The sequence below is a fragment of the Aliivibrio sp. 1S175 genome, from assembly GCF_001690985.1.
Classification (GTDB): domain Bacteria; phylum Pseudomonadota; class Gammaproteobacteria; order Enterobacterales; family Vibrionaceae; genus Aliivibrio.
Map to the genome: position 1 here is coordinate 230,686 of NZ_MAJS01000013.1, position 57,671 is coordinate 288,356.

56 protein-coding genes and 1 pseudogene (2 of these 57 only partly in view) are annotated in these 57,671 nt (G+C 38.1%); 33 read left to right on the forward strand and 24 right to left on the reverse strand.

Features of this window, described 5'->3' with window-relative positions; all coding sequences use genetic code 11:
• The 3 genes from A6E06_RS07375 to A6E06_RS07385 form a co-directional block, all read left to right on the forward strand.
• Positions 1-534, forward strand: the 3' portion of a protein-coding gene (locus tag A6E06_RS07375) for an SDR family oxidoreductase (RefSeq protein WP_065591992.1). Its footprint begins 135 nt before the window's first position; the window shows 534 of its 669 coding nt (coding positions 136-669); the start codon falls outside the window, past its left edge; it ends in the stop codon at positions 532-534.
• A gap of 78 nt (positions 535-612) precedes the next feature.
• On the forward strand, positions 613-1,728 hold the full coding sequence (locus A6E06_RS07380) for an alkene reductase (protein ID WP_065591993.1): 1,116 nt from the start codon (positions 613-615) through the stop codon (positions 1,726-1,728).
• The gene (locus tag A6E06_RS07385) at positions 1,725-2,501 is read left to right on the forward strand and encodes a glycine betaine ABC transporter substrate-binding protein (protein WP_065591994.1); all 777 of its coding nucleotides are present in this window, start codon (positions 1,725-1,727) and stop codon (positions 2,499-2,501) included. Before A6E06_RS07380 ends, A6E06_RS07385 begins: the two co-directional genes overlap by 4 nt.
• A 102-nt stretch (positions 2,502-2,603) precedes the next feature.
• Here A6E06_RS07385 and A6E06_RS07390 read toward each other — a convergent pair whose 3' ends face one another.
• The 4 genes from A6E06_RS07390 to A6E06_RS07405 all read right to left on the reverse strand — a co-directional run bounded on the left by A6E06_RS07390 (position 2,604) and on the right by A6E06_RS07405 (position 7,943).
• Complete coding sequence (locus tag A6E06_RS07390; RefSeq protein WP_065591995.1) at positions 2,604-3,449, reverse strand: universal stress protein; 846 nt, start codon at positions 3,447-3,449, stop codon at positions 2,604-2,606.
• A gap of 10 nt (positions 3,450-3,459) precedes the next feature.
• Positions 3,460-4,947 (reverse strand): SulP family inorganic anion transporter, encoded by a 1,488-nt coding sequence (locus A6E06_RS07395; RefSeq protein WP_065591996.1) that lies wholly within the window; start codon positions 4,945-4,947, stop codon positions 3,460-3,462.
• A gap of 409 nt (positions 4,948-5,356) precedes the next feature.
• Positions 5,357-6,439 carry a class I mannose-6-phosphate isomerase gene (locus tag A6E06_RS07400; protein ID WP_065591997.1) on the reverse strand — a complete coding sequence of 361 codons (1,083 nt, stop codon included), beginning with the start codon at positions 6,437-6,439 and terminating at the stop codon, positions 5,357-5,359.
• 28 nt (positions 6,440-6,467) lie between these two features.
• Positions 6,468-7,943 carry a mannitol dehydrogenase family protein gene (locus A6E06_RS07405; protein ID WP_065591998.1) on the reverse strand — a complete coding sequence of 492 codons (1,476 nt, stop codon included), beginning with the start codon at positions 7,941-7,943 and terminating at the stop codon, positions 6,468-6,470.
• 236 nt (positions 7,944-8,179) lie between these two features.
• Here A6E06_RS07405 and A6E06_RS07410 point away from each other — a divergent pair, with 236 nt between their 5' ends.
• The 5 genes from A6E06_RS07410 to A6E06_RS07430 all read left to right on the forward strand — a co-directional run bounded on the left by A6E06_RS07410 (position 8,180) and on the right by A6E06_RS07430 (position 14,884).
• Positions 8,180-8,947: a GntR family transcriptional regulator gene (locus A6E06_RS07410; RefSeq protein WP_141676912.1), complete on the forward strand. Its 768-nt coding sequence runs from the start codon at positions 8,180-8,182 to the stop codon at positions 8,945-8,947.
• A gap of 84 nt (positions 8,948-9,031) precedes the next feature.
• Complete coding sequence (uxuA, locus tag A6E06_RS07415) at positions 9,032-10,240, forward strand: mannonate dehydratase (RefSeq protein ID WP_065591999.1); 1,209 nt, start codon at positions 9,032-9,034, stop codon at positions 10,238-10,240.
• Entirely contained in the window at positions 10,230-12,020 is a 1,791-nt protein-coding gene (locus tag A6E06_RS07420; protein WP_065592000.1) for a transporter, read from the forward strand. Before uxuA ends, A6E06_RS07420 begins: the two co-directional genes overlap by 11 nt.
• 136 nt (positions 12,021-12,156) lie before the next feature.
• Entirely contained in the window at positions 12,157-12,708 is a 552-nt protein-coding gene (locus A6E06_RS07425) for an acyltransferase (protein WP_065592001.1), read from the forward strand.
• Position 12,709: 1 nt separating this feature from the next.
• Positions 12,710-14,884: a heparinase II/III family protein gene (locus A6E06_RS07430; protein WP_065592002.1), complete on the forward strand. Its 2,175-nt coding sequence runs from the start codon at positions 12,710-12,712 to the stop codon at positions 14,882-14,884.
• Positions 14,885-14,946: 62 nt separating this feature from the next.
• On the opposite strand, the gene A6E06_RS07435 is transcribed toward A6E06_RS07430, so the two are convergent.
• Together A6E06_RS07435 and A6E06_RS07440 are read right to left on the reverse strand one after the other, a co-directional pair.
• Positions 14,947-15,816: a DMT family transporter gene (locus tag A6E06_RS07435; protein ID WP_065592003.1), complete on the reverse strand. Its 870-nt coding sequence runs from the start codon at positions 15,814-15,816 to the stop codon at positions 14,947-14,949.
• Positions 15,817-15,897: 81 nt separating this feature from the next.
• Positions 15,898-16,272 (reverse strand): nuclear transport factor 2 family protein, encoded by a 375-nt coding sequence (locus A6E06_RS07440; protein WP_065592004.1) that lies wholly within the window; start codon positions 16,270-16,272, stop codon positions 15,898-15,900.
• Positions 16,273-16,387: 115 nt separating this feature from the next.
• On the opposite strand from A6E06_RS07440, the gene A6E06_RS07445 reads away from it, so the two are divergent.
• Together A6E06_RS07445 and A6E06_RS07450 are read left to right on the forward strand one after the other, a co-directional pair.
• The gene (locus A6E06_RS07445) at positions 16,388-17,254 is read left to right on the forward strand and encodes a LysR family transcriptional regulator (RefSeq protein WP_065592005.1); all 867 of its coding nucleotides are present in this window, start codon (positions 16,388-16,390) and stop codon (positions 17,252-17,254) included.
• 138 nt (positions 17,255-17,392) lie between these two features.
• Positions 17,393-17,785, forward strand: a complete 393-nt coding sequence (locus A6E06_RS07450; protein ID WP_065592006.1) for a 3D domain-containing protein — start codon at positions 17,393-17,395, stop codon at positions 17,783-17,785.
• Between the two features lie 84 nt (positions 17,786-17,869).
• Here the strand turns inward: A6E06_RS07450 and A6E06_RS07455 are convergent, their stop codons facing one another.
• Complete coding sequence (locus A6E06_RS07455; RefSeq protein ID WP_065592007.1) at positions 17,870-19,732, reverse strand: PhoX family phosphatase; 1,863 nt, start codon at positions 19,730-19,732, stop codon at positions 17,870-17,872.
• A gap of 266 nt (positions 19,733-19,998) precedes the next feature.
• Between A6E06_RS07455 and A6E06_RS07460 the strand changes: the two genes are divergently transcribed.
• The 8 genes from A6E06_RS07460 (at position 19,999) to A6E06_RS07495 (ending at position 28,217) form a co-directional block, all read left to right on the forward strand.
• Positions 19,999-20,190, forward strand: a complete 192-nt coding sequence (locus tag A6E06_RS07460) for a hypothetical protein (protein ID WP_065592008.1) — start codon at positions 19,999-20,001, stop codon at positions 20,188-20,190.
• Between the two features lie 337 nt (positions 20,191-20,527).
• On the forward strand, positions 20,528-21,136 hold the full coding sequence (betI, locus tag A6E06_RS07465; protein WP_065592009.1) for a transcriptional regulator BetI: 609 nt from the start codon (positions 20,528-20,530) through the stop codon (positions 21,134-21,136).
• Positions 21,137-21,159: 23 nt separating this feature from the next.
• Complete coding sequence (gene betB / locus A6E06_RS07470) at positions 21,160-22,620, forward strand: betaine-aldehyde dehydrogenase (RefSeq protein ID WP_065592010.1); 1,461 nt, start codon at positions 21,160-21,162, stop codon at positions 22,618-22,620.
• Between the two features lie 59 nt (positions 22,621-22,679).
• Positions 22,680-24,380 carry a choline dehydrogenase gene (gene betA, locus A6E06_RS07475; RefSeq protein ID WP_065592011.1) on the forward strand — a complete coding sequence of 567 codons (1,701 nt, stop codon included), beginning with the start codon at positions 22,680-22,682 and terminating at the stop codon, positions 24,378-24,380.
• Between the two features lie 77 nt (positions 24,381-24,457).
• Entirely contained in the window at positions 24,458-25,399 is a 942-nt protein-coding gene (locus A6E06_RS07480) for a choline ABC transporter substrate-binding protein (RefSeq protein ID WP_065592012.1), read from the forward strand.
• A gap of 45 nt (positions 25,400-25,444) precedes the next feature.
• Complete coding sequence (gene choW / locus A6E06_RS07485; protein WP_065592013.1) at positions 25,445-26,287, forward strand: choline ABC transporter permease subunit; 843 nt, start codon at positions 25,445-25,447, stop codon at positions 26,285-26,287.
• A 2-nt stretch (positions 26,288-26,289) separates the two neighbouring features.
• A complete protein-coding gene (choV, locus tag A6E06_RS07490) occupies positions 26,290-27,477 on the forward strand; it encodes a choline ABC transporter ATP-binding protein (RefSeq protein ID WP_065592014.1) in 1,188 nt (395 codons plus the stop codon).
• A gap of 266 nt (positions 27,478-27,743) precedes the next feature.
• Entirely contained in the window at positions 27,744-28,217 is a 474-nt protein-coding gene (locus A6E06_RS07495) for a MarR family winged helix-turn-helix transcriptional regulator (protein WP_023602810.1), read from the forward strand.
• Between the two features lie 86 nt (positions 28,218-28,303).
• Here A6E06_RS07495 and A6E06_RS07500 read toward each other — a convergent pair whose 3' ends face one another.
• Positions 28,304-29,578 carry an NRAMP family divalent metal transporter gene (locus A6E06_RS07500; RefSeq protein ID WP_065592015.1) on the reverse strand — a complete coding sequence of 425 codons (1,275 nt, stop codon included), beginning with the start codon at positions 29,576-29,578 and terminating at the stop codon, positions 28,304-28,306.
• A gap of 373 nt (positions 29,579-29,951) precedes the next feature.
• Between A6E06_RS07500 and A6E06_RS07505 the strand changes: the two genes are divergently transcribed.
• Positions 29,952-30,908: an AEC family transporter gene (locus tag A6E06_RS07505; protein WP_065592016.1), complete on the forward strand. Its 957-nt coding sequence runs from the start codon at positions 29,952-29,954 to the stop codon at positions 30,906-30,908.
• 116 nt (positions 30,909-31,024) lie between these two features.
• Here A6E06_RS07505 and A6E06_RS07510 read toward each other — a convergent pair whose 3' ends face one another.
• Both A6E06_RS07510 and A6E06_RS07515 read right to left on the reverse strand, forming a co-directional pair.
• Entirely contained in the window at positions 31,025-31,981 is a 957-nt protein-coding gene (locus A6E06_RS07510) for a DUF3187 family protein (RefSeq protein ID WP_255310582.1), read from the reverse strand.
• A 254-nt stretch (positions 31,982-32,235) separates the two neighbouring features.
• Positions 32,236-32,770, reverse strand: a pseudogene (locus tag A6E06_RS07515) (LysR substrate-binding domain-containing protein).
• A gap of 339 nt (positions 32,771-33,109) precedes the next feature.
• Here A6E06_RS07515 and A6E06_RS07520 point away from each other — a divergent pair.
• Positions 33,110-33,556, forward strand: coding sequence for an FAD-dependent oxidoreductase (locus tag A6E06_RS07520; RefSeq protein WP_065592017.1), 447 nt, complete (start codon positions 33,110-33,112; stop codon positions 33,554-33,556).
• Between the two features lie 64 nt (positions 33,557-33,620).
• Here A6E06_RS07520 and pepE read toward each other — a convergent pair whose 3' ends face one another.
• Positions 33,621-34,358 (reverse strand): dipeptidase PepE, encoded by a 738-nt coding sequence (gene pepE, locus A6E06_RS07525; RefSeq protein ID WP_065592018.1) that lies wholly within the window; start codon positions 34,356-34,358, stop codon positions 33,621-33,623.
• 316 nt (positions 34,359-34,674) lie between these two features.
• Here pepE and A6E06_RS07530 point away from each other — a divergent pair, with 316 nt between their 5' ends.
• Complete coding sequence (locus tag A6E06_RS07530) at positions 34,675-35,532, forward strand: PA4780 family RIO1-like protein kinase (protein ID WP_065592019.1); 858 nt, start codon at positions 34,675-34,677, stop codon at positions 35,530-35,532.
• A 3-nt stretch (positions 35,533-35,535) separates the two neighbouring features.
• Here the strand turns inward: A6E06_RS07530 and A6E06_RS07535 are convergent, their stop codons facing one another.
• From A6E06_RS07535 to yddG, 3 genes are all read right to left on the reverse strand, one after another.
• On the reverse strand, positions 35,536-36,219 hold the full coding sequence (locus A6E06_RS07535; RefSeq protein ID WP_083190295.1) for an alpha/beta fold hydrolase: 684 nt from the start codon (positions 36,217-36,219) through the stop codon (positions 35,536-35,538).
• Positions 36,220-36,363: 144 nt separating this feature from the next.
• The gene (locus tag A6E06_RS07540) at positions 36,364-37,449 is read right to left on the reverse strand and encodes an AI-2E family transporter (protein ID WP_065592020.1); all 1,086 of its coding nucleotides are present in this window, start codon (positions 37,447-37,449) and stop codon (positions 36,364-36,366) included.
• Positions 37,450-37,508: 59 nt separating this feature from the next.
• Positions 37,509-38,396 (reverse strand): aromatic amino acid DMT transporter YddG, encoded by an 888-nt coding sequence (gene yddG, locus A6E06_RS07545; protein WP_065592021.1) that lies wholly within the window; start codon positions 38,394-38,396, stop codon positions 37,509-37,511.
• Positions 38,397-38,564: 168 nt separating this feature from the next.
• On the opposite strand from yddG, the gene A6E06_RS07550 reads away from it, so the two are divergent.
• On the forward strand, positions 38,565-40,451 hold the full coding sequence (locus A6E06_RS07550) for a methyl-accepting chemotaxis protein (RefSeq protein WP_065592022.1): 1,887 nt from the start codon (positions 38,565-38,567) through the stop codon (positions 40,449-40,451).
• 29 nt (positions 40,452-40,480) lie between these two features.
• Here the strand turns inward: A6E06_RS07550 and A6E06_RS19750 are convergent, their stop codons facing one another.
• On the reverse strand, positions 40,481-40,651 hold the full coding sequence (locus A6E06_RS19750) for a hypothetical protein (protein WP_141676913.1): 171 nt from the start codon (positions 40,649-40,651) through the stop codon (positions 40,481-40,483).
• Positions 40,652-40,783: 132 nt separating this feature from the next.
• Between A6E06_RS19750 and A6E06_RS07555 the strand changes: the two genes are divergently transcribed.
• The 7 genes from A6E06_RS07555 (at position 40,784) to A6E06_RS07585 (ending at position 47,573) form a co-directional block, all read left to right on the forward strand.
• The gene (locus tag A6E06_RS07555) at positions 40,784-41,671 is read left to right on the forward strand and encodes a LysR family transcriptional regulator (RefSeq protein WP_065592023.1); all 888 of its coding nucleotides are present in this window, start codon (positions 40,784-40,786) and stop codon (positions 41,669-41,671) included.
• Positions 41,672-42,333: 662 nt separating this feature from the next.
• Complete coding sequence (locus A6E06_RS07560) at positions 42,334-43,401, forward strand: ABC transporter substrate-binding protein (RefSeq protein ID WP_065592024.1); 1,068 nt, start codon at positions 42,334-42,336, stop codon at positions 43,399-43,401.
• Between the two features lie 8 nt (positions 43,402-43,409).
• Entirely contained in the window at positions 43,410-44,231 is an 822-nt protein-coding gene (locus A6E06_RS07565; protein ID WP_065592053.1) for an alkaline phosphatase family protein, read from the forward strand.
• Positions 44,228-45,115: an ABC transporter permease subunit gene (locus A6E06_RS07570; protein ID WP_065592025.1), complete on the forward strand. Its 888-nt coding sequence runs from the start codon at positions 44,228-44,230 to the stop codon at positions 45,113-45,115. Before A6E06_RS07565 ends, A6E06_RS07570 begins: the two co-directional genes overlap by 4 nt.
• Positions 45,102-45,890 (forward strand): ABC transporter permease, encoded by a 789-nt coding sequence (locus tag A6E06_RS07575; RefSeq protein WP_017021573.1) that lies wholly within the window; start codon positions 45,102-45,104, stop codon positions 45,888-45,890. The genes A6E06_RS07570 and A6E06_RS07575 overlap by 14 nt, the downstream gene beginning before the upstream one ends.
• The gene (locus tag A6E06_RS07580) at positions 45,887-46,906 is read left to right on the forward strand and encodes an ABC transporter ATP-binding protein (RefSeq protein WP_065592026.1); all 1,020 of its coding nucleotides are present in this window, start codon (positions 45,887-45,889) and stop codon (positions 46,904-46,906) included. Before A6E06_RS07575 ends, A6E06_RS07580 begins: the two co-directional genes overlap by 4 nt.
• 1 nt (position 46,907) lies before the next feature.
• Positions 46,908-47,573, forward strand: coding sequence for an HAD family hydrolase (locus A6E06_RS07585; protein ID WP_065592027.1), 666 nt, complete (start codon positions 46,908-46,910; stop codon positions 47,571-47,573).
• 30 nt (positions 47,574-47,603) lie between these two features.
• Here A6E06_RS07585 and A6E06_RS07590 read toward each other — a convergent pair whose 3' ends face one another.
• A complete protein-coding gene (locus tag A6E06_RS07590) occupies positions 47,604-47,813 on the reverse strand; it encodes a hypothetical protein (RefSeq protein ID WP_065592028.1) in 210 nt (69 codons plus the stop codon).
• Between the two features lie 289 nt (positions 47,814-48,102).
• Complete coding sequence (locus A6E06_RS07595; RefSeq protein WP_012552262.1) at positions 48,103-48,312, reverse strand: cold-shock protein; 210 nt, start codon at positions 48,310-48,312, stop codon at positions 48,103-48,105.
• Between the two features lie 423 nt (positions 48,313-48,735).
• Between A6E06_RS07595 and A6E06_RS07600 the strand changes: the two genes are divergently transcribed.
• Positions 48,736-48,951 (forward strand): hypothetical protein, encoded by a 216-nt coding sequence (locus A6E06_RS07600; protein WP_065592029.1) that lies wholly within the window; start codon positions 48,736-48,738, stop codon positions 48,949-48,951.
• A gap of 47 nt (positions 48,952-48,998) precedes the next feature.
• On the opposite strand, the gene A6E06_RS07605 is transcribed toward A6E06_RS07600, so the two are convergent.
• The gene (locus A6E06_RS07605) at positions 48,999-50,615 is read right to left on the reverse strand and encodes a mechanosensitive ion channel family protein (protein WP_065592030.1); all 1,617 of its coding nucleotides are present in this window, start codon (positions 50,613-50,615) and stop codon (positions 48,999-49,001) included.
• Positions 50,616-50,954: 339 nt separating this feature from the next.
• A complete protein-coding gene (locus A6E06_RS07610) occupies positions 50,955-51,476 on the reverse strand; it encodes an NADPH-dependent FMN reductase (RefSeq protein ID WP_065592031.1) in 522 nt (173 codons plus the stop codon).
• A gap of 178 nt (positions 51,477-51,654) precedes the next feature.
• Between A6E06_RS07610 and A6E06_RS07615 the strand changes: the two genes are divergently transcribed.
• Complete coding sequence (locus tag A6E06_RS07615; RefSeq protein ID WP_065592032.1) at positions 51,655-52,551, forward strand: LysR family transcriptional regulator; 897 nt, start codon at positions 51,655-51,657, stop codon at positions 52,549-52,551.
• A 25-nt stretch (positions 52,552-52,576) separates the two neighbouring features.
• On the opposite strand, the gene A6E06_RS07620 is transcribed toward A6E06_RS07615, so the two are convergent.
• On the reverse strand, positions 52,577-53,416 hold the full coding sequence (locus A6E06_RS07620; RefSeq protein WP_065592054.1) for a hypothetical protein: 840 nt from the start codon (positions 53,414-53,416) through the stop codon (positions 52,577-52,579).
• Between the two features lie 101 nt (positions 53,417-53,517).
• Entirely contained in the window at positions 53,518-54,105 is a 588-nt protein-coding gene (locus tag A6E06_RS07625) for a LysE family translocator (protein WP_065592033.1), read from the reverse strand.
• Positions 54,106-54,213: 108 nt separating this feature from the next.
• Here A6E06_RS07625 and A6E06_RS07630 point away from each other — a divergent pair, with 108 nt between their 5' ends.
• Positions 54,214-54,657 (forward strand): Lrp/AsnC family transcriptional regulator, encoded by a 444-nt coding sequence (locus A6E06_RS07630; protein ID WP_065592034.1) that lies wholly within the window; start codon positions 54,214-54,216, stop codon positions 54,655-54,657.
• Here A6E06_RS07630 and A6E06_RS07635 read toward each other — a convergent pair.
• The gene (locus tag A6E06_RS07635; protein ID WP_065592035.1) at positions 54,654-55,337 is read right to left on the reverse strand and encodes a cation transporter; all 684 of its coding nucleotides are present in this window, start codon (positions 55,335-55,337) and stop codon (positions 54,654-54,656) included. The genes A6E06_RS07630 and A6E06_RS07635 overlap by 4 nt on opposite strands.
• Positions 55,338-55,487: 150 nt before the next feature.
• On the opposite strand from A6E06_RS07635, the gene A6E06_RS07640 reads away from it, so the two are divergent.
• Positions 55,488-56,372 (forward strand): LysR family transcriptional regulator, encoded by an 885-nt coding sequence (locus A6E06_RS07640; RefSeq protein ID WP_065592036.1) that lies wholly within the window; start codon positions 55,488-55,490, stop codon positions 56,370-56,372.
• Between the two features lie 75 nt (positions 56,373-56,447).
• On the opposite strand, the gene A6E06_RS07645 is transcribed toward A6E06_RS07640, so the two are convergent.
• The gene (locus A6E06_RS07645) at positions 56,448-57,422 is read right to left on the reverse strand and encodes a GGGtGRT protein (protein ID WP_065592037.1); all 975 of its coding nucleotides are present in this window, start codon (positions 57,420-57,422) and stop codon (positions 56,448-56,450) included.
• Positions 57,423-57,436: 14 nt separating this feature from the next.
• Positions 57,437-57,671 carry the final stretch of an iron-sulfur cluster assembly scaffold protein gene (locus tag A6E06_RS07650; protein WP_017021560.1) on the reverse strand. Its footprint extends 458 nt past the window's final position, so only the last 235 of its 693 coding nucleotides appear in the window; its start codon lies off the right edge, out of view — the gene reads right to left on this strand; the stop codon is at positions 57,437-57,439.

Consider the following 57,671-nt stretch of genomic DNA (forward strand, 5'->3'; position numbering starts at 1 on the left):
GAAAACTCGGTTCATCATTATTTTGAATCCATCGGTCCTATTGATCATCTTGTGATTACTGCTGGCTCATTCGCACCATCAGGAAAAGTAGTTGATGTGGTTACCGAAGAAGCAAAAAACGCCTTTGATACTAAGTTTTGGGGTTCAATTCATGCGGCAAAAAATGCAGCTCGATACCTAAAACCCAATGGTTCTATCACCCTTACAACGGGGATGCTGTCACGTAAAGTTGTGGCAAATACCTATGTAAAATCAGCAATGAATGCTGCATTAGAAATCGTAACCAAAGTACTTGCGAAAGAGCTTGCACCAATACGAGTCAACGCGGTAAGTCCCGGATTAACAGCCACTACGGCTTATCAAAATATGGATGAGGAAAATCGCAAATCTATGTATGACAACGCTAAACAAAATTTACCTGTTGGGCACATTGGTCAAGCTTCAGATATTGCGATGGCCTATGTGATGGCAATTGCAAATCCATACATGACAGGTTCAATCATCGATGTTGATGGTGGTGCCCTAATTAATTAACAGAATACAAATTTCACATTAAAAAACGACTAAGACTTCTTCAATACTTACGATGAAAAAACAAAGAGGCATACAATCATGAATTCATTATTTAAAAAAACAAAACTAAACAATCTGAACTTACAAAATCGAGTTGTCATGGCTCCAATGACTCGCGCACGTACTAGCCAGCCGGGTAACATTCCAAATGACATGATGGCGACCTACTACAAGCAACGTGCAACTGCCGGATTAATTATCTCTGAAGCGACTCAAATTTCAGATGACTCCCAAGGGTACTCATTTACCCCAGGAGTTTATACCGATGAACAAGTAAAAGGATGGCAACCAATAACCAAAGCTGCTCACTCTCAAGGTGCGGCTATGTTCTGTCAGCTTTGGCATGTAGGCCGTGTATCTCATCCTACTTTCCAAAAAGGTGAATTACCTATTGCGCCATCTGCTCTCGCTCCTGTCGAAACCAAAGTGTGGATTTCGGATGAACAAGGTAATGGTAATATGGTTGATTGTATCCAGCCGCGAGCAATGACTCATGAAGACATCAACCGTGTCATTCAAGATTTCGCCTACTCTGCAAAACGCGCAGTCGAAGCCGGTTTTGATGGTGTTGAAATACACGGCGGTAACGGATATTTAATTGATCAATTTCTTCGTACTAACTCTAACCATAGAACGGATAAGTATGGGGATTCTCGTGAGAACCGTCTTCGTTTTCTACTTGAAGTTGTTGACGCAGTAAGTAAAGAGATCGGTGCCGATAAAGTTGGTGTTCGCCTTGCACCCTTCATTACATTTAAAGACATGGATTGCCCTGATATTGTGCCAACCATTCTTGACGCTTCAAAAGAATTACAATCTCGTGATATTGCTTATTTGCATTTATCTGAAGCAGATTGGGACGATGCGCCTGTTATTCCTGAAAACTTCCGCATTAAACTAAGAAAACGGTTCACCAATTCTATTATTGTTGCAGGTAGCTACACACAAGAACGTGCAAATGAGATCCTAAATAAAGGCTATGCCGATCTTATCGCTTTTGGTCGCCCATTCGTATCAAACCCAGACTTGGTATCACGTTTAGAAAACAATCATGACCTCGCTACATTAGATGGTAATACGTTATTTGGCGGTAATGAACAAGGTTATATTGACTACCCAGCCTACAGTGAAAAAATACTAGAGACGGAGCTATGAAAAACAAAATAATCCTTGGTGTCACGGATCTTTCTTTTCATCGAGTAACGGCATCCATCATTTCACATATTTTAACTAATATGGGTTTTGATGTTGAACGTATTTATTCTCCACACCAAGAAAATTTTGAGAAATTAAAATCTGGCGACATTGATATGCTCGCTTCTGCTTGGCTTCCCTCTAGTCACGGGATATACAAATCTGATGTAGAAGAAAAAGTCGAATTGCTTGAATTAGGGCTACATTATAAACCGTATGCTCATTGGGGAGTTCCTGATTACATCCCAGAAAGTTCTATCTCTGAAGTAAAAGATTTGCTGAAACCAGACGTCGTTTTACGCATGAACAATACAATTCAGGGCATTAATCCGCGGGCGGGAATTACCCGATTTTCAATCAAAATGATGGAAACATACGGTTTAAACAACGCAGGTTACACCTTCTATACCGGAAGCGAGGAAGATTGCTTTAATGCATTTGAACACGCTGTCGAGAATAAAGAATGGGTTGTTGTTCCATTATGGAAGCCGCAATTTCTACATCATAAATACAATATCCGTGAAATTTCCGAACCTGAAGGATTATTGGGGATAGTTGATCGTGCAGTCTTATTACTTCGACAAGATAAGTCCATTAACTTCACTCAAGAACAAATTGAAAAATTGGACTCACTTAAATTCTCTAATGAAATTATCGCCGCGCTCGATTATCAAGTTTCCCGAGAAGGAAAAGCGATTGACCAAGTAACCAAGCAATGGCTTAGTCTGCAATAATAACCAAAAGAGACGATGTTGTTACCTAAACTTCAGCCATAAAAAACGCCTAAAGCAATTAACTTTAGGCGTTTTATTTGTATTTAAGTTTAATTTAAATAATTAACGTATTAACAATAAAGGCACTTCACTTTTTATTAATACCTTGGTTGTGTTACTGCCTAAAAAAAACTGTCTTAGCGTTGAATGTCCATAAGCACCCATTACCATCATGCCTATCTGGTGATCTTTCTGGTACTTCAGCAAAGCATCATCAACAGATCCTGACAGTATGTCTTCATGCACACTAAGTCCTGCATTTTTTAATTTAATGGCCGCTTTCTCAAAAGCCGCACTTTTTTCTGCAAAATCATCCACCATCACTAAATGACAATCCAATCCCAAAAGCAGAGGCGTATTGATTGCTTTTTCAATCAGTTTTTCACTCGTTGGACTGCCATCAAAAGCAATGAGATAAGACGTTGGGATAGAAAATGGCGCATTCACCACTAACGTATGGGATTTAATAGAACGAATAACACTTTCAAGTTGAGACCCTATCGTTTTATTACTGTCCTGCTCTTCACCTAATTTACCAATCACTAATACTCTTAGTTCATTTTCTAAATCAATCAGGCTTTCCAGTAAACTTCCATGACGTTGTAGTTGCTCAACATGGCTAATGCCTTTATTCATTACCCATTCAGCCGCTTCTTCCAGCAATTGCTTCCCATGCTTGAGTGCGACTTTACTGCGGGCTTCATCCAATTTTGCAAGTTCATTAAGCAACTCTTCTTGGCTACCTAATCCAATTTGTCCTGAGAACTCGCTCACAACGGGTCTGGTCGTTTTATCGAGAGCGTGCAATAAGATAAGCGGCGCATTAATCTTCGATGCAACCCACGCACTCGCTTCACACGTTGCAATCGTCATCGGTGAACCATCAATACAAGCTATTATATTTTTCATTTTCTAATCCTTAATGTCCGGCCAATAGTTTTTCAACTTCTTCTGGTTTGTCATGTACACCAAATTTATCAACAATCGTCTGGGTTGCTTGGTTCATTCCAATAAGCTCGACTTGCGTCCCCTCTCGGCGAAACTTGACCACCACTTTATCCAATGCAGAGACTGAGGTAACATCCCAGAAATGCGCAGCCGATAAATCAATCGTCACGCTCTCGATCACTTCTTTAAAATCAAAAGAAGTAATAAATTTATCCGATGAGGCGAAAAATACTTGCCCTATTACGGTATATTTACGCGATTTATGTGCGTCCGAATTAGTCTTTATCACCATCATTCGACTGATTTTATTAGCAAAGAATAATGACGCAAGCAAGACACCGACCAGAACACCAATAGCTAAATTATGCGTCATTACCACAATAATCACCGTGGCTAACATAACAATATTAGTTGATATTGGGTGCTTTCTTAAATCAGTAATTGAACTCCATGAAAAAGTACCGATAGATACCATTATCATCACAGCAACTAAGGCTGCCATTGGGATTTGTTTTAACCACGGACCAAGAAAAACCACCATAATTAACAAAAACACGCCAGCAGATAACGTTGATAAACGTCCACGGCCGCCCGACTTTATATTAATCATTGATTGTCCGATCATCGCACAACCTGCCATACCACCAAGAAAACCCGTAAAGATATTGGCAAGCCCTTGGCCTTTACACTCGCGGTTTTTATCGCTGCTGGTATCGGTGAGATCATCGACAATCGTTGCTGTCATCATGGATTCTAATAAACCCACCACAGCCAAACCAATAGAATACGGCAAGATAATTAATAGCGTTTCTAGGTTTAAAGGCACATCAGGCCATAAGAAAATTGGCAAGGTATCAGGTAAGTTCCCCATGTCTCCCACGGTACGAATATCAATATTAAATGACATCGAAATGGCAGTTAATACGATAATACAGACTAAAGGCGAAGGAATTAATTTACCGATAACCGGTAGGTATGGGAACAGATAGATAATCCCTAAACCGGCGGCTGTCATGGCGTAAACATGCCAAGTTACATTGGTTAATTCAGGAAGTTGCGCCATAAAAATAAGTATGGCTAACGCATTCACAAAACCGGTAACCACTGAGCGAGAAACAAAACGCATCAAGCTACCGAGTTTTAAATAACCCGCTAAAATCTGTAATACACCAGTAAGAACCGTCACAGCAAGCAAGTATTCTAACCCGTGTTCTTTAACTAATGTGACCATCAATAGTGCCATGGCACCCGTCGCGGCTGAGATCATCCCAGAGCGACCGCCAGTAAAAGCAATAACAACTGAAATACTGAAAGAAGCGTATAACCCAATTTTAGGATCAACACCTGCGATAATAGAAAAAGCGATGGCTTCAGGGATTAGAGCGAGAGCAACAACGATGCCCGCAAGGAGATCACCACGGACATTAGACATCCAGTCAGTTTTGAAATTTTTAAACATTGAATTCTCAATTTATGCACGGCAATACGCACCAGAAATAGATCTGGGGGGTAAATAGGTGCTTCTTTGATAAAATTTTGGCGCGGAAAAGTAGCCGAAAGTACGGCAAAGAATTAACAAGCGCAAAGAGTTAAGCCGAATACTCAGTCGAGTACAGTGCTTAGGTTAGCAATGAGAGCTATAGGGGGGATGGAGCGTTTAAGGCGGCGTAATTAACACAGTGATCAATATTCTCTAAATCAAACAGGAGGCCAGTGTATATTTACAAAGTCATCAATTCAATTTCCATTATTAGGATCTAAGATTGCACTAACGTGTCAATAAAACAAAACACCTAAAGTACTTTTCTTTAGGTGTTTAATCTAATACAACACACGATTAAAGGTACAGGATCTTAAGTTACTTTCTATCACGCAAGCGGCGGAGAGCATTCTAAAATCTGAACTCCATGATCAGAAGTAATAGAGATACTATCTACACCGTGGGGACAGAAAAACTTATCAAATTTATTTAAATGAAGGGTTTCATTATTACATTGAACTGTACATTCTCCTTCAAGGATTAAAGCAATGTAAAAATGATTTTCTGATTTCTCTATTGTTCCCTTTACGATTGATTTACTCACCCTAAAGCTTTCTGTCGCTCGAGAATCAATCAAAGACTCCTTATAAGAGAATTCATTATATTGAGTTACTAGCAAAGGTTCTTGCTGGTAATTTTTATAAACATCTTTCTTAGAAATCTCTTTAAAATCGAATACATTTAAACAAAAATCAAGGTCTCGATTCATGAACCTAGCTTCTTCAGGCATAACATAACCCGATTTTTCAAACTCAAATCGAACAGCCCAGTCAGAAGGTTCCATAATTTCAATAATTAAAATCCCCTCACCAATCGCATGAGGAATACCACCAGGGATATAGAAACAATCCCCTGGTTTTACTTCTATTTTTTCAAAGCAGTCAGCAATATCATCAATGCGCTGCTCTTCAATCATTGATTTCAATACCTCTTTTTTAGGTGGGTGTTGAAAACCAAGATAAATATAAGGATCTGTAATCTCATCCCTTGTTTGCAGAACATAATAAGCCTCAGCTTTACCACAAGGGGAATTTAAGTGCTTTTGCGCAAAATCAGCGGTTGGATGAACCTGGAAATGCAATCGAACTGAAGAATCTAAATATTTTACAAGCAACATTGGATTATTACCAAACTTCTCCACATGCTCTGACCCAAGGAAATAATTTGAATTTGAATTAATTAACTCATCAAATTTAACAACCTCATTATCAATTAGCACAGAAGAGATCCCTTCTTTAATCTCTTCCCTACCTTTATTTTTTGCTTGTGTTGTCGAACCTATCCAATCTTCAGGGAAATGATTATCTTTCGGTGAATCAAGATTAACTATTTGATCTAGCGTTCTTCCCCCTGTATAGGTACGCCAAACTCTATTTTGTGTAAACGTAAATAACTTACCTTCATAATTCATTGTATATTCTCTTATTGCTTTTCATTAATTATTTTTTAGACATAACAAATTGGATTGCTTTCTTTGAGCCTTCTTTATCCAAGAGTTCATACATATCAAGTATTTCAGAACGAATTAATACATCATTTGATATATCAGCGCCAAAAATTGATTGAATATTTAATAGGCTAGAAACGACTTGTTGATTTGTCTCTGATTCTTTGTAGATACCGTCAAATTGGTCAACCAATGGGTCGACCACGTCGATATATTGCTTGAGGTCGTTACGTCGACCAACATATTTCATCCAAGCAGCAATACCCAGAATTATCCATTTTGTTGATTTATTTTGTGCTTTTAATATTCTTAATGACTCACAAAATCTTGGTGGTATTTTTTGGCTACCATCCATCGCTATTTGCCAAGTTCGATGCTGTAAACTAGGGTTAGAGAAGCGCTCAATTAAAGAATGAGCATAAAGATCCAAGTCAACACCCTCAGGCATTTCTAATGATGCTCCTTGCTCATTAAACATTAGTTCAGAGACCGCCACACGATAATCGTTATTCTCCATAACTTCAGAAATATAATCAAAACCAGCTAAATTACCCATATAAGCCATAAAAGAATGACTGCCATTAAGCATTCTTAATTTCATTTCTTCAAAAGGAGCAACATCAGCAACAAATTGAGCCCCAACCTTATTCCAGTTTGGTCGACCGCTTACAAAATTATCTTCAATGACCCATTGACGAAAAGGTTCACAAACTACGCCACAAGGGTCGTCATACCCCAATATTTCATGGATATCCTTGCGGTCTTTAGCTTCAACCGCTGGTGTTATCCGATCAACCATTGTGCATGGAAAAGTCACTTTATCTTCAATCCATTCAGCCAACGACTCATCAACTAATTTTGCATAATCTAAAATAACAGCTTTAGCTACATGCCCATTATTATTAATGTTATCGCAAGATAATATGCTGAATGCATTCATTTTTTTTAATTTCCGGAGGCGTAAACCCTCAACAATATAACCAATGATTGAGCTGGGTTTCTGGGGATGACATAAATCGTCTTTAATCATGGGATGAGTAGCATCTAATCTACCTTGAGCAAAATCAGCACAATACCCTTTTTCTGTAATAGTTAACGACACAATAGCCACTTGATCTTCAACAAGCTTACTTAAAATAGCTTGGCAACCATCTAATTCTGGATGTAACGACTCGGTAATCGAACCTGAATGCTTTAACGTATAAAAATCTGACGATTTTTCAAGCACAGTATACCCATGATTTTGTTGGCGTAATTTTTCAATCAATTCTTTATCAAATAAGTTTATTTCACAGATCCCCCAATCTCCTTGTTCTAGATTGAGTAATTCACTCGTAAATAAAGCTTGGTGAGAGCGATGAAATGCACCGAAGCCAAAATGGACAATACGACTCTTTAAGAAAGAAGGATCGTACGTAATGTTTTGTATTTCATATTCGAATTTACTATCAACAGTGCTTAAATTCATTACTTTAACCTTATTAGACAGATACAGATGAGTGGCAGTAGGAACAAAGTATATCCTCATAAAAATTGGTCAACCAATGATTAAAAAAAACGTGATAAAGCCCACTTTATTGGTTTTAAGTGCTTGCTTGATCTATTTGTCATACATTATGATTAATTTATACGGTAATTGGACAACCAATTTAACTGTCTATAATATCTTTACTATTGAGTGATATTAATAATAGAGAAACCGTTATGACAATGAACAAAAGGCCTTATCAAGAAGTTGGTGAAAGGTTAAAGAAACAACTAATAGATGGTATTTATGAAGTAGGGCAACGACTTCCTCCCGAGCGCGATATAGCAACAATGCTAGACGTTAGCCGCACTGTTGTTCGTGAAGCTATCATTATGCTTGAACTAGAAAAATTAGTTGAAGTACGCATGGGTTCTGGAACTTATGTTTTGAATCAAGCTATTAAATCTTCAGATAAGCTCTATGGTATCGAGTTAAAAGATGATATTGGACCATTTGAAATGTTACAAGCAAGGCAGTTACTAGAAAGTAATATTGCAGAGTTTGCGGCAATACAAGTAACGCCAAATGATATAGCTAAAATGCGATCAGCATTAAAGCTAGAAAGGCTTGAGTTAGAAAGCTATGAACAAGGGCGTCAATCTTCAGAAAATGGAGACAAGTGTTTTCATTTTTATATTGCTGAAGCGACTCAAAACTCAGTACTTGTTGAAATGATGCAATTTTCATGGGAAAGAAGAACGCATAGTTTAATGTGGAAAAAATTGCATGACCGCATAAATACTGACCATTATAGAAAAGAATGGTTACTTGATCATGAAAAGATCCTTACTGCTTTGCAAAAGAAAGATCCCAAAGAGTCAAAATTAGCTATGTGGCAACATTTAGAAAATGTAAAAAATACATTATTTGACCTCTCAGATACTGAAGACCCAAAATTTGATGGTTATTTATTTAATGTAAATCCAATAGCAAATATAAAATAACCAAATAATTTTTTTGGTTAAATATTTAATACTACCTTTATTGGTCGGTACGAACTCTATCACTCTAAATAAAAGGGTTTAATAATGGAAAAAACATGGCGCTGGTACGGACCAGATGACCCAGTATCATTAAGCGATATAAAACAGTCAGGTTCTACCGGAATTGTAACTGCTTTACATCATATTAAAAATGGGGATGTTTGGACTAAAAAAGAAATATTAATAAGAAAAAAACTTATTGAAATTGAGGGATTAACTTGGAATATTGTTGAAAGTGTTCCTGTCCATGAAGAAATAAAATTAGCGTCAGGTAATTATTTACAATATATAGAGAATTATAAACAAACAATTATTAACTTAGCTGAATGTGGTATTAATACTGTTTGTTATAATTTTATGCCTATTTTAGATTGGACTCGTACAGATCTAACTTATGAATTAGCTGACGGTTCTCGTACGTTACGATTCGATCAAATTGCATTTGCCGCTTTTGAATTGTTTATCTTAAAACGAAAAGGGGCAAAAGATGATTATACCGAGCAAGAGCATATAGAAGCTCTTACTTATTTTAATAATATGAACCAAGAAAATATAAACAAACTTGTTTCCAATATTATTGCAGGTCTACCTGGTGCTGAAGAAGGCTACACTCTAGAACAATTCAGACAACAGCTCGACCGATATGAAAATACAAATAAAGAAAAATTACGTGAAAATCTGGCTTTCTTTCTAAATGAGCTAACACCAATTTGCGAACAAGTTGGCATTAATATGGCTATCCATCCAGATGATCCACCACGTCCTATTTGTGGTCTACCACGCATAATGTCTACGATTGATGATATTGCATGGCTACGCGCTACTGTACCTAGTTCAACCAATGGATTAACTGTTTGTACTGGTTCTCTAGGTGTTAGCCCTGATAATGATCTTGTTGATATTATTAAGCAATATGGCAGTCACATCTACTTCTTACACCTACGTTCAACTCAAAGAGAACATAATAGTTCTAGTTTTCATGAAGCATCACATATCGACGGAGATATAGATATGTATGACATAATAAAAGCTATTTTAGAAGAAGAAAATATAAGAAAAAAAACAACCATATCATTCCAAATACCAATGAGACCAGACCATGGGCATCAAATTCTTGATGATTTAAAGAAAGAGATTAACCCTGGATATTCAGCTATTGGCCGCTTAAAAGGTCTAGCTGAAATTAGAGGCATGGAAATGGCAATTAAACGTGAGTTATCTCAACAAGGAAAGAGAGTAAATTATGAGTATTGATATATTTATTGTATTGGTCTATTTTGCCTTTTTAATGGGCATTGGTTGGATGTTCCGTGATGCTTCATCGTCAACAAGTGATTACTTTAGAGGTGGTGGTAAAATGCTATGGTGGATGGTAGGTTCCACCGCCTTCATGACAGCATTAAGTGCTATGACTTTTACTGGCGTTATGGGGAAAGCATTAACAGCTGGCCTATCTATTGTTGTTATCTTCTTTGCTAATGCACTTGGTTATTTTTGTAATTACTTATTTTTTGCAGCAAAAGCGCGACAAATGCGAGTGATCAGCCCTATTCAAGGGATAAGAATGCGCTTCGGTGCTGTCAGTGAGCAAGTGTTTACTTGGGCAACAGTTCCATCAAGTGTTTTACAAGCCTCTCTATGGCTTAACGGACTTGCAGTTTTTGCCAGTGCTGTATTTAATATTCCAATCAGCACAACCATAATTGCTGCTGGGTTAGTAGTACTATTAATGTCTTTAGTTGGTGGTAGCTGGGCAGTAGTTGCATCAGATTTCCTACAGATGATCATCATTACGGTTGTTACCTTTATCGCGACACTTGTTGCTATTTGGAAGTCAGGAGGGATTACACCAATTTTAGAGAAAGGGCTAACAGAACAACCATTTGTTGGTGATGGCTACTCATACAGTTACCTTTTTGTCGGTTGGTTTATTTGTATATTTGTTAAGCAATTTTTTAGTACCAATAACATGATTGACTCGTATCGTTACATTTCGGCAAAAGACACTAAAAATGCGCGTAAAGCAGCAATATTAGCCGCTTGCTTAATGTTTGTTGGTCCATTCATTTGGTTCCTACCCGCTTGGTATGTTGCAGGTAACTACCCAGATATCAGTACTTGGGGATTAGACGCTCTAGGTTCAAAAGCAAGTGATGCAACTTACTTTGTCTTTGTACGAAATGAAATGCCTCTGGGGATGATTGGGTTAATGATGTCAGCGATGTTTGCTGCAACGATGTCATCAATGGATTCAGCCTTAAACCGTAATGCTGGAATCTTCATTAAAAACGTATACGAACCACATATTAATAAAAATGCTTCAGAGAAAAGCCTCGTTCTTGCGAGTAAAATATCTACGATTGTTTTTGGACTAGTAATCATCGTTGCTGGTTTATTAATGAGTGAATTACAAGGGTTCGGATTATTTGATGCATTAATGCTTGTTAGTACATTAGTTGCATTCCCTGTACTAATCCCTTCTCTACTTTGTTTCTTTGTTCGTAAAACACCAGATTGGTCTGGTTGGGCAACAATTGCTGTAGGTGGTTGTGTTTCTGCTGTTATCGCTTTTGTTATAACTCCAGAAATGATTCAAAGTGTTTTAAATTTACCTCATCCACTCTCAGTTCGTGAGTTTGCTGAAATGAAGTCCATCACAATGGGTGTTGTTGGTCATATTGTTATTACTGGTGGTTTCTTCTTATCAACGCAACTCTTTTATAAAGAGCCAGTTGGTAAACGAGCAGAGGAAATTAACGAATTCTTTAATAATGTAAGTACTCCAGTAGAGTCAATACAAGATGAAGAAACCATTAAAATGGACAGTAAACAACAACGTTTACTGGGCCGAGTATTAGTAATGGCTGCAATTGCGTTATCTACACTAATATTTGTTCCTAACCCTCTATGGGGCCGCTTACTTTATGTATTAATGGCAGTGCTCGTTGGTTCTGTAGGATATTTATTATTAAGGGCATCAAAAAAAGGTCTACAAGAAAAAATAACATACGCAGCAATCAACGATTCAATATAATAATTAAAAAAACAAATAACACATTCACAATATAGTTATATCTAAATTTTACTATTTTACTATTTTACTATTTTTTAAATTTAGTAATTTAGTAATTTAGTAATTAAATATTAGCATCTACTTAATTGGAGATATCATGTCAGTACAAGAAGAATTCGGAGGTGATCTTACCAACGAAGAATTTAAAAAATTCACTTTATATATGAATCAAAGTAATAATTTTGAAGATGATAATACTCGGGCCATTATTCTTGGTTTTCATAAAGAAAAAGTAAGGGTTGCTCCTGGCGCTATTGTTAGAATTAATGAAAATCAAATTGGTGAAAATTCTTATATCGGTTTATATAGCTATATCAATGGCGATGTAAATATTGGAAAAAATGTTCTTATTGGTCCTCATGTTTCGATTGTGGCATCTAATCATGTATTTAATCCACATACAGAAAGCTTCAGTAACCGTAGTGATCTTCAAAAAGGCAAAGTCATTATTAACGATGGTGCTTGGTTAACGTCAGGTGTTGTTGTCACACCCGGCATCACTATTGGTAAATGTGCCTTAGTATGCGCTAATTCAGTGGTGACACAGTCTGTTAACGATTACGCTATTGTTGCAGGAACACCTGCTAAACAAATCGGTGAAATAGAACCACGCACTGGTGTATATCATTGGTTTGGTAAGGAAGATTAGCATGTTAAGTTTTAAACGAAATCATGATTTTCAAGTATTCATGACTCCTGAACATAAGCAACCAACACAACAAAACCCACCAAATTTTAATTGGCCTAGCGCACTATATAATGAGAGTTTTACTTTAGAACTAAGTAGTAATAAAAAACTACCTCAATGGAGATGGGAAAATATAACCTCTCCTTTTACATTGCCTTTTCTATTGCCTCAAGGCGATTATCGTTGGCGTCTAATAAATACAAACAATGAAATCAGTAAATGGTTTAAGTTTGAAATCACAAAACAAACCCACAATTACCTAGCACCAACAGCGGAAGAGATTTTTAAGCTGTGTCAACATCATGAGCAGTTCTTAATGTACTTTAATGAAGACATTGAATCCGTTCGCATTGCCTCATGGGATGCTTTTCACAAACTAAAAAAAACAGCTGAATTAGTCAATATCGAAAACATTGCTTATCCAACCCACTATAGAAGAGGTAATGAAGAAGGAAAAAGAACAGCGATAGCGAATGTCAGAAATTGGATTGACAGAGACCTAATATCTCTTACTCAACTCTATAAAATTTGGAAAATAGAAACATACGGCCATCAAGCCGTTAATCTATTGCTACGACTTTCAGAATGGAGTCCAGAAGGACCAGCTTCATTACTAAGACCTTGCACATGGGGTGATGAAGTAGGGTTATCTTTAGCACGAAATATATACTTAGCTTATCATTGGTTATCACCTTTAATGACTAAAAGTGAAAAAGATTTTATACGTCCAATGTTGATTCGTATTGCTTATCAAATGGAAGAGCGATTAGAGCAAGATCAATTCAAACAATACCCAGGGCATTCTCATACCTCTCGTTTACCTGCTTATTTAGGGGTAGCCGCCCTTGTATTACATAAAGAATTTAATCAAACAGTGTGCGAACGTTGGTTAGACTATTCATTAATGATTTACCAAAACGTACTGCCATTTTATGGTGGTAATGATGGGAGTTGGGCCGAGGGTCCTTTCTATTCCTCTTCATACACAAAATGGCAGCACCCGTTTTTTCTTTCTATTGAGCGTATCAGTGGGTTCTCATTTTATAATCATCCTTTTTATAAAAATTACCATAAGTTTGCTATGGATTTTGTGGCAACTGAAAACAGTACGCACCCTTTTGGGGATGGGTTTTGGTGTAAAAGAGAAGGTAAAGAATGGCCAGGATTTTTTGCACAAAATCCATTACGTATTTATGCGGAAAGGTTTGGAGACCAATCGTCTATTGATATGTGTAAAAAACTGGAATCTCAAATAAATACGTATGAACTTCATTTACTTGATATCATTCCGACAATCAAACAAATTGAATTTTCTATTCGTCCTATTTTTAAAGATCCAGTAAAAATATCAGACTTTAAATATTACGATTTTGCCGGTTTAGGTAAAGCAAGAATTGACACTACAGAACTGTATTTTAGAGCCAGTAAATTTGGCAATAGCTCACATCGCCATGCTGACCAAGGGAATATTGCCCTAATAGATAATACAAAGAATGTAATAATCCCTAGTGGCAGTTATGGATATCGTTTTGGCAGTAATCATCACAACGAATGGACAAGAACCACCAAAGCTCACAACCTTCCACTTATTGGAGGGTTAGGGCAAATTCTTGATGACGAATCAGCGACAGGTCGACTATTAAAACAACAGTCAGGTGAGCATTGGTATCTCTCTCAGATAGACTTGAGTAAATCATATCGCAATGTGAAACAATTTATTCGTACCATAGTCATGGTTGATAATTGTGGTCTTCTTATTATTGATAACGTTAGCTTAAACACAGAAAAATCAATTCAGTGGCGATTGCATTCTGAATTAACCGCTAGCATTAGCAATAACAACATAACATTACAAAGTGACAATCACAGTTATACTGTTGAAATTATGGGACAAAAAAACATAACACCAACAATTGCTCATGGTTATAACTTAGAGAAATCACCTAATGATTTAATTATCTCAGACGTAAACGAAGATATTTATCATTTAGAGTGGCAACTGCCATCACAGCATAAGCACTTTATCGTCGCGAGCTGTACCAAAAATGCGATTTCCTATTTAGTAAAAGAAGACAATAATATTGAAATAACCATAAATGATGATGTGATATACATCGATACTGAAAATAAGAAATAATCGTTTACTTAAAATAAAAGCGCCTAAAATATGAATATTTAGGCGCTTTACAAATTTAATAATTATCTCTTAGGCAGTAACTTCTTATAAAAACCCGTTACAAACATGGTTCCAGTCACCACTAAAATAGTACCTATAATGGCATTTATTCCGACAGTTTCCCCTAAGAATAAGTAGCCCCATAAAATCCCAAAAACAGGAATAATAAAAGTAACAGTTAAGGCTGAAGAAGCGCCAAGCTCTTTAATCAGTCTAAAATACAACAAGTACGCTAAACCCGTACACACAGCACCAAGGGCAAATACAGCGAAAACAATATCTACACTCACCACTTCTCTTACTGGCATAAAAGGAACAAGCGGTAACACCAAGATAACAGAAGCCCACATACTACCGTGTGCGTTATTAAACGGCTCAACGCTTGGTGCATTTTTGGCATAATTAGTTGCAACACCATAGCTAAATGCGCCCATTAAGGCTGCAATCATCGGGATAATGGCTTCATCACCAACATTAATCGCCTCCCATCCAACCAGAACACTAACCCCGATCATACCTAGAACCAAACCAAACACGACCTCTTTGGTTAACCAAGTTCGAGTCCATACCGCCCCAATAATCGCACCCCAAATTGGAGCGGTAGAGTTAAGAATAGCTAAAGTAGATACATTTAAGATTTGTGCTGAATAAGCAAATAATAAGAAAGGTAATGCTGAATTAAACAACCCCAAAATAAGGAAGTGTTTAATATTTGACATAAAGTGTAGGGATTTTTTCAGAAAGAAGGAAACAACAAGTAGAGTCAATGCGGCGAAAGCAACCCGTGTCTCAATTAATACCGCAGGCCCTAACGGGTTTGCTGCAATTCTAACAAATAAAAATGAACCGCCCCACAACGCAGCTAAGGTAAATAAACTTAATATATTAATCATCCATGATCCCAAACGGTGGGTAATTTTTTAGTGTGGTTGATAATGACAAATTACTCAACCACATAAACTAAAAAATGCTTTCTAACGCTCGCCTTGCACTTCAAAGTCATCAGAAATTAAACGCGCTTTACCATCGTCTTGAATTGTCCAATGTTCACGGTGTACAACACCAAATGCTTTGTTCATCGTCCAATTCGCCGTTAATAGATAGCCATCTTCACCGATTGGTTCCCATTTAACCTCTGTATAATCAACATCAGCAAAACCTTGATCCATAATGTTTTGCCAAAATACTTGGATCTCTTCACGGCCTGTAAATGTACCAAATGGACGCGCTTCCATCACCGTACCTTCAGCGTATTGTGCTGCACAACCTGCTGCATTTTGAGAATTAAACGCCTGTTGCCATGCTGAAATACCGGCTTTGCATGCTGCTAAAATTTGTTCTTGAGTCATGATTGTTTCTCCTAATGTTTGTATGAAATGAACTATACGTGCATTATTAAGATTGAAAAACAAACCAATATGAAATCACTGTTTAATAAAACAGAACAATAGGATTTAAAAGAGCATGAATAAACTGAAACAAATGACCCTTTTTATGACGATTGTTGAAACAGGATCAATCACTAAAGCGGCTGAGAAATTAGAACTGTCTAAGTCTGTTATTAGCCAACACTTAAAACAACTAGAGCATGAACTTGCTATTCCATTGCTCAAACGTACGACAAGAAAACAATCACTCACTGCCTCTGGAGAGCATTTCTATCTACAATGTTGTGAGATGCACAAATTAGCAGAAAAGGCATGGAGTGATATCTTACATCAACAAGAATCGCCTCAAGGGAGATTGTCTGTCACCGCTCCGCACGCCTTAATGAACAGCATTGTTATACCGGCTCTTAGCTCCGTATTTAACGCGCACAAAGACGTGGAACTAAACTTAATTGCGCATGATGGACAGCTTGATTTGATGCAAGAAGAAATCGACCTAGCTATCCGTGTTGGTGAATCAAAATTAAGTAACCTAAAGCAAAAGCGCATTGGAACCATACAAGACGTATTGTGTATCGCCAAAGACTATCCAGAATTTACTATTGATAGCATTGAAGCTTTGCCTTATGTAGCAAACCACTGGCAATCAAAGCAAATTTCGCATCAGCTAGTAAATATAACAACAAAAAACGCCCGCGTTATAAACTTTATCGCAGCGCATCAAGTCAACACGGTTCAAAATAGTTTAGCGTTAATAAAAAATGGGTTCGGAATTGGGCTTCTTCCTGAGTTTATCTATTTGCAACATCAAGATGAGTTAAAAGAAGTATTACCTACTTATGAAATGAAAGCGTCTAATGTCTATGTGCTTCATCCCTTTCATGGCCAAGTTCCGATTAGTGTAAGAATGGCAATTGATGTCATTGAAAGGGCATTAGCCTAGTTATCGACCTATACACTTCATTTTATTCATTGAATCATCCGTTGTCTCAATATTTAGCAAAGCACCAACCAAAGAAAAAGGTATTATGTACGGATACATTTATTACCTACTAACCCACTATATTAAAAGGAAAAAATCATGAAAATTCGTTTTTATCTTCTTGCAGCACTCGCTATGACGTCACTTTTTGGCTGCGCAGAAGGCGAACAATCTCTAAAAGTAACCGCAAGCGCATACACATCAAGTGTTGGTGAAACCGATGACACACCAAATCTTGCAGCTTGGGGCGATACATTAAAACCAGGCATGAAATCAATTGCGGTATCAAGAGATCTTATCGATATGGGTCTTACTCATAATCAAGAAGTAACAATCGAAGGACTTGATGGTACCTATCTAGTACTAGATAAAATGAATAAGCGCTGGAAAAAGAAGATTGATATTTACATGGGTGAAGATGTTAAGAAAGCAAGACAATGGGGTAAAAAAGAAGTCGTTATCCATTGGACTGTAGAAGAAGAAAAGAAGTAGGCACTTAATAACGATCACTTCAACACTTTCAATTAAAGTGGCCTCGTAATGAAGCCACTTTTTTTGTATCTAAATATAGCGATCCTAACTGCCGATCACACCACCATTATCTTTAGTCACCATCACAATGGTTGAGCGTGGTTTGCTATCTCCTCCTTGAGGGAAGTGTCCAGATGGATGCTGCACACCAACAAACATGGTTTTTTGATCTTCAGAAAAAGTGAGTCCGGTAATTTCACAGCCAATTGGCCCAGTTAAGAAACGACGCACTTCGCCTGTTTTAGGATCACCACACAACATTTGATTATTACCCTGCCCTGCAAAATCCCCTTTGTTTGAGTAATTACCATCGGTTTGAATCCATAGACGCCCTGCTTTATCAAAACCAATACCATCAGGGCTATTAAACATATTGTCTTTATTGATGTTGTCACTGCCAGCGTACAAATTGCCTTTATGAACCGTTGGATTCCCTGCTATTAAGTACAAATCCCATTGGAATGTATCACTCACATGATTTGCATTAGTGGGTGCCCAACGCACAATTTGACCATAATGGTTTTCAGCTCGTGGATTAACGCCATCGACATCTTGACCTTCTTTTACTCCACGATATTTATTATTCGTTAATGTACAGAAAACGTGTTTTTTATCTGGATGAATGGCAACCCATTCAGGCCTGTCCATTGTGGTTGCGCCCACTTGTGTTGCTGCTCGACGAGCAAAAATCATCACTTCAGCTTGGCTATTAAATCCGTTTTCTTTGGTTAAACCATTCTTACCATAAGTGAGTTCTAGCCACTGGCCATCGCCTTCTAACTTATCGTCTTTCATTGCAAATTTAGCAACGTACAAGGTGCCTTCTTCAAGAAGGTTACGATTGGCTGCGTTATTACCTTCTTGATATTTATCTTTTGATACGAATTTATACAAATGCTCGCCACGTTCATCATCACCAAGATACACCACGACATGACCATCATCATTCACCACTAATGCGGCATTTTCGTGTTTAAATCGACCTAGCGCAGTTCGTTTTAATGGCGTTGATGTTGGATCATTCGGATCAATTTCAACCACCCAACCAAAACGATTTGGTTCATTCGGATTTTTAGCAACATCAAAGCGATCATCAAAATTATGCCATTGATATTTACTTTGCTCAGCTTCAATGCCATAGCGCTTATCATCAGCAGTTAATGCAGCTTTCGTTTCTGAACCAAAAAAGTCATTGAAGTTTTCTTCACAAGTTAAATAAGTGCCCCACGGCGTTTCGCCATTCGCGCAGTTATTGAATGTTCCTAATACTTTCTTACCTGTTGGATCTGCCTTGGTTTTCAATAAATCATGGCCTGCTGCTGAACCTGTTACTAACATCTCTGTATTTGCGGTAATACGGCGGTTTGCTTTACCTGTTGGATCCATCGTCCATTGACCGTTCTTTCTTACGATTTCAACAATGGTAATCCCTACTGCGGCTTGGGCTTTGGCAACATCATCTGCCGTCATCGCTTTGCCTTGATGTGCAAACAAGTACTCATAATTGGTGTATTCATTATTGACTGCAAGAATGGCGCGATCTTTTGATAAAGGGAATACACTCATACCATCGGTATTATCACCAAATTGCAGTGCTTGTGCTTTTGAGCCTTGCTTACCGTTAGGGTTAAATTGAGGTGCGTTAGCAAAGATTGGATCCCCCCACGACATCAACGTACTAGAGCTATAACCTTTAGGAAGAAGAATAGAATCACTGGTAGAAGTGGTAATTGCCTCAAAATTTAATAATGAATTATCCATGCTACCTGCGATGGCTTTCGCTACTGGATTTAACGCTAAAAAAGCGCCTGCACCTGCCGCCGCGGTTCCCATTAAAAAACCTCGACGAGATAAACGTGCATTAACCATGTTGCTAAAATCTGATTCTTTCTCTACAAAATTGCTCATCATACTTCCCTTTTGAAATCGTTATTTTTATAAATTCGTTTTATATAATCAGGAGTAGCCTAAAGGGGATTTATTACAGTTTCGTAGAAGATTTGTGGCGATTTTATTGCGTTTAATTAAATTAGAATCGAGGTCTTAATCGCATAATAAAAAAACCTTAATCCATAATATTATTAATATCGTTCTCTATTAGCTCTTTCTCTGGTATAAACTTTGCGCATAAATCAACATCAAATTAGATAAAAAACCGTTTGCAAGGAACAATAATGCGTAAGAAAACGACGATACTTTTAGTCACTGGATTATTATTTGCTCTTAATGGTTGTGCAGAACTTAAAGATGCAGGTAGAACTATTGGCCATACTACGCGTGACGTTACCAAATCCATTGGCCATGCTTCACGTGATGCTGCTAAATCGGTAAAAAAAGAATACGACAAGGGAGAATGGTCTGAATAAGTTCTTCTTTCGATGTATCAATAACACAGCCTAATAATGAGGTTTTCATATTCATGTTTGGGCTGATAATCCTCATTCCCTCTTTTTTCTCACCTTATTTTCAGTCACTCGACACTCAAACAATTACACCTCATATATTTATAACTCAAACATTAAATTTATTAACAAATAAATTAACAAGTCAAAAAACAAGTCATAACATATTGATTTTAAATAAATTAAAAGAAGTAATAATAAAAACTCACAATAAAGCCAACAAATAATAGTTTGTACTCTAACTAAATATCTGTCATTTTATAATTAATTGAACGTTCAATAAAAAATAAAAGGACAGCAAATGCCCAAAGTAGGGATGCCTGACATACGAAAACCACAACTCGTCAAAGCGACAATGACCGTTATTGGTCGTGTCGGTCTACACGCCGCTAGCATTGCTTTAATTAGCAAAGAAGCGGGGGTATCTACAGGGATCATTAATCACTACTTTGGCGGCAAGCATGGTCTTTTAGAAGAAACCATGCGTGAAATTCTTCGCCAACTGTCTAATACCATCACGACTCAACTGAAAAGCTTACCTGTTGACGCTCACCAACAACGTATCACCGCCATTGTTAATGGTAATTTCGAGGGCTATCAAGCAGAAAATGAAGTCGCGAAAACGTGGCTCGCGTTCTGGTCTTACTCGATGCACGACGCTCAATTAAAGCGTCTACAGCGTGTAAATGAAAAACGATTGCTGTCTCATTTGAAAATTGAATTAAAAGAAATGTTTAATAATCAACAAGCTGACCTCGTTGCTCACGGGATAGCATCGTTAATTGATGGTATATGGCTAAGAGGTACATTGAACCCTGAAGGCATTGACGCAAATAAAGCCCGTACCGTCATCAACGATTACATTGAAAAACAACTCTCATTTTATTCAAAAAATAAAAACCACTCATAATAATTATTAAGTCAGAGATTAAAATGGAAATGAATTCGTTATACATCGACGGTCAGTCTATTCAGGCAACGTCTGGAGAAAGCTTCACTAGCATTAATCCTGCTAATGGCGAACCCATTGCACAACTAGGCCAAGCCTCTCAATCTGATCTTGAACTTGCCGTTGAATCAGCAAAGCGAGGTTTTGCTATATGGTCTGCAATGTCACCAATTGAACGCAGCCGTATTCTTCTCAATGCGGTAAAAATACTTAGAGAACGAAACAATGACCTTGCAATGCTTGAGGTTATGGATACCGGTAAACCGCTTCAAGAAGCATTAGAAGTTGATGTAGCCTCTGGTGCCGATGTCATTGAATACTTCGCAGGGTTGGTTCCTGCAATGCAAGGTGACCAACAACCACTGGGTGAAAGCCAATTTTTTTACACTCGTCGTGAGCCACTTGGTATTTGTGCAGGCATCGGTGCGTGGAACTACCCTATCCAAATCGCTATGTGGAAATCAGCACCTGCATTGGCAGCGGGTAATGCGATGATCTTCAAACCATCAGAAGAAACACCTTTAACGGCATTGAAACTGGCCGAAATATTTACCGAAGCAGGATTGCCAGATGGCGTGTTTAACGTCGTTCAAGGTGATTATCGTGTTGGTCAAATGCTGACTGCACATCCTGATATCGCAAAAGTGTCTTTCACTGGTGAAACAGGAACAGGCAAAGCAGTCATGGCTGACAGTGCAAAAACACTAAAATCAGTCACGATGGAGTTAGGTGGAAAATCACCAATGGTCGTCTTTGATGACGCAAAGTTGGATGATGCCGTATCCGCTGCGATGGTGGCAAACTTTTATACTCAAGGCGAAGTGTGCACCAATGGCACTCGTGTTTTTGTTCATGAAAGCCTTTATGACGATTTCATTAGCCAGCTTAAAGTTCGTACTGAAAAACTGATTGTCGGTGACCCAATGGACATCGAAACCCAAGTCGGTACGCTCATTTCAAAAGCACATTTAGCAAAAGTATTAGAGGCCATTGAGCAAGCCAAACAGTCAGGTGCAACCCTGCTTACTGGCGGCTATCAAGTGACCGACAAAGGATTAGAAAACGGTAACTTTGTGGTTCCTACTGTCTTTGTAAATTGCGAAGACGATATGCCACACGTTCAACAAGAAATCTTTGGCCCTGTTATGTCTGTCCTTAAATTCACAGACGAAGACGAGGTTATTCGCCGCGCAAACGACACTAAATATGGGCTTGCTGCCGGTATTTTTACTCAAAACTTATCACGAGCTCACCGAGTTATTCATCAAATGCAAGCGGGTATTTGTTGGGTAAATACGTGGGGAGACTCTCCTGCAGAAATGCCAGTAGGCGGTTATAAACATTCAGGTGTTGGACGTGAAAACGGCCCTGAAACGCTACTGCATTACACGCAAACCAAAAGCATATTAATAGAGCTTAGTGATTTCGCTAGCCCTTACGCTTAATTTACCCTTCCAATAAAAACGTCTAGCCCTATGCGCTAGACGCCACGGAGAATACAGACATGGAACAACGCTACGATTATATTATCGTCGGCGCGGGTTCGGCCGGCTGTGTGTTAGCGGATAGGCTAACAGAGAGCGGTCAACACAGCGTTTTATTATTAGAAGCAGGCGGTACGGATAAGAGTATTTTTATCCAAATGCCGACCGCTCTTTCTTACCCTATGAACTCTGAAAAGTACGCATGGCAGTTCGAGACCCAACAAGAATCCGGACTCGATGGACGTCAATTGCACTGCCCTCGCGGTAAAGTACTTGGTGGAAGCTCGTCGATCAACGGCATGGTTTATGTTCGTGGACACGCGTGTGATTATGACGAATGGGAAGAGAATGGCGCGACAGGCTGGAACTACCAAGCCTGCTTACCTTACTTTCGTAAAGCAGAAACATGGAGCAAAGGTGCTGATCAATATCGCGGAGGCGAAGGCCCTTTAGGTACGTGTAATGGCAATGACATGACACTTAACCCTCTATATCAAGCCTTCATCAATGCAGGTAAAGACGCGGGATACCCAGCAACATCAGACTACAACGGGTATCAACAAGAAGGTTTTGGTCCAATGCACATGACGGTAGATAAAGGCGTTAGAGCATCTACCTCAAACGCGTATCTTCGTCGTGCTTTAAAGCGTCCTAACTTAACGCTAATGAAAGGAATTATCGCAAGAAAAATTCGACTTGAAGACAAGAAAGCCGTTGGTATTGAGTTTGAAAAATCAGGAAAAATTATCAATGTGCATGCGAATAAAGAAGTCATTTCAAGTGCAGGTTCAATTGGCTCAGTTCAATTACTGCAACTGTCAGGCATAGGTCCAAAAACCGTCTTAGAAAACGCAGGCGTAGAGGTAAAACATCAACTCTCTGGTGTTGGTGAGAACCTGCAAGATCACCTTGAGATTTACTTTCAATATCATTGTAACGAACCTATTACGCTTAACAGTAAACTGGGCTTGGTAAGTAAAGGCTTAATAGGCACAGAATGGATATTAACTCGCAAAGGGTTAGGCGCAACAAACCACTTTGAATCGTGTGCTTTTATTCGTTCTCGTAAAGGTTTGAAATGGCCTAATCTTCAATACCACTTCTTACCTGCGGCGATGCGTTATGACGGACAAGCTGCGTTTGATGGTCATGGATTTCAAGTTCATGTTGGTCCAAATAAACCAGAAAGCCGCGGAACCGTATCAATAACCTCAGCAGATCCTCACGCTAAACCAAAGATCGTTTTTAACTACATATCAACCGAAGGTGACCGCCAAGATTGGCGCGATTGCATCCGCCTTACTCGTGAAATTCTCTCTCAACCCTCAATGGATGCATTTCGTGGTGATGAAATACAACCGGGTATAGAGGTCACTTCTGACGAGGCGATTGATGAATGGGTTAAACAAAATGTAGAAAGTGCTTATCACCCTTCTTGTGGTTGCAAAATGGGCAATAAAGAAGACCCAATGGCTGTACTCGATGAAGAGTGCCGCGTACGTGGGATTAAAAATTTACGCGTTGTCGATTCTTCTGTATTCCCAACCATTCCGAACGGAAACTTAAATGCACCCACCATTATGGTTGCAGAACGTGCCGCCGATTTCATTCTTGGCAACCCTATGCTCACAGGGGAGAACGCGCCAGTTTGGATAGCACCAGAATGGGAAGAAAAACAACGAATAAACGCACCAATAAGAGAAGCAAACACGCTCTCTTAAATAATAAGAAACACAACAAATACAGTCAGCAGCGCCGTTCTAACCAATGGCGAAAGGAATCATTACAAGGAATTATTATGTCACTTACAAAAAAGACACTTGCCACATTAGCGATCAGCTCATTCGCTTTTAACGTGTATGCCAATCAATGTGAAACCGTACGTTTTGCAGATGTCGGTTGGACAGACATCACCGCAACAACCGCAGTAACCTCTGAACTACTTAAAGGCATGGGCTATAAAACCAAAACCGATCTTCTTTCTGTTCCCGTAACTTACTCTTCAATGGCAAATGGCGACATTGATGTCTTCTTAGGTAACTGGATGCCAACGATGGAAGGGGATATCGCCAAATACCGTGAAGCGGGCACGATAGAAACCGTTCGTGCCAATTTAGAAGGCGCTAAATACACACTTGCCGTACCAAAATATGTGTACGACGCAGGCGTTACAAGCTTTGCAGATTTAGCTAAAAATGCCGACAAATTCAAAGACCGCATCTACGGAATCGAACCGGGTAACGATGGTAACCGTATCATTCAATCCATGATTGATTCTGACGCGTTTGGTCTTAAAGAGTTTAGTGTTGTTGAATCAAGTGAAGCAGGTATGGTTTCTCAAGTATCACGCGCCGTTCGTCGTAGTCAATGGATAGTCTATTTAGGTTGGGCTCCACACCCAATGAACAGCAATGTTGAAATGGAATATCTATCAGGTGGCGATGACTTCTTTGGTGCCAACTATGGCGGCGCAAGCGTGTATACCAACGTTCGCTCTAACTACCTTTCAGAATGTAAAAATGTTGGACAGTTATTACAAAATCTAGAGTTTAGTCTTGAGATGGAGAATGAACTGATGGAAAACATTCTAAATCAAAAAATGACGCCAGAAAAAGCGGCTCAACAGTGGTTAAACAAAAATCCACAACAAGTAAAAGCATGGCTTGATAATGTGAAATCACTGCAAGGTGACGCCGCAAATAAATCAGTTACTGAATACCTAAAACAAGTTAAAGCTTAATCAATAATGGTGGGTTTCGGCCCACCAGTCATTTAAGGAAATATTGTGAATTTTATTACTGAGCACAAAATCCCTGTTGGGCAATGGATGGAAACAGGCGTTGACTGGTTAACTATCAATGCCGCTGGTTTTTTTGATGCCATTTCATTTTTTCTAGAAACTATTATCCTATTTTTAGTCGATGTCTTTAAATGGATGCCTCCTGCGCTTCCTATTCTTATGACTGCTGCTATTGCGTGGTATTTACATAGAAAACCATCATTAGTGATTTTTGTCGTCGCTGCATTATTGACGATTTTAAACCTCGGTTATTGGCAAGAAATGCTGGAAACCTTTGTCCTTGTTTTTGCAGCGACAACGATTTCCGTATTAATTGGCGTACCGATTGGGATAATGGCCGCACACCGACCTTGGCTTTATACCGTACTAAGACCAATTCTTGATTTAATGCAAACCGTACCTACTTTTGTTTACCTGATCCCAACTCTCGTTTTATTCGGTTTAGGCATTGTTCCAGGATTAATCTCAACCATTATTTTTGCCATCGCCGCTCCTATTCGTCTTACGTATCTTGGTGTCACAAAAGTGCCGGGAGAGTTAATTGAAGCAGGCAAAGCGTTTGGTGCAAGCCGCATGAAGTTATTACTCAAAGTAGAATTACCTGCGGCACTACCCAGCATTATGGCCGGCATCACCCAATGTATAATGTTGTCGTTATCAATGGTGGTTATTGCCGCACTTGTTGGTGCTGATGGCTTAGGTAAACCTGTTGTTCGAGCGCTTAATACCGTGAATATCTCACAAGGTTTTGAAGCAGGATTAGCCATTGTTCTTGTCGCTATTATTCTTGACCGCTTATGTAAAGCACCAAATCAGAAGGAAGTATAATCATGGATGCCATTACTATAAAAAACCTCGATGTGGTGTTTGGAAAAAAACCAAAGCAAGCGTTGAAATTATTAGACCAAGGAAAAACTCGCCAAGAGATTATCGATGAGATAGGCCAAGTTGTCGGTGTTGATAATGTCTCTCTTTCAGTTAAAGAAGGCGAGATTTGCGTTCTAATGGGATTATCTGGTTCAGGTAAATCAAGTCTGCTTCGCGCCGTGAACGGGTTAAATGAAGTAAGCCGCGGTGAGCTCATGATTAAGAATGGCGATAAACTTGTTGATGTCGCTCTGTGTGATGAAGAAACCTTACGCCATTTACGTACTCAACGTGTTTCGATGGTTTTCCAAAACTTTGCGTTAATGCCATGGCTTACTGTGCTTGATAACGTCGCTTTTGGTTTAGAAATGCAAGGCATCGCAAAAAACGAACGCCGAGCAAGAGCACGTGAACAAATTGAAATGGTTGGCCTTGCGGATTGGGAAAAAAAATACCCTCATGAGCTTTCAGGCGGCATGCAACAACGTGTTGGTTTAGCCCGTGCGTTTACGATGGATACCGACATTCTATTAATGGATGAACCATTTTCTGCTCTTGATCCTCTTATTCGATCTCAGCTTCAAGATGAACTTCTTCTATTACAAACAAAGCTAAATAAAACCATTTTATTTGTTAGCCATGATTTAGATGAAGCGTTAAAAATTGGCAATAACATTGCTATCATGGAATCGGGTAAATTAATTCAGCACGGTAAACCAGAAGACATCGTGCTTAACCCGAAAACAGAATACGTGAAAGATTTTGTGGCTCACACAAATCCATTGAATGTATTAAAAGGCCGCTCATTAATGCAGCCTCTCGATTCGCTTAAGCAAGAAAATGACTGTTGGAAGATTTGTGATGCTAAAAATCTTTGGGTAAATCAACACCAAGGTAAATTGAACATTGAAGGTCAGCCAACGCTCACTTTAATTCAATGGGATGAATCAACGACAGATCTGTCTTTAATCAATCATTCAACATTGGTTATCGCAAGCCCAGAAATTGGTATGCGCGATGCGATAAAACTAAAACAACTCAGTAATCACCCAATTTTACTGGTTGAACATAATCAATTAGTTGGCATTTTAGATAACAGTGAATTCTATAGCGCACTGATTGGTGACTTTACATTACATAGCGCCGCGTAATACCGAAGTAAAGGGTGAGTATTCTCACCTTTTACTCTCTAAGTTTTAAAAAACACCTGAATAATGTCACTTCTCCTGAATATCTCGCACAAATCAACTATCTTAAAGTAATGGTATCGTGTTGTTAGACCTCAATTGAGAAAAAAAACAACAATGGATGAGCAAGCAATACGAGAAAAGATTGAGAATAGTACGAACATCAGTACAATGCGGAAATCAACAACGTTGTAAACCATTCAATTTTACATTTATACAAAGGCTGTTACGTGGATAAACATGAAGAAGTTTTGGTCGCTATTCGTCAGATAATTCGAGCTATCGATTTACAATCGAAAAAACTGAGTAAAGAATATGGATTAACCGGTCCTCAACTTATTTTAATGCGTGCGATTCAAAGCATGCATAATGTAACGATCAAAGAACTGTCAAAACATACGAACGTAAGCCAAGCAACCACCACAACCATTATCGATCGCTTAGAGCATAATGGTTACGTTCAACGCATCCGTAGCGAATCTGACAGACGAAAAGTACATGCAAATTTGACTGAAAAAGGGGAAGAGTTACTTAGTAAAGCCCCACTCTCTTTACAAGATAACTTTGTGAACAAGTTCCATAATTTAGAGTCATGGGAACAAAGTCTTATACTGTCTTCGATGCAGCGTGTATCTTCAATGATGAACGCAGAAGACATTGATGCAGCCCCTGTATTACAACTTGAAAGCATTGCAAAGATCTAACGTTCTCATTCCGATTATCGAGATAACGTTCAGTTAAAATAAAAAAGCCTCTAATTAAAGAGGCTTTTTTGTTGCGTAGAAAATAGTTATATAAACCATTTCCACCAAACAAAAAGAGCTAAGAATCCAAACAAATAAATGAGGCCAGCAATCGACAACGCTTTCAATTTTGGTCCCATTTTCAACTCATCTGGCAATTCTGTTTTTGTTACTAAGATGTAGTTAAGCACGGCAAAAACAGGGGTCGTAATAAAGGCCATGATCATCGCGAAATTTAACATTCCCATCAATGATGAAATGAACATTGTGACAATCAACATCGCTATTGCAGAAACAATCATAACCCACCAGTTATAATGCTTTGGCTGATCTAACGGTTTATTTTGCAACAACAATTGCGCTTCTGACACCGCTCGAGAATAGCCATCAATAACCGTAATAGTACTGCCAAAAATACAGAAAAAAGCAATTACAGCAATCAAATAACGCGACCATTCACCAATCGTTGCCGCATAAATACCGACTAACTGATGAGAAAACCCAATCCCTGACGCTTTAAATTCAATGCCTGAACCGTATAGCACTAATGCGCCTAATGATAAGAAAACAACCGCTAATAACGCCGTACCAATATAACCGACATTAAAATCAAATAAAGCCGATTGTGCCGTCACTTCTTGAGTTTGGCATTGACGCTTTAACCACATAGACGTGATGCTTGAGATTTCAATCGGAGCGGGCATCCACCCCATGGTAATCACTAAAAAACCAATCGACGCAATTGACCATACTGATGGCCCTTCGTAATCTACCGGAGCGACTGAACCATTAGAAAAAGCCACACTAAGAGCAATAACGGTCGTAAAGGTTAAAATAACCATGATGATCTTTGACAGCAAATCAAGAGCTTTAAAGTGCCCAGCAAACAGTATCGTCATGCAGGTAACAAGTACAATTCCAGACAGTACATTCAATGACAAATCAAAAGGTAAAAAATACCCTAATAAACTGGCACTAAACAACAATAACGCAGCGGTATTTATCACCGCAGAAATAGCACTTAGCACTAAAAACACCCACAAATAACCACGACCTAATTTGTGATACCCCTGAATAATACTGTCACCCGTACCAACGGTGTACTGAACTGCTGCTCTAAAAAATGGGTATTTCAATAAATTGACAGCAAGAATGAGAAACAATAATTCCCATCCATAAATAGCACCCGCTTTCGTTGATGCCACTAAATGTGACCCACCAACCGCAGCAGCAGCCATCATGATCCCTGGCCCTAATGATCTAAATAAATCTTTCATTGCTAACTTTGGCTTCATGCCATCTTGAGTGTAAGACTGTTCCATATATGTTATTCTTTTCCCACTTATCCCTGATGTTAATGCATTCCTTAAATGAATAAATTCCATTTACATTTAAGCTAACAATTAAATTACATAAAGGGATCACTTAAATCAATTTAAAAAATGAATAAATACGCTCTATTTAAGATAATAAGAAAAATATCAATAATGGTACTTATCGAATCTCTCTGCCATAAATACATTCACCAAAAAAATAACAAACACAGAAACATTCGTGACTATTCAATTTTTTACTAAACATCTAAAATACAGTGGTAATGTTATAAAACAGAAAAGGATGTGAGTTTACACAACTGTAATTTATTTGATTGTGTGTAAAATAAACATTCACTTAAGGATGGTACGAAAACAAACTATGGATAACTTCATCACTCAACTGCTGTTTTCAGCGTCAATTACAGGCCCTATTTGCCTGATGCTATTTTTGGGCGTTATCCTTAAGCGTATTCGCTTAATTAACGATAATTTTATTGAAGTAGCCTCTAAGTTAGTCTTTCAAGTCACTTTACCCGCGATGTTGTTTTTAAGTATTGTGAATGCCGACCATGATTTCTCATCCAGTAGCCGCTTAATCATTTATGGGCTTATCGCAAATTTCGGATTCTTCTTATTCACCACGTTCTCAACTAAACTTGCTTTTAAAAATAAACAAGATCACGGCGTCATAATTCAAGGTGGGTTCCGTGCAAATACAGCCATTATTGCACTTGCTTATGTTGCTAACGCCTATGGCGAGTCAGGCATTGCACTAGCGGCTATTTATGTCGCAAGCACAACTGTACTTTATAATATTCAAGCTGTTATCGCTTTAACGCCAAAAGAAGAACACAATGAAAAACAAGCGTTTGGGGTGATAATTAAAACACTCACTAAAAATCCGTTAATTATTGCAATTCTATTGGGCGTTGTGTGTTCATTTCTATCTGTTCCCATTCCAGACATGGTGACGCAAGCTGGACAATACTTTGCCAATATGACGTTACCACTTGCGTTGCTTTGTGCTGGGGGCTCACTAGATCTGAATTCAATGAAGCAAGACAAAGGACCAACATGGTTTGCAACGAGCTATAAATTGATATTAAGTCCATTATTTATAACCATTGGTGGAATATTGTTAGGCTTTAGAGGGCTCGATTTAGGGTTATTATTCTTTATGAGTGCAGCACCTACTGCCGCAGCAAGTTATGTGATGGCAAGAGCGATGGGAGGTAATGCTATTCTCGCAGCAAATATCATTGCTCAGACTACTGTAGCTTCATTGGTTACTTGTACTTTGGGGATATTTATTTTGTCTTCATTTAGTTTAATTTAATTTTTATACCTAAGTGTTGGAAATTAAAATATTCATATCCTATAAATATATAGATACCTTTGCTAAACAAACGATATTACCCAGAGAGTCCGCTCTCTGGGATTTTTTCCTGCGGATTACAAGACGTAACGTACACCAAACGTGAAGGCTATATCTGTCGAGTTATCCATATTCACCGCATTCTCTATTACAGAAAATTCAAACGCTGCTTTTTCTAAAAGATAGCGATAACCAAGAACAAATTCATTTGAAGGTTCAGAGTAATCTTCACCATCATCAATAGAACCTTCATAAATATGATAAGACGTCACAATATGGTGAGACGGAGTAATCGCATAACCATAGCCAGCAGAAAAAGCAAAAGTACTGTTGTTATAAGGGATATTATCCACTGCACCATTATCTCTAAACGTCACACCTACCGTCGAAAATAACGCGTGTTTCTCATAACTAAAACTATAATTCGCCTGTAGTCCTTGTTCAAAACTGTCTCGTTTAAATGAACCACTGTTTACATGATTAAAATATAAACTAGCCCCTAAACTAACGGCATTATGCTGATTGGAAAAAACTTGATATTCAAGGTAACTGTGCAATGCACTTGATAACGTTTCCCCCTCAAAATCATCAATTTCAACCCCATATTTAGGGACTGATATATTAAACTGATTATTATCTACTTCATCTCGTCCATTTTGACCAATACCAAAAAAATCATGAAAGCCATGAACAAACGAATCTAATCCATTATTACCGGCATAACTGTATTGATATTTAAGTTCTGCTTTAAGCTTTGATGTCACTTGCCATTGAGCCCCAGTAATGACCTGATTCTGATAATAATCCATATTAAAGCTTTCAGAATGAGCCCACACACTGGCAATCGTTCCAGTAGCAAACAATTCAACATTGCCTTCTTGCGTTGCAAAGGCGGAACGTAACTCTGTTGATAACGTATTAGAATGAATAGGAGCTTGAGCATAAATTTTCATTGGCGTAACCGCTGTATCTGCATTTGCCAAAGAAGAAGATAAACCAATAAGAATCGTTGGTACTAAAATGGGGATTATCAATTTTCTCGTAGGCATCATAATTTCACATAATTAACGGCTACCAATTATATTGATAACAAAAAAAGGGGGAGAGTTTCATAATATAAAGACCATTATCCCTTCGTTATATCTCCGTCCCAAATGGGTTACCCATACGATGTGATGCAGATCAAATTAAGGGAATATATAATAATGGTAAAGATAGATAGCAGCATTAGATACATATTAAATACAAATAGATAAGCAAAATATCATTCAAACGCATTACAGGAAGATTAACATTGTCGCTGTAACCACTCTTTAAATACGTTTATTTTTTCATGAGCTAACCCATTCTTTTTCCACACAATGTAATACGCTAATTCAATTTTACAATTTAACTTAGGAAAAGGTTGCACCAAACGCCCACTATCTAAATCGCTTTGCACTAACACACTTCGTCCCAGAGCCACACCTTGTCCACTTATTGCCGCTTGAATAACAGAGGCTGAATTATTTATCTTCAATCCTTTTTTTGCATTTACATTGTAAATTCCATGTTGCTCAAACCAGCTTTCCCATGTAGGGAAACCGCTTTCTTTAGGTAGAGACAAATCATGTAATAAAGGAAAATCAGCAAGAGATTGAATATTTTTCAAACCGTTATTAACTATTTCAGGTGAACAGACGGGAAAAATAGATTCAGTCATTAATAACGAAGTCTCGAATCCCAATATCAATGCTTTCGGCAAGATAATCTACCGTTCTAATATTGGTATCTAATCTCAGATCCCACTCTGGATGTGATGTTTGAAAATCATCAATTCGCATTAATAACCATTTAGCGGCAAATGCAGGGCTTACCGCCACCGTTAAAATAGGGCTTATTTCTATCGGCTTTAATAAGGTGACGCCTTGCGATAAGTGTTCAAACCCTCGAGTAATTTCAAGCAAACCTTGCAATGCTTCTTTAGTTAACACCAAGCGGGTTAATCCTGATGAACGCCGCTCAAATAAAGAAACACCTAACCACTCTTTTAAAAAAGAAAACGTTCAATTAGAAAAATGGCAAGAAAACAGTGCTATCAAACTTAAAAATACAGGTGGGATAGAAACTCTTGTGGTTGATGGCAACTTCATTCACAACGGCATAAATTATGAAAAGTTCGATTGGCTACGTTTACCTATTGGCGAAACAGTGGATTATCAGGCTCTGCAAGCAGCCGTGTGGGCCCGCTAGTGGAAATACACGATGCCAGTGCATTTGATGGGACAGGCGCCTTATTCGGCTTTGTAGGCTTTAATTCGATAACTCGAGAAAACGCAGGAAGTACAGTTATTAAGCAGGCCGCTATAGAGCAACTAACTCGGATCTTTGGCGCCCAAGCCAGTAGCCCTACTGATGTAAAATTCGTCGATTGGAGCCAAGAAAAATATACGGCAACACAAGACGACCGCCAAGCACCGACATCTCATCCTCATTATGGATTACCGTCATCAGCAAAAAAACTGCATCAATTAAATTGGTATTTTGCAGGGACAGAATCGGCAGAGGATAATGGTGGTTACCTAGAAGGGGCAGATTTAGTATTAGCACAACTCGATTTAAGCGAATAATAAAAAAGCCAAGCAATTAATTTAGCTTGGCTTTGTGCATTTCAATGTTCTTTGTTTATAAAAACTAGCAGCTATGTTCCATTAAGAACTGAACATCATCTTCTGCATTGTAGTACACGGGATCTTTTCCGTAAGAGAACAATTTAAGTGGCTTTTCATTTGCCGTGTGGTAGCTCAATTGACCATCAAGGATATGTAACCATGTTCCTTCAGGGATACCGACTACCGGCTCATGTTTATTCACTTCTAAAAATTCTTGGATACGCTCATCACGAGTCTCACCAAAATGCCCCTCAACAGACGCTTCTAAATAGTGTGGGTTAATTTGGAAAGGTACTAAGTTTAATGACGGCAGAATTGCACCTGTAATAATAGGCATGTCATTGGTTGTACGAATCGTTGGACAACCAATATTTGTGCCTGCACTCCAACCAATATAAGGAATACCATTATCAAGTACTGCTTTACGAATTGGACCAACCAAACCTAAATCATGCAGTGTTTTATTTAATACCCAAGTATTACCGCCACTAACTAAAATACCATCCGCTTCTTGAATTGTTTTCACAGGATCTTCTGAGCGATGCAAACCCGTTACTTTACAATCTAAACCTAGATGATCAAACGTTTGCTGAACCATAGCAACGCGGTCGTCATGGCTAGAGCGGATCACAGCATAAGGGATCAATACTAAATTTTTTGCCTTAGTTCTCTGAATTTGTTCTACAATAGCTTTGCTCGCGAATTCCATCACGTAGTTGTTACCTGAAATCTTGCCGTTACTTAATAATAAAATATCCACTTCTAACTGCCTTATGTCTATTTAACATCGCTTTTTAGCTTTATCCAATACGAGAAAAACAAGCGATATGATTACGAAAGATGCAAAAACAATATCAGAAATAGTGACGTTAAAACTTGTGTTAGATCGTATCTGTAGTCTATAAATTATGACTAAATAGGAAGAAATAGTACCGTCGTCACAAACAAGACAGAAAATAACTACTCACCAAAACTTGTGAGAAAGCAGAATATAGGCATAATGCCCTTTAAATTTTATTCATAGTTCAAAAATACGTCACAACTTGGGACGTTTATCTACGCTCATATGAGGTGCAATGAAAATACCAAACAGATTACTACCATTAGTTGAAGATGGTTTAATAGATGAAGTTCTAACCCAATTAATGAGTGGTAAAGAAGCCTCGGTCTACATTGTACGTAGTGGCGATAAGATTCAATGTGCCAAAGTCTACAAAGAGATTGAACAACGCAGCTTCAAACAAGCCGTTGCTTATCGTGAGGGACGAAAAGTAAAAAACAGCCGCCGTGCTCGTGCGATGGAAAAAGGATCTAAATTCGGTCGTGATGAACAAGAAAAAGTATGGCAAAACGCTGAAATTGATGCGCTATACAAACTATCAGAAGCAGATGTGCGTGTACCTACACCCTACGGTTGTTTTGATGGCGTTCTATTAATGGAATTAGTGACAGACGATGAAGGCTCTGTAGCTCCTCGTCTAAACGATATAACACTAACAAAAGAACAAGCGTTGCGTGATCATGATTTAATGATCCAATACGTAACTCGTATGCTATGCGTCGGTATTGTTCATGGTGATTTATCGGAATTTAACGTATTAGTTGACCATCTCGGCCCTGTTATTATCGATTTACCTCAAGCGGTAGATGCGTCGGCAAATAACAATGCGAAGTGGATGCTTGAACGTGATGTGAATAACATGACGACCTATTACGGCCAATATGCACCAGAGTTACTCGGAACCGAATACGCAAAAGAAATGTGGGCACTGTATGAAATCGGTGAATTAACACCAAACAGCACACTCACAGGTGTATTTGTAGATGATGGTAAAGATGCGGATGTTGATGGCTTAATGGCCGAAATTAACGCCGTTATGGAAGAGGCGCGCTTACGTAAAGAACGCCAACTTGAAGACCAAGATAACGACTAATCTTTATACTCTTATAATATCACTGGCAGATGACGGATTATCTGCCCTGTAATTCCCCAACCCTGCTTTTTCTTCTCTATTAAATTTATGATGCTCAATAAAGTAATCAACTTGATTCACAGTATCCGTTGCGTAAATCAAGCTAGTATGCGAATGGTTAAGACACAAATGATCACTAAGCTCAGGAAGTAATGTCTCTTCTACCGTTACCGTTCCATCCGAAGGTTGCTTATCTCGAATAAGAGATGAACGTAGACCAATGGGTATCGTACCGGCGATAGAACCAATAGGACAATCGACCATTAATTTATTTACATCAACCAAACCTTGTTCTTTCGAATTTCCTAAAATGAACCCTAGTCTCATATGCTGAAGCTCTTTTGCAATGGAAGCTCCTTGAAGTGGTGAGCCTATCGTTACAATCGAGTCAATTGGTGTATTTTTATCTTGGTGGGTATTCACAAAATGAACGCCTAAAATACCGCCTAAGCTATGACCAACAATGACATTCTTTTTAGAGACCGATAAACAATTATGAATACGCTTAAAAAGTAAGGTTTCATTGATGCGTAAAGAATTATAAGTAATGACTTGTACGGTATGACCTTTTTTTCGTAATCGTGCCGCTAGTGGCTTCATTACAACACCATGCATATATAATCCATGCAATACAACTATGTTCGCCATTACTTATTCCTCTACTTAAAACACTTATATACGACTATATCAAGAGCGAATAGTTCTAACGCCCTAGACATATCATTTATCACGGGTAGCGACAGTCTTAATTTATGAATCGTGAGCGACTACAAACTATTGAATTAAAGGATTTTAATTTTCAATAGAATGGGAACTTTCTTCCGCTTCATTATTCAACCAAACCGTGAATAATTGATAGGTTAAACTCAGCACTACCGCACCCACAAATAAGCCGACAATACCTGACATCGCCATGCCACCTAACGCCCCAAGTAAAATAACAATCATCGGTATATGAGACCCACGGCTTAATAAAATCGGTTTTAAAATCGCATCGCTACTACTTACCAATACACACCAAACAGCAAAAAGTACGCCAGTGGTTGTAGTATCAACGCTGAAAACATAAAAAATAATAGGCAAAAGTACCAAGATTGGTGGTAACTGAATAATAGCAAAAACAAGAACTAAGAAGAGCCATAAGCCCAATACAGGAGCAGGAAGCCCTATCACGGCCATACCTAAACCTGCCATCATGGTTTGAATTACAGCCACACCAATGACCCCTTGAACCACACTTCTAATTGTCGTTTTAGATAATTTAGTTAGATCTTCACCATGTGCTCCCGTCAATCTATTTGAAACCAAAATAAAGGCACGTTCGCATTTAGCTGCATTCGCCATAAAGACACCGCCAATAATGGTAGAAATAATAAACTGAATAAATCCACCACCAAGAGAACCAACAATAGAGGCGGCTTTACTGGCAACGACTTTTACTTCTCCACTGTATTTAAAAAGCAAGCTTTCAAGGTTTGAAGACGCTAATGACATAAAAGAATAGGCTTCATTACCAATGATAGGCCACTCTTGCATACTCAATTTAGGTTTAGGAATCGCTATCGTCCCATCTTGATAGCCTAAAAAGAGTTCCGTACCACTCGTATAAATCCCTGTCGATAACGCCACTAAGGGGATCAATAATAAAACCACCCCAACAATGGTTAAAACAATACTGACTTTACTTTCACTTAATCTCGTTTTTTTACTAAAAAAAATCACAATAGGATACAAGGCAGTCGCAATAATGCCTCCCCATACCATCAATAATAAAAAAGGCTTTAAGATAGAAAAGCACCACAATACCAAAACAGAAAGCGCACTGATTTTAATAAAGGCATCAATCGCTTGATTGGAAAAATTGTGTTCTAGTTTCATAAACAGTCCTTGTCGCAAAAGGGAGTTGTATTCATATCGCGTTTACCTAATTAAAAAAACTAATGCTTTTCTTTAGTAAACCACCAACATAACAATGACGCGATAGTCACCATTATAACGCCTTGCCAAAATTGAATTGTTAGCTCAATGTCTAAAATCCACGCAGAAAAGAACGTAGATAATATAGGGGTAAAATATGAAAACGTAGCGAGAAGCACCATGTTCCCACCAATAATACCGATATTCCACAATGCATAGCCACTGCCCATGATCACACCTGCAAGTAAAAGGTCGATAGCGGCACTGCTTGTCATCACAATCGAACCTTCATCACTGATGGCGTATTTGCCCCATAACGCGACTGCTGTTGCGATGAAAAACCACGTAATTGCGTTTTTACCATTGGCTAATTTTTTCGTGATATTACAATAAATTGCCCAAAGAAACGCTCCCGTAAACGCAAGGGAATAGCTCACAGGGTTAGTCGCTGCATTATTCATTAATTGAGTAATAGAAAGGCCTTTATCTCCACTTAATGTCCAAGCGACACCAAAGAAAGACAATAATATAGCCGGATAAATTACCTTATTTATGGGTTTATTACTTACAAGTACGGCAAACAATACCGTTAACGATGGCCACAAATAATTAATGATACTCATTTCAACGGCTTGATTACGGCTATTTGCCATACCTAATGCTAATGATAAACACATTTCATAACTAACAAATAACCCACCACCAATCAGTAAATAACGCGGTGAAAATACACTTAATTTAGGTAATCCCATCACTAAAACTAAAAATAATGACCCCACGCTATAAATCATTGCAGCCCCACCAATTGGACCTAACTGCTCGGTAACATTACGTATTAATCCGACAATCATGCTCCAAAATAAAATAGCACTACAACCAGCCAACGTATATTTATATGAGGTATTCAAGGTAGATATTTCCTAAAAATAAAAAGTAACCTCCTTACTTTATCATCTAAATAAGAAATATATTCATAATATAAATAAACCCGGCATGAACCATGCTTAATAATCTTACAAATTAAACACACCTTATTTACAGAACTATCATTAAATAACGAGAAGATTACATTTATTATGTTTAAAAATTTATCGCTTAAAAATAAACTGGCTATCTCTGCCAGCGCTGCAATCATCCTCGGGGGAGTATTGGTTGAAGCTCTATCATTTTCCGCTTCGTTAGATCGTTTAGATACCGAAGTAACACAACGATTAGAAAGTACCACAGCCTCATACAATCAATATGTGACAGATTGGGTCCTTTCTAAAGAGCGCGCCTTAACCTCACTACCAAAAGAAGCCAGTCCTGATGCCATTGTCGTTCACTTACAACAAGTTCGTGATTCTGCAAAGTTTGATAATGTCTTTCTTGCCTATCCTGATGGGTCTCAAGCCAACGCGAATGGGGTAATTCTTCCACCGGGTAATAATGACCCTAGAAAATGGGGTTGGTACACAAACGCCATTGCCGCGCCCTCTAAAGTCTTTATGGATAATCCAACCGTTGCCGCAGCAACAGGCGCAAACGTTATATCTTTAGGTAAAGCCTTGAATCTACATGGCCAACGAATCGTTCTTGGTGCCGATGTTGAAATTACCGATATCTTAAACAGCATGGGAAAAGTCATTATTCCTGGTGAAGGCTTTATGTTTATTGCCAACAAGAAAGGGAATATTTTCACTCACCCGAACACAGCATTACTGAATAAATCAGTCTCCACTTTAGGCTTGGATTTTTCAACCATTCAACAAGCAACAAATAGTAACTCTGACATTTCGATTGAATTGGATGGTGAGAAGTTCATTATGTATGCTCAGGAGATTGAAGGCACAAGCTTAATTACGGTGAGCATCATTAATTATGATTCACTCGTTGCCCCTTTATTTGATGCGGTATCAGGTCAAATTATCGTCACAGCAATTGTTGTAATTATATGTACTCTACTATTCAACCTTCTGTGCAGCATTTTATTCCGCCCATTAAATAATGTCTCTCAAGCTCTTGCTCAAATTGCAAATGGTAGCGGTGATTTAACGCAACGAATCCATGTTGAAAATAAAGATGAGGTTGGTGAGTTAGCAAATAATTTCAATACTTTTGTTGAAAGCTTACAGCAACTTATTCAGCATATTCGCCAACAATCACAACAACTTACCGAAGGTTCAGAACAAAGTACAAATCGTGCTAATAATTCCGTAAAAGAACTGAACCTTCAGCAACAAGAAATTACCATGGTTGCTACTGCTGTCACTGAAATGGCATCAGCCACTCGTGAGATTGCTTCTCATGCAGAGCAAACGGCAGAAGCCGCGCAGAATTCATCAAGCAGCACTCAAAAGGGGCACTCGCTTGTCGTTGAAACAAAAGCATCAATCAATAACCTAGCTAACGAAGTTAATGAAGCAAGTACGGTAATTAGTGAGCTGCAACAGCACTCTCAAGAGATAAATACGGTACTGGCAACTATCCAAGGAATTGCTGAACAAACGAATCTATTGGCATTAAATGCGGCAATTGAGGCCGCACGAGCAGGTGAACAAGGGCGTGGTTTTGCCGTCGTTGCTGATGAAGTACGAGTTTTATCACAACGTACTCATACTTCAACAGAAGAAATCAAGTCGACCATTGATATTCTACAGCAGACAACAAGCCGTGCTGTTAATCTAATGCAAAGCAGTTCTGAGCTTGCGAACAGTTCAGTAGAAGATGCTGACCGCGCAACGCTTGCACTAGAAGAAATCAGCTCGTCGGTCACCTTAATCAGTGATATGGCGACTCAAATTGCGACGGCCGCTGAGGAACAAACCCATGTAACAGGTGAGATTACTCAAAACATTACCTCAATTAAAGACGTCACTGATTTACTCGTTATTGATTCAGAAGACACGTTAACTCAATCTTATTCTCTTAAAGAGCAGGCTGTTGATTTAAGTGAAAAAGTAGCAACATTCAAATTATCATAATGGTGTAAATCGACTAGTAGAAGTGGTATTTAACTCACCACTTCTACCGTTTTATGTTGGGGGCCTAAGTAAGTTCCTTCATCAATAAAATAGCGTAACGATTCTTCACACTCTGGACACTCAAAGATCTCATTAGGTTCAATAGCTTCATCTTCAACCCACTCCCAGCCAATGTGCTCTTCACAACTCGGACATTCCATTTTTATACCTCTAGCATTTTTTCCTAGTATAATACTTATACGTAGCCACATAAATCTTCTTACCCATTTGTAAAACAAATTTTTATCCATTATCTTTAAGATAATCATATTTTGTTATATATCTGGTGATTTATGCTTAACCCATTATGGCTTAATACATTTTGTACTTTAGTTGATATTGGTCATTTTACTCAAACAGCCGAACAGCTATATATGACCCAACCGGGTGTTAGCCAACACATCAAAAAATTAGAAAATGCCTGTGGTTATAATTTATTAAAACGAGAAGGAAAAAGTGTCGATCTTACTGAACAAGGTCGCTTAGTTTACGACTTTGCTCGACAACAGCAGCGTCATACAGCGAGCTTAATTGAAACCTTAAGTTTTGATGACCCATACAACGGTATTTGCAAGTTATCTTGCTCTGGTGCGCTAGCCTTATCTCTTTATCCAGAGTGCATCGAGTTACAAAAGATGCACCCTAATTTAGTGACGTTTTTAGAAGCCGCACCCAATCATAAAATATTAGACGATATCCAACGTGGGAATATTGATATTGGTATTGTCACTCACCGCCCTACGCCAAATTTATTTATAAGTGAAGAATTGACAAAAGAGCCTCTCTGTTTGGTCCTTCCAAAACAATATCAAAATACCCCAATAACCATTGATGTATTAATGTCGTGTGGATTAATTAAACACCCAGATGCAGAGCACTATTTATCATTATATTTCGACCATTGCCAAGATGCTGCATTAGAAAATGGCAATGCAAACGAATTTCCTATTACCAGTTATATAAATCAACTTAGCCAGATTTTATTGCCAATAGCCCAAGGGATTGGATTTACTGTCTTACCACAAAGCGCAATTGATGCTTTTCATAACAAAGACGCACTGTATATTCATCAACCGACTCAAATCGTATTGGAAAGCTTATTTTTAGTTCAAAAAAGGAATCGAGACTTACCGAAACGCTACCAGACATTAATAACAAAACTCAAAGAAACATTATTGTAGGCGGTAGGTATATGAGGCTTACTGTTAAAAAAGAAATTACAAAGCACTAAAACCAAAAAACTCCTGATTATCAGGAGTCTTTTTTTACCATTTTTTAGCCGCATCTTTTGCTGTGTCTTTCCAGTATTGAATTCGCGCACGTTGCAATTGGGCTTTTCTTGTTTTTTTCATAAGATACTTCCTTTAATCACTCGCTCATCTTTGAGCTGCGGTCATAAATCTCAATGACCCATTCAATCTATAGCAGTGTATAACACTTTGCGAGGATCAAGATCACGAATATTTAAACGTACTGCGTTTTTTTACGTATTATTTTTGATCTAGGTAACAGTTTAACGACTATCATCACTAAACTGCATATTATTACCGTTTAGCCTATGAAAGAAACAACCAATTGAAATTACTCTACTAAATTAAAAAACTGATACATATAATTCAAATTCTCTCAAACGGTATCCTCTAATTCTTTATTTGTAATCGTTCCTATATTTACTACGGAATTTAAGATATTCAATATTGATACGGCTTATTAAATTCATTGCACTGAAACATTAATGACATCAAAATCCACTAAAACTGTCAGAAATTCGCCTCAAAAACGTCACAAACTCTCTCTAGGATGACAATCAAATTATTGATGTAGTCCAAAAGGATAGAGACGAATGAAAACATTACTAACCAGTGCAACATTAATTGCGACAACCCTATCTACACCGCTATTTGCTAAAGAAGCAGATATTCAATCTCTTGTGAATGCGGCAAAACAAGAAGGCCACATTTACAGTGTTGGTATGCCAGGAAGCTGGGCAAACTGGAAAGATACATGGAATGACCTAGGAAAAATCTACGGATTAAAACATCAAGATACCGACATGAGCTCGGCTCAAGAAATCGCAAAATTTTCTGCAGAAAAGAAAAATGCTACGGCTGATATTGGTGACATTGGCTTTACCTTTGCACGAGTCGCGGTTAAAAAAGGCGTCACTCAAGCGTATAAACCAACCACTTGGGATTCCATTCCTGATTGGGCAAAAGACAAAGAAGGGCATTGGGCTCTAGCTTACACGGGCACTATCTCATTCATATCAAACAACCAATTAGTAAAAAATCCACCAACATCGTGGAGTGATTTATTAGAAGGTACATACAAAGTCAGCGTAGGAGATGTTGGGGTTGCAGCTCAAGCAAACAATGCCGTTTTAGCGGCGGCATTTGCTAATGGTGGCGATGAAAGTAACTTAAAACCAGCCATTAAATTCTTTGCTGAATTAGCAAAACAGGGTCGTTTGTCTTATACCGATCCTGGCTTAGCCAACTTAGAAAAAGGCGAAGTTGAAGTGGCTATCTTATGGGATTTCAACGCGTTAAATTATCGCGACAAGCTCGGTCATAATGAATCAGGGCAGGCACGTTTCAGCGTAAATATTCCTCAAGATGGATCGGTTATTTCAGGCTACACCACCATCATCAATAAATTCGCTAAAAACCCAAACTCAGCAAAACTAGCCCGTGAATATATTTTCAGTGACCAAGGGCAAATTAACTTGGCTGAAGGCTACGCTCGTCCAATTCGTAACGACGTAATATTACCTAAAGCTATCCAAGACAAATTAATTCCAAGCGACCAATACACTAACGTTCATCCTGTTAGTGACTTCAAAGCATGGGAAAAATCCGCTCGTAAATTGCCACGTCAATGGCAAGAAAACGTCCTTATCAATCAACAATAGAGGTTGCTATGAACAATAAGGTTATCCTTGTTGTTCTTGATGGACTTAATTACCAAGTAGCCCGCGATTGCATGGGCTACTTAAATGGGTTAATTGAGCACCAAAGAACAACGCTATATAAAATTCAATCTGAATTGCCGTCGATGTCTCGCCCACTCTATGAGTGCCTACTCACCGGTGTGTCTCCAGTCAAAAGTGGCATTGTAAACAACAATATAGTGCGTTTATCTCATCATGAATCGGTATTCAGCTTAGCCAGAAAACAAGGCCTAAAAACAGCGGCTGCCGCTTATCATTGGGTCAGCGAACTTTATAATATCGCCCCTTATCATGCAGTACGTGATCGCTTTACTGATGATGAAAATCTGAATATTCAACATGGTTGTTTTTATCATTGGGATCACTATCCAGATGAAGCATTATTTCTAGATGCAGAGCACCTTCGTCGTACTCACCAACCCAATTTCTTATTAATTCACCCAATGAACATTGATGATATTGGGCATAAATTTGGCTTAGATTCTCGCCAATACAGAAACAGCGCACGCGTGGCCGATATTATTCTGTCTAATTATATTGATGATTGGGTTCGCGATGGTTATCAGATCCTCATTACCAGTGATCACGGCATGAATAACGACTTATCACACGGTGGGATCTTACCAGAAGAACGTGAGGTTCCTTTATTTGTCATTGGTCATCGTTTTAGTCATCAAGATCCAGATCTTAAAAACATAAAGCTAAAGCAAACCGATATCTGCGGTTCTATATGTCAATTATTGGCACTTGAACACGACAAACCTTATTCTCAGGAATTATTAGCATTATGAGTAGTTCTGTAGTCACTCATTCTAAAAACAACCCAAGTAAGCGATTACCATTGTGGTTACATAAAATAAAGCCTGCGATTTGGCTCGCTCCATTGGCATTATTTTTCTATTTATTTCAATTAGCTCCGATGATTTGGGTGTTCATCAATAGTTTTGTTTATGAAGATGAATACTCTTTTGAAAACTATCACGAAATATTCGATTCAAGCTTTATGCTACAAGGGTTTAGTAACAGTTTATGGTTGGCTATTTGGTCGAGTTTTATTGGGCTCGCAATTGCTACTTTGTTGGTTTCATCATTACGAAGAATTGACAGCAAAATTCGTGATGGCGTTATAGCCTTTACCAATATGAGCAGTAACTTCTCAGGCGTACCGCTCTCTTTTGCCTTCATTATTATTCTAGGCGTTAATGGCGCATTCACTTTGCTACTCAAGCAATATGGTCTCATTGATGATTTTAATTTATATGGCCAATGGGGCTTACTCACGCTTTATATTTACTTCCAAATCCCTTTGGGTGTTTTATTACTTTATCCCGCGTTTGATGCATTAAGCGATGATTGGCAGGCCGCCTCAGCTCTACTTGGTGCAAAAACATGGCAATACTGGACAAAAATCGCCTTACCCGTGTTATCACCCGCGTTACTCGGCACCTTCATCATTTTAATCGCTAACGCCATTGGTGCTTACGCCAGTGTATATGCTCTCACCAATGGTAACTACAACGTCATTACCGTTCGTATTGCGAGTCTTGTTTCTGGGGATTTATTCTTAGAGCCAAATTTAGCCGCCGCAATTTCTGTCATCTTAATGGCAATACTGGCCTTCATTACCCTAATTAATCAATGGCTTATTACTAGGAGTTATCATGCAAAACGTTAACGCCACCTTTCACAAATCAGTCGTTTATTCTATTGTCGGTATCATGATGATCCCAATTATCGCGACGTTTGTGTACTCGATGTCTTCACGCTGGGGGGCGACAATCCTTCCAGATGGATTCACTTTGAACTGGTATGGACAACTATTAACAGACGAGCGTTTCATCGCTGCATTTGGGCGTTCATTATTTATTGGTCTCGCCGCATTAACGTTGAGTGTTGTACTGATTATTCCCGCTATTTTTGTTGTGTTTTATTACTTCCCAAAACTCGATAAAGTGATGAACATTCTCATTCTCTTACCCTTTGCGGTTCCACCTGTCGTGTCATCCGTTGGGTTATTGCAAATCTATGCTGACAGTAGTATCCCTTTAGTTGGAACACCCTGGATACTCATCGGAACCTATTTCACTATTGCATTGCCATTTATGTACCGCGCTGTCGCAAATAGTTTTGAAGCCATCAATTTACACGATCTAATGGATGCAGCTCATTTACTAGGAGCAAGTACAACCAAAGCCTTTCTCTTGATCATTCTTCCGAATTTAAGAAAAGGATTAATGGCATCACTCTTCTTATCCTTTTCATTTTTACTGGGTGAATTTGTGTTTGCCAACATCTTAGTCGGCACGCGTTATGAAACTCTGCAAATCTACCTCTATAACATGCGACAAACAAGCGGACACTTTACGTCTGCATTAGTAATGACCTATTTCTTATTCATCTTTTTACTGACTTGGCTAGCAAGTCGTTTTAGCCAAGGGATCAAATCATGAGCTATGTAAGCGTAAATAAATTAACGAAACGTTTTGGTGATAATACCGTATTTGAAGATGTGAGTTTCAATATCGAAAAAGGGGAATTCATCACGTTATTAGGCCCAAGTGGTTGTGGTAAATCAACACTACTTCGTAGCTTAACGGGCTTAGACCCTATCAATAACGGCGAAGTTTGGGTAAATGGCGAAAACATCACAAACCAAACACCACAACAACGTGGTATTGGGATGGTGTTTCAATCTTATGCCTTATTCCCCAATATGACCGTAAAAGAAAACATTGCATTTGGTTTGAAAATGAAAAAAATCGATGCACATACAGTCGAAAAAGAGGTAAATAAAGTCATTGAATTGGTTGATTTGAATGGCAAAGAAGATCGCTACCCACATCAACTTTCTGGCGGACAACGTCAACGAGTTGCATTGGCTCGTGCGTTAGTTGTAAAACCTAGAATATTATTACTGGATGAGCCATTATCGGCATTAGATGCAAAGATCAGAAAACGCCTTCGCCAACAAATCCGTGATATTCAAAAAGAGCTAAACTTAACGACGATCTTTGTCACTCACGATCAAGAAGAAGCGATGATCATGTCCGATCGCATCTTTTTAATGAATCAAGGCGAAATCGTTCAACAAGGATCACCAGAAGAAATATACACCCAACCTGCAAATGAGTTTGTAGCTGGTTTCATGGGACACTACAACTTGGTGGATGCACCAAAAGCAAAACAACTCTTTGATATTGAAACTGAATGGAAAGTCGCCATTCGTCCAGAATCGATTTATGTAAAAGAAGAAGGTCGACACTATGCCGAGCATATTTCAGCACCAAAACAAGGCATTATTAAGAGCCACCAATTACTTGGTAATGTTATTCGCTACCAAGTCGATGTAAATAATTGCGATCTTACCGTCGATTTATTAAATCGTTCTTCAGAGAGGCTGTTAGCCGCAGGAAGTACACTAGACTTACTCTTTAATCTTAACGAAATTCAACCAGTGAGAGCTTAGTATGACGCAGCCATTGTACGTATTTGATATGGATGACACGTTGATCAACGGTGATTGTGCCATGATTTGGAATGAGTTCTTAGTGGATAAAGGAATTGTCACGGATCCTAGCTTTTTAACGGAAGATAAACGTTTAATGGCACTGTATTCGCGGGGTTTGATGGATATGGACGATTATCTTGCCTTCTCAATGCACCCATTGAAAGCAGTGGCAAAAGAAAAAATCACAGAACTTACGGAAGAATGTGTCGAAGAGCGAATTTTGCCTTTATTGTTTCCCGAAGCAAAAATGCTCATTCAAGAATTAAAAAACGATAACATTGATATTGTTATCATCTCTGCATCAGTCACATTTTTAGTCAACGCCGTCGCTAAAAAAATCGGCATTGAGCATGCAATTGGTATTGATTTGAAAGAAAAAAATGGTTGTTACACTCGCCATATATTAGGAACGGCAAGCTATAGAGAAGGGAAAGTAACGCGATTAACGGAATGGTTAGGTGAAGAAAAGAATACCTATTCTGATATTCACTTTTATACTGATTCTATCAACGATTTACCATTGTGTTTGTACGTGGACCATACGTACTTGGTAAATCCTTGTGAACCACTAAAAAGCTATTCAGAGAAGAATAATTGGCCTGTGCTATTTTGGGGAAGCCAATAAAAATTCAATTAAATCTAAAAACGTGATTAATTAGTAAGAAATTAAAAAATTGCCAATAGAGTGATTATCGCTATTGGTAATACTTCCTTCGCCCGTCTCTTCACAATATGAAAATTGAATATCAAACGTATTCAAATTGCCTTTGATTAAGACATTACGCAATAAAACATCACTGTTTAGTTGGTGAATTGGAGCGTCCCATGAAACATTATCTTTGAAAATAGTAAAACTTACGTTCATTTAGTACCTTTGGATTTATAAATAGAAAATATGATTATTTTTTAACCTGTGTTTTTTAAATACAATGAGGCCAAAAAAATAATTTAAATTATGTAATAGATTGATGTTACAGAAAATGATTAGATTAAAACTAGGATAGTAAGGATAACTAAGAGATTTTATGACAAGTACAAAACAGGAGCAGATGTTTGAAATGTTTATATCTTACAGAGTAGAACTAAATCGAGTGTTAACAATATTTAAAAGTAGCGCAGATGGTATAAATACCATCTACGCAACTTATTTGAAATTAAGCAGCTACAACGTTAGCAGCTTGAGGGCCTTTTTGGCCTTGCTCAACTTCAAAAGAAACTTTTTGGCCTTCAGCAAGAGTTTTGAAACCCTCTGAAGCGATAGCACGGAAATGTACGAATACGTCAGCGCCGCCGTTATCTTGAGTGATAAAACCGAAACCTTTCTCTTCGTTAAACCATTTAACGATACCAGTTGTTTTAGACATGTGATGTCCCTTATATTTAAATTCATAAAAAATCGCATAATGCGATGCGCTTAGAGCTTGAATTATTAAATGTGACGACAAAGCTAAGGGAAACACTGAGAATAACGACATTACGAAGAAATACTAAGGCTTACTTTTACTTGATGTTCATTAACAACTCTGAGCAACAGAGCGAGATGGATAATACCTTAGTACCAAATATTGTAAAGTTTTTTCTTCATTTTTTTTTGCTTATTGACAATCAGATTTAATAATATCAATAAGTTACAACTGTATTTTTTATCCAAATCACGTCAACTTAAACGGTATTAAACAAAATCGAAATCTAACATTACCAAGAAAATCAATTAAATTATCCCCCTCTTTAGCTATGATAACTTTATAAATAAGCCATCACATCCCTATTTAGCGGAGTAATAACGTATGAAAAAAATAGTCCCATTTATTCTACTCGCCTTTTTCAGTCTACGTTTATTCGCTTCTGTAGGTCCTCATATACAACAATTAGAACATGATGGATTCACCATTTTACGTTCAGCTCTGATTGTTGGTGCCATCTGTTTTGTCATTTCATTTGTCATCAAGAAATTTAAAAAACCGTCAACCGTTATGACAAAAACAGACGATGGTTCAGAATAATGGATAAAAAAATAGCGGCCAAGTTGGCCGCTATTTTTTATTTGTATTTATTGTTTAATTTCAGCGTCATGTCTATAGATATGAAGATCTCTTTGTGGGAATGGAATACTAACACCTTCCGCATCAAAACGTTTCTTAACCGCTTCAGTGACTTCCCAATACACATCCCAATAATCATCCGTCTTCACCCATGGGCGAACAACGAAATCTACTGATGATTCATTTAACGTATGCAGTTTAATCATGTGCTCAGGCGATTTTAATACTTTTGGATGGCTTAACAAAATATCATTAAAGATAGATTTTGCTTTTTCAATATCATCTTGGTAACCAATACCAAAAACCATATCGACGCGTCGCACCGTCTCAACCGTTACATTCTTAATTACATCACCCCAAATCTTATTATTTGGGAAGACCAAGTTTTGGTTATCAACGGTTTTAATTGTTGTTGAAACCAAGTTCATGTGGCTCACTTTACCTGTGATACCAGCAATCTCCACTAAGTCATTAACATCAAATGGACGATAGATAAGAATCATCATTCCTGATGCAAAGTTTGACAATGTGTCTTTTAATGCAAAACCGATAACGACACCAGCAACACCAAAACCAGCCAGTAATGGACCTAGATCAATACCTACTTGAGATAATGCAATCAAAATACCAATCAACATAACTAGCTTAGTCCCCATTGATACAAAGAAATCTTGCATCAAACGGCTGAACTTCATTTTAGAATGCGAAACACTGTGTTTAATCGTTTTTCTCGCAAGCTGAGAGAGAAGACGAGCAACCCAAAGAATAATGAAGAATATAAGCACTTTAAATATTAAAGAAGGAGCATTCTGAATACCCCATTCTTTAAAGCTATTACCCCATCCCTCTAGAAGCCCATAAGCAACACCTAAATCAAGTACATCACTGTTAATATCCCCAGTCATTGAGAAAATAAGTTGCTTATATTTTGTAATATCAACGCCATTTTCTTCCATTAACCCTGTTGTCGCTTGTAAGCTTGCAACCATTAATGAAATACGCTCTGTTAAATTCACAGCATTGTGCTTCAACGTTGCTTTTTGTTCTTCTGAGGCAAATTTCAAACGTTTAGCGATATCACTTCGTTGAGTATTAAGATAATGAATGACGTTAAATAAAAGATCAGCACGGGTTTCTAATTCTTTTAAAATTATTTTTTCTTGTTTCGAAAAATCAATATTTAATTCTTCACCCCAAGACAACGTTTCAAATGCTTCTACGTAGTATTGATCCATCAAACCAAGACGCTTTTGAGCCGCAAATTGCAAATCAGCCTTCTCATCACCACTTGCTTTTCTTGATGCTTTAGTAATTCGAATTAGCTCTTTTTGACTATAAGTTAATAATTGACTAATCAATTTCATTTCAGACTGAACTAAACCAGTTAATTCAGCGCTCTTTGGATCTTCTTGGAGCTCTAATGCTATGTTCGCTCGAACGGTTTCATTTTGTCGACGTAATACATCTTCAAAAAACAGTTTATCGGCGGGATCAGCAGTAGATAACTGAACTAAGCGTTCCTGTAATTTTTGTTGTGTAACTTTAATTTCATTAATACTTTGTGCGTAAGTTGGCGTAATAAAGCTAACCATCAATAGCAACAAAGCCACATATTTCTTAATCATAAAAAACGTCCTATATAAATCATGACTATATAATAATCTAAGCCTGTCTATTCTCGTGCATAACTCTTATCAATAATAGTGATAAATGATGATATTACGCTCACTTGTTGATAATTTGTGATTTAAAAATAAATTTACTGAGTGACACTTTACTCCGTTATGTTTCAATGTGTATTTGATATCGTTAATATAATTTAATTCAGCTTTTCTGTATTCTCATTAGACATGTTAATTAACATCGCTACTATTCATTTTTAAAACAATAAAAAGGGCGTATCTATATAAAATAAATACGCCCTTTCACATATGAATAATCCGTTAAAATCGCTTTATCATTATTTATAGCTCAGTAATAATTGCTTTCAATTTCTGAGCTAGCGCTTCATTTTTTAACTCACCTTTTTCCATGTCATAATTATCGTAAAAACTAGGAATAGACAGCGAACCTTTCACTTCTGCTGCAAAATAAGGGGCTGAACCTGTTGCCGCAGCAAGTACTGTTGCTGCACCACCAGGACCTGGAGACGTCGCTAACATAATCACAGGCTTGTTTTGATATACCTTCATATCAATACGAGATGTCCAATCAAATACATTTTTAAATGCCGCTGTATATGAACCGTTGTGTTCTGCGTATGAAATAATAATCGCATCCGCTTCACCAATCTTTTGGAAAAAACGTTTCGCAAGATCTGGTTGACCTAGTTCTTTTTCTTTATCTTCACTGAAAATTGGCATTTCAAAATCATTTAAATCTAATAATTCAACATCTGCATTAGGCACTAGACCAGCTGCGTAAGTTGCTAATAATTTATTAATTGATGTTGAACTATTGCTTGCAGCTAGTGCTAATACTTTCATGGTTATTCCTTACTTAATCTATTTGAGTAAAAAGAGTAGGTGATACTTTTCTCTTTTCAATGTCATTCTATTTTTTTGCGATGAAGTAACTATAGTTTAATTACAAATATTGATTAATAGCCTAAATGTGCAATGATTATTTCCATATGACTGGTAATACAACCTAAGAGGCACATTAATGGCGTTCAATTCAGCTTTATTTGATGGGATGGTAATTTTTGTTGAAGTCGTGAACTCTGGCAGCTTTACTCAAGCGGCACACAACAGCGGCCATTCAACCTCTTATATAAGTAAAGAAGTTGGCAAATTGGAAGAACGCTTAGCCGTTCGCTTACTTCATCGTACAACTCGTACCCTACGCTTAACTCCTGAAGGTGAATTGTATTTTCAGCAATGCCAGCAATTGATGGAAGATGCTCAAATGGCAGAGAATGCCTTAACAGGGCAGCAAGATAAACCAAAAGGAAAGCTTCGTGTTAGCTGCCCCGTAGGTTTTGCTTTATCTCGTTTACGCCCCATTATTTCTAAATTTACAGATCGTTACCCTGACATCATTTTAGAGTTAGACCTTAATGACAGAAAGATTGATATTGTGGCAGAAGGGTTTGATCTGGCAATTCGAGCCTCGCATCAACTTGAAGATTCCAGTTTAATCAGCCGCCGTTTTTTACGCTCTGAAGGCATTGTGATTGCATCTCCAGATTACTTGAAAAAACACGGCTCACCAGCACATCCTAACGATCTAACAAATCATAAAACCATCAGTTATAGTTATGTAAAACAAGGATTAGTATGGGACTTTATTGATAAAGATAATCAGCATTTTACGGTGCCAATACAAAGCCAGCTCATTACCAATAATTCATTTATGGAGGTCTCCTTGTGTGTTGAAGGAGAAGGTATTACACGCATCCCTCGTTTCCATTTAAGAAACGAACTAGAAACAGGGCAACTCGTCGAGTTATTTGCAGATTATCCAAAAATCATAATTGATGTATTTATGGTATATCCAAGTAGAAAGAATATGTCAGGGAAGGTGCGCTGCTTTTTAGATTTCATCACAGAGCACCTGTGAGATAAGTAATAACAAGAGTGGACGGTTATTCTTCTAGTAAGGCTTCAAAACGCTCAAGACCTCGTAATGGGTCAAAATCTGTTTCTTCAGCAACAAGTTCACGCATTGAAGAACTTGCATTAATAGATCGTTGTAAATCATCAATAGCCTGAACTTCCGCACCCAATTGAGCATACGCACACGCACGTTGAAACAGTGCATGTGCGTTTTTATCATCCACTTCTAGCACTCGATTACACAGGTTTAATGCCCAATGGAACTCACGCATTTCCATTGCTGCATCGGCTTTATATGTTAATGCTTCTAAATCACCCGGTCTAACCGTTAAGATCTCATCATAAACATCCATTTTTTGTTCGGCTGTCTGAACACTTTGAGCTCTCAGCCATAGATTATGCACTTCATTGATAATTTCAATTTCACGATTATTTTCTGTAATTATTCGAGTTTTACGTTTTAAATCTCGCTCTAAGGCGACAAACTTCTTTTCATAATCCTGGGCAATTTTATTAAGTTGTTTATCTGCCATCTCTCTCGTGTTTTGCTTCATTTCCTTTAGAGATTGCCAACCAATCAAGGCAACCAAAGAAGCAACGGCGGCAATAACATAGAAAAAATAGGTCACGGTTACATTAGAATAATTAAGAGACTTGTCCGCAACAGCAAGCTCTCTGTCTGTAATTTGGATAATCATTCTTTTTTCTAAGTCTTGCTGATCTGTCCGTAATGCTTTTAATTCATCAAGAATGTAGCGCTCCATTAATGGTCGATCTAAGTACTCTTGTTCTGAGTAACTCACTTCTTCAGCTTGAATTGAAAGCGAGGTAAAAATAAGCATGGCAAGCAGAAAGAGAGGTCGAATCATAAAATTGGCCTTATTAATCGTGTAATTACGGATTGGTATGTTTAAAGATAACATATCCAAGTCGCTTACATTGTCTTAACAAGGCAATCAGCTAGAAATAATTAAAATCCCATCACCATAGAACCTATTAATAACCCAGCCATACTGTAGTTAAATATTTTTAAATGACTCGGTTTCGTTAATCTTTTTTGTAACTGTTTTCCTGCGGCAGTCCAAAAGCTAACGGTTGGTACATTAATACAAATAAACACGAATGCGATCAGAAACACACTAAACATATCAGCACTGGTCGCGTAAATACTCATTACCGATAACGCCATTGACCACCCTTTTGGGTTGATCCACTGAAAGCTCGCGGCTTGTAAAAAAGACATCGGTTTATAATCGCCATTAATATTATCTACAGGCTTACTACTGGCAATTTTATACGCCAGATACAATAAATAAACAGCACTGATAATTTGTAATGCTTTCTCTAGTTGTGGATAGGTCTGAAAAATTTGAACCAAACCAAATCCTACTAATATCAGCATAAACGCAAAACCGAAGATCACACCCAGCATATGAGGAATAGTTCGCACAAAACCAACGTTCGCACCAGAAGTCATCAACATGATGTTATTTGGTCCAGGTGTAAACGCACCAACAAAAGCAAATGTGGTTAAAGCAAGTAAATAGGTGTAATCCATAATAAGCATCTTATAAAAGTAAATTCTGCTTGTATCTTAATGCGAGACTGAGTAAATTTTCTGTCTATATTTGCTTAAAATAAATTTAATACGCAAGGATTAGTCGCTATGGATAGGTTTGACGAGAGAATATTGCAAGAGTTGAGATTGAGTGGTCGACTGACTAATGTTGAGCTATCAGAGCGCATAGGATTATCTCCTTCTGCAACCCTCAGACGAGTACAAGAATTAGAAAGAAACCAAACGATTCAAGGCTACCGAGCGGTATTAAACCCTAGTAAATGCGGGGTAGGTTTTATTGCGTATGTAACCATTGGTTTATCGAACCACAGTAAGCAGTCTCAGAAGGGGTTTGAAGCTCAGATCATGGATTCTAAAGAAGTGGTTGAGTGCCATAATATAACAGGCTCAAATGAATACTTATTGCGGGTTGAGACTGAGAGTCTATCCTCTTATAAGCAATTTCATTCAAATGTGCTTGGAGAGATCTCTCAGGTCAACTCAATTGGAACCTTAGTGGTGATGGACACACCTAAAGATGAGCGCACTTAGGCGTGTAAATACTTTGCTAGAAATGTATTTCGGCTTAACTGATGCAATTGTTTTGCCGAGCTCAATATCATTTTCACAGGAACAATAATAAAGTAAATAGAGGCAATAACGACCATAACAGGATCCGCAAGTTGTGCATAATGTGCGTATGACGTTAATAACAATAATTTAGCTATCATAAAACCAACAAACACTGCAGCACTGATCACGGTATCCATTAGCCACTGTTTTGCCTCAGCATCAATCAAAGCTGAATTAACTTCATGACCTTGAGTTTTCATAACCCAATAACTGGTATAACAACCAATCATGCTAAACACACCAAATGCCAACGCGATACCCGTATTCACCTCTCGACCACCCTCCATTATCGCTTGAATCGCAGCAATAAATGACAGCACACACATTAAGGTAATTGCGATCCCTTTTAGCAAAATAACTGAAGACTCAATTACCTTAACGCGCTTAATATTCTTTGATACGTCTTTTCTGCGAATGTATAAAACTGCCATTAGAGAAACTAACGTTAGGCCTAAACTGACGAGCGAATATACTCCATCAAAAATAATAACGAGTGAGTGAATTAACGTACCTAGCGCAATACCAATCATGGCAAACAATAACGCTGAAAACGTTGAGACTAATAACAATTGCCTTTCTTTGTGAACTGAATACGACATACTTTTTACTCCATGACTTATTTTTCGTCTTTTTTATCTATGTAGCTCATAATATAACGGAAATTGGTGATAGTATAATCAGTCAGCGTCAGGTTATTCGTCGCTTAATGTTAAATATATGTTTTACCATCACATTGTTGAGTCAATACCATGAAAACCAGTCAAATTGAAATGTTCTTATATACAGTTGAGTTAGGTTCCATTGCCGAAGCCGCACGTAAACTTCAAAAAAGCAGAACAACAGTAAGTGCTGCATTAAATGCATTAGAAGATGAGTTGAATGTAACGTTATTAACCCGCACAGGAAATCGCATTACAGCGACAGAAATAGGTGAATCTTTGGTGCATGATTTTCAACGAATTTCTCTTATTAGCAATGACATTGAAAACAAGTGCTTTCAATTCAATAATGGCGTGGCTTCGACCATTAGAATCGTTCGTGATGATGCGCTACCTGAAGCAATTTGGCGTCAAATCTTAGGTAAAATGAGTCGTAAATTTCCTAGCACCAGTATTTCTATTTATGTTGCCCCCTCTCCCGAACTAGAAGAAATGGTTGAACAAAATATTGTCGATGTCGCTTATGGTTTATTACCTATTAATAATGAATTACTGCATGTTCAGCAAAATGAATTAGGCCAGATACGAATGATGTCTGTCGCCCATAAAGACCATCCTCTCAATCAACTCCGAAAAGTAAATTTAACCGATCTTGAAAGTAATACGGAAATCATTGTGAACTACATTGATGAAGATGGATTAATGATTGTAGAGCCAAAATCAAGTAAGTACATTGCTCTGACGTTTTATGAACACTTACGTGATGCAGTGTTAGATAAAACAGGTTGGTCTTCTGTTCCTTCATTATTAATTAATGAACACTTACGAGACGGTACCTTAAAAGTACTTAAACATAACCGAGCAATGAATTGGCAATCTTTTGCTGAAATGACAAAATCAAATATGCCTAGAGGGGTAATCATTGATTGGTTATCAGAGCAAGTTGAAGATTATTTACTCGAAGTGTCTGAGTAGTCGTTATTTATAGATAACTAGATAGGATTAAGAACTATTAGGTTGGAAATAGAAGCTATCTCCAACCTTGTTTATTTATCGATTTAAACGTTGGTCAACTTCAACCGCAAGCGCAACTGATGCACCAACCATTGGGTTATTCCCCATACCAATAAAGCCCATCATAGCAACGTGTGCAGGAACAGATGAACTACCAGCAAATTGTGCATCCGCATGCATTCTGCCCATCGTATCTGTCATACCATAAGAGGCAGGACCCGCGGCTACGTTATCTGGGTGTAATGTACGACCCGTACCGCCACCAGATGCAACAGAGAAATACGGCTTACCTTGTGCTAAACGTTCTTGTTTGTAGATACCAGCAACAGGATGTTGAAAACGAGTAGGATTGGTTGAGTTACCCGTAATACTGACATCAACTCCTGCCGCATGCATAATTGCTGTGCCTTCTCGCACATCATCAGCACCATAACAAAGAATGTCACCGCGTTGTGTTTGTGAAAAACGTTTTCTGCTTACTTCAACTAACTCACCGGTTTGATAATTAAATTGCGTTCTTACGTAAGTAAAACCATTGATACGAGAGATAAGGTACGCTGCATCTTTACCTAAACCATTCAACACAACCCTTAATGGTGTATTACGTGATTTGTTTGCATTAAGTGCGATTTTTATCGCACCTTCAGCAGCAGCAAAAGATTCATGACCCGCCAAAAAAGAGAAACATTGAGTCTCATCAGATAATAAACGAGCCGCTAGAGCACCGTGACCAAGGCCAACTTGACGTTGCGCTGCCACGCTGCCTTTTTTACAAAATGCTTGTAGACCTTCACCAATAATATTCGCCGCCGCCGCTGCACTGCCGGCCTTACGATATAACGCCAATGCCGAGCCTAACGTGTAAGCATCGCATGCATTATCAAAAGCAATTGGTTGAGTATCAATGACTAATTTTTTAGGATCAATGTTCATTTCAAGACAATAGTTATACGCATCATCTAATGTAGATAAATTCATTTCTTCAAGTAGGGTTTGGATATTCGTATTCATAATGATGGCCTCAATTATTCTTGACGTGGGTCGACAGTTTTTACCGCTTCAGCGAAGCGTCCATAAGTACCTGATGCCGCTTTTAATGCATCATCTGCAGATACACCTTTGCCAATATCAGCCATCATTTTTCCAAGATTCAAATATTCATAACCAATCACTTCACTATTTTCATCAAGGCCTAAACGTGTCACATACCCTTCAGCAAGCTCCATATAACGAACGCCTTTGGCGCTAGTTGAGTAGCTT

Coding starts and splice junctions, on each gene's coding strand:
- A6E06_RS07580 (WP_065592026.1), top strand. CDS start 45,887: ATGAGCTATGTAAGCGTAAATAAATTAACGAAACGTTTTGGTGATAAT.
- A6E06_RS07380 (WP_065591993.1), top strand. CDS start 613: ATGAATTCATTATTTAAAAAAACAAAACTAAACAATCTGAACTTACAA.
- choV (WP_065592014.1), top strand. CDS start 26,290: ATGGATGCCATTACTATAAAAAACCTCGATGTGGTGTTTGGAAAAAAA.
- A6E06_RS07410 (WP_141676912.1), top strand. CDS start 8,180: ATGACAATGAACAAAAGGCCTTATCAAGAAGTTGGTGAAAGGTTAAAG.
- A6E06_RS07505 (WP_065592016.1), top strand. CDS start 29,952: ATGGATAACTTCATCACTCAACTGCTGTTTTCAGCGTCAATTACAGGC.
- A6E06_RS07400 (WP_065591997.1), bottom strand. CDS start 6,439: ATGAATTATGAAGGTAAGTTATTTACGTTTACACAAAATAGAGTTTGG.
- A6E06_RS07420 (WP_065592000.1), top strand. CDS start 10,230: ATGAGTATTGATATATTTATTGTATTGGTCTATTTTGCCTTTTTAATG.
- A6E06_RS07625 (WP_065592033.1), bottom strand. CDS start 54,105: ATGGATTACACCTATTTACTTGCTTTAACCACATTTGCTTTTGTTGGT.
- A6E06_RS07620 (WP_065592054.1), bottom strand. CDS start 53,416: ATGATTCGACCTCTCTTTCTGCTTGCCATGCTTATTTTTACCTCGCTT.
- A6E06_RS07430 (WP_065592002.1), top strand. CDS start 12,710: ATGTTAAGTTTTAAACGAAATCATGATTTTCAAGTATTCATGACTCCT.
- A6E06_RS07605 (WP_065592030.1), bottom strand. CDS start 50,615: ATGATTAAGAAATATGTGGCTTTGTTGCTATTGATGGTTAGCTTTATT.
- A6E06_RS07450 (WP_065592006.1), top strand. CDS start 17,393: ATGAAAATTCGTTTTTATCTTCTTGCAGCACTCGCTATGACGTCACTT.
- A6E06_RS07455 (WP_065592007.1), bottom strand. CDS start 19,732: ATGAGCAATTTTGTAGAGAAAGAATCAGATTTTAGCAACATGGTTAAT.
- A6E06_RS07585 (WP_065592027.1), top strand. CDS start 46,908: ATGACGCAGCCATTGTACGTATTTGATATGGATGACACGTTGATCAAC.
- A6E06_RS07500 (WP_065592015.1), bottom strand. CDS start 29,578: ATGGAACAGTCTTACACTCAAGATGGCATGAAGCCAAAGTTAGCAATG.
- A6E06_RS07425 (WP_065592001.1), top strand. CDS start 12,157: ATGTCAGTACAAGAAGAATTCGGAGGTGATCTTACCAACGAAGAATTT.
- A6E06_RS07595 (WP_012552262.1), bottom strand. CDS start 48,312: ATGTCTAAAACAACTGGTATCGTTAAATGGTTTAACGAAGAGAAAGGT.
- A6E06_RS07645 (WP_065592037.1), bottom strand. CDS start 57,422: ATGAATACGAATATCCAAACCCTACTTGAAGAAATGAATTTATCTACA.
- uxuA (WP_065591999.1), top strand. CDS start 9,032: ATGGAAAAAACATGGCGCTGGTACGGACCAGATGACCCAGTATCATTA.
- A6E06_RS07570 (WP_065592025.1), top strand. CDS start 44,228: ATGAGTAGTTCTGTAGTCACTCATTCTAAAAACAACCCAAGTAAGCGA.
- A6E06_RS19750 (WP_141676913.1), bottom strand. CDS start 40,651: ATGGAATGTCCGAGTTGTGAAGAGCACATTGGCTGGGAGTGGGTTGAA.
- A6E06_RS07550 (WP_065592022.1), top strand. CDS start 38,565: ATGTTTAAAAATTTATCGCTTAAAAATAAACTGGCTATCTCTGCCAGC.
- A6E06_RS07385 (WP_065591994.1), top strand. CDS start 1,725: ATGAAAAACAAAATAATCCTTGGTGTCACGGATCTTTCTTTTCATCGA.
- A6E06_RS07460 (WP_065592008.1), top strand. CDS start 19,999: ATGCGTAAGAAAACGACGATACTTTTAGTCACTGGATTATTATTTGCT.
- A6E06_RS07445 (WP_065592005.1), top strand. CDS start 16,388: ATGAATAAACTGAAACAAATGACCCTTTTTATGACGATTGTTGAAACA.
- A6E06_RS07560 (WP_065592024.1), top strand. CDS start 42,334: ATGAAAACATTACTAACCAGTGCAACATTAATTGCGACAACCCTATCT.
- A6E06_RS07480 (WP_065592012.1), top strand. CDS start 24,458: ATGTCACTTACAAAAAAGACACTTGCCACATTAGCGATCAGCTCATTC.
- A6E06_RS07530 (WP_065592019.1), top strand. CDS start 34,675: ATGAAAATACCAAACAGATTACTACCATTAGTTGAAGATGGTTTAATA.
- A6E06_RS07635 (WP_065592035.1), bottom strand. CDS start 55,337: ATGTCGTATTCAGTTCACAAAGAAAGGCAATTGTTATTAGTCTCAACG.
- A6E06_RS07390 (WP_065591995.1), bottom strand. CDS start 3,449: ATGAAAAATATAATAGCTTGTATTGATGGTTCACCGATGACGATTGCA.
- A6E06_RS07615 (WP_065592032.1), top strand. CDS start 51,655: ATGGCGTTCAATTCAGCTTTATTTGATGGGATGGTAATTTTTGTTGAA.
- betI (WP_065592009.1), top strand. CDS start 20,528: ATGCCCAAAGTAGGGATGCCTGACATACGAAAACCACAACTCGTCAAA.
- betB (WP_065592010.1), top strand. CDS start 21,160: ATGGAAATGAATTCGTTATACATCGACGGTCAGTCTATTCAGGCAACG.
- A6E06_RS07575 (WP_017021573.1), top strand. CDS start 45,102: ATGCAAAACGTTAACGCCACCTTTCACAAATCAGTCGTTTATTCTATT.
- A6E06_RS07435 (WP_065592003.1), bottom strand. CDS start 15,816: ATGATTAATATATTAAGTTTATTTACCTTAGCTGCGTTGTGGGGCGGT.
- A6E06_RS07630 (WP_065592034.1), top strand. CDS start 54,214: ATGGATAGGTTTGACGAGAGAATATTGCAAGAGTTGAGATTGAGTGGT.
- A6E06_RS07555 (WP_065592023.1), top strand. CDS start 40,784: ATGCTTAACCCATTATGGCTTAATACATTTTGTACTTTAGTTGATATT.
- A6E06_RS07600 (WP_065592029.1), top strand. CDS start 48,736: ATGAAAAAAATAGTCCCATTTATTCTACTCGCCTTTTTCAGTCTACGT.
- A6E06_RS07440 (WP_065592004.1), bottom strand. CDS start 16,272: ATGACTCAAGAACAAATTTTAGCAGCATGCAAAGCCGGTATTTCAGCA.
- betA (WP_065592011.1), top strand. CDS start 22,680: ATGGAACAACGCTACGATTATATTATCGTCGGCGCGGGTTCGGCCGGC.
- A6E06_RS07565 (WP_065592053.1), top strand. CDS start 43,410: ATGAACAATAAGGTTATCCTTGTTGTTCTTGATGGACTTAATTACCAA.
- A6E06_RS07590 (WP_065592028.1), bottom strand. CDS start 47,813: ATGAACGTAAGTTTTACTATTTTCAAAGATAATGTTTCATGGGACGCT.
- A6E06_RS07535 (WP_083190295.1), bottom strand. CDS start 36,219: ATGGCGAACATAGTTGTATTGCATGGATTATATATGCATGGTGTTGTA.
- A6E06_RS07640 (WP_065592036.1), top strand. CDS start 55,488: ATGAAAACCAGTCAAATTGAAATGTTCTTATATACAGTTGAGTTAGGT.
- A6E06_RS07540 (WP_065592020.1), bottom strand. CDS start 37,449: ATGAAACTAGAACACAATTTTTCCAATCAAGCGATTGATGCCTTTATT.
- A6E06_RS07405 (WP_065591998.1), bottom strand. CDS start 7,943: ATGAATTTAAGCACTGTTGATAGTAAATTCGAATATGAAATACAAAAC.
- A6E06_RS07395 (WP_065591996.1), bottom strand. CDS start 4,947: ATGTTTAAAAATTTCAAAACTGACTGGATGTCTAATGTCCGTGGTGAT.
- A6E06_RS07610 (WP_065592031.1), bottom strand. CDS start 51,476: ATGAAAGTATTAGCACTAGCTGCAAGCAATAGTTCAACATCAATTAAT.